This is a genomic window from Agromyces italicus DSM 16388, from assembly GCF_000421545.1.
GTDB classification, from domain to species: Bacteria; Actinomycetota; Actinomycetes; order Actinomycetales; family Microbacteriaceae; genus Agromyces; species Agromyces italicus.
The window spans coordinates 507,727-562,946 of record NZ_ATXF01000005.1 but is presented as its reverse complement, the minus strand read 5'-3'; the positions used below and the strand labels follow the sequence as shown (position 1 = coordinate 562,946).

Annotated in this window: 58 protein-coding genes (2 of these 58 only partly in view); 34 read left to right on the top strand and 24 right to left on the bottom strand. The window is 70.6% G+C overall.

Translation table 11 applies throughout. The features are described from left to right. From H516_RS0107025 to H516_RS0107010, 4 genes are all read right to left on the bottom strand, one after another. Positions 1-838: the 5' end (the start) of a nitrite/sulfite reductase gene (locus H516_RS0107025; RefSeq protein ID WP_022889017.1), read on the bottom strand. Its footprint begins 905 nt before the window's first position; the window shows 838 of its 1,743 coding nt (coding positions 1-838); the start codon lies at positions 836-838; its stop codon lies beyond the left edge, outside the window. Positions 839-1,269: 431 nt separating this feature from the next. After that, positions 1,270-1,869: a hypothetical protein gene (locus H516_RS22015; protein ID WP_157432171.1), complete on the bottom strand. Its 600-nt coding sequence runs from the start codon at positions 1,867-1,869 to the stop codon at positions 1,270-1,272. Beyond that, complete coding sequence (locus H516_RS0107015; protein WP_022889015.1) at positions 1,857-2,270, bottom strand: type II toxin-antitoxin system VapC family toxin; 414 nt, start codon at positions 2,268-2,270, stop codon at positions 1,857-1,859. Before H516_RS0107015 ends, H516_RS22015 begins: the two co-directional genes overlap by 13 nt. Continuing rightward, entirely contained in the window at positions 2,267-2,512 is a 246-nt protein-coding gene (locus H516_RS0107010) for a FitA-like ribbon-helix-helix domain-containing protein (RefSeq protein ID WP_022889014.1), read from the bottom strand. Before H516_RS0107010 ends, H516_RS0107015 begins: the two co-directional genes overlap by 4 nt. A 222-nt stretch (positions 2,513-2,734) precedes the next feature. Here H516_RS0107010 and H516_RS0107005 point away from each other — a divergent pair, with 222 nt between their 5' ends. From H516_RS0107005 to H516_RS21255, 4 genes are read left to right on the top strand one after another with little or no spacing between them, the layout of a single operon-like run. Next, on the top strand, positions 2,735-4,345 hold the full coding sequence (locus H516_RS0107005; protein WP_245561745.1) for a radical SAM protein: 1,611 nt from the start codon (positions 2,735-2,737) through the stop codon (positions 4,343-4,345). Next, positions 4,342-4,713, top strand: coding sequence for a hypothetical protein (locus H516_RS18885; protein WP_022889012.1), 372 nt, complete (start codon positions 4,342-4,344; stop codon positions 4,711-4,713). The genes H516_RS0107005 and H516_RS18885 overlap by 4 nt, the downstream gene beginning before the upstream one ends. 4 nt (positions 4,714-4,717) lie before the next feature. Next, positions 4,718-5,524 carry a prolipoprotein diacylglyceryl transferase gene (locus tag H516_RS0106995; protein ID WP_022889011.1) on the top strand — a complete coding sequence of 269 codons (807 nt, stop codon included), beginning with the start codon at positions 4,718-4,720 and terminating at the stop codon, positions 5,522-5,524. Next, on the top strand, positions 5,508-6,026 hold the full coding sequence (locus H516_RS21255) for a hypothetical protein (RefSeq protein ID WP_022889010.1): 519 nt from the start codon (positions 5,508-5,510) through the stop codon (positions 6,024-6,026). Before H516_RS0106995 ends, H516_RS21255 begins: the two co-directional genes overlap by 17 nt. 36 nt (positions 6,027-6,062) lie before the next feature. Here the strand turns inward: H516_RS21255 and H516_RS0106985 are convergent, their stop codons facing one another. Next, a complete protein-coding gene (locus tag H516_RS0106985) occupies positions 6,063-6,803 on the bottom strand; it encodes a sirohydrochlorin chelatase (RefSeq protein ID WP_022889009.1) in 741 nt (246 codons plus the stop codon). A 69-nt stretch (positions 6,804-6,872) separates the two neighbouring features. On the opposite strand from H516_RS0106985, the gene H516_RS0106980 reads away from it, so the two are divergent. Further along, positions 6,873-8,105, top strand: a complete 1,233-nt coding sequence (locus tag H516_RS0106980; protein WP_022889008.1) for a glycosyltransferase — start codon at positions 6,873-6,875, stop codon at positions 8,103-8,105. Positions 8,106-8,148: 43 nt separating this feature from the next. Here the strand turns inward: H516_RS0106980 and H516_RS0106975 are convergent, their stop codons facing one another. Both H516_RS0106975 and H516_RS18875 read right to left on the bottom strand, forming a co-directional pair. Then, a complete protein-coding gene (locus H516_RS0106975) occupies positions 8,149-9,981 on the bottom strand; it encodes a vWA domain-containing protein (protein WP_022889007.1) in 1,833 nt (610 codons plus the stop codon). A gap of 231 nt (positions 9,982-10,212) precedes the next feature. After that, on the bottom strand, positions 10,213-10,770 hold the full coding sequence (locus tag H516_RS18875) for a hypothetical protein (RefSeq protein ID WP_022889006.1): 558 nt from the start codon (positions 10,768-10,770) through the stop codon (positions 10,213-10,215). Between the two features lie 81 nt (positions 10,771-10,851). On the opposite strand from H516_RS18875, the gene H516_RS21650 reads away from it, so the two are divergent. Beyond that, entirely contained in the window at positions 10,852-11,466 is a 615-nt protein-coding gene (locus H516_RS21650; protein ID WP_245561743.1) for a MarR family winged helix-turn-helix transcriptional regulator, read from the top strand. A 10-nt stretch (positions 11,467-11,476) separates the two neighbouring features. On the opposite strand, the gene H516_RS0106960 is transcribed toward H516_RS21650, so the two are convergent. The 4 genes from H516_RS0106960 to H516_RS0106945 form a co-directional block, all read right to left on the bottom strand. Next, positions 11,477-12,904, bottom strand: coding sequence for an MFS transporter (locus H516_RS0106960; protein WP_022889004.1), 1,428 nt, complete (start codon positions 12,902-12,904; stop codon positions 11,477-11,479). A gap of 210 nt (positions 12,905-13,114) precedes the next feature. Continuing rightward, the gene (locus H516_RS0106955; RefSeq protein WP_245561742.1) at positions 13,115-13,951 is read right to left on the bottom strand and encodes a serine protein kinase RIO; all 837 of its coding nucleotides are present in this window, start codon (positions 13,949-13,951) and stop codon (positions 13,115-13,117) included. 168 nt (positions 13,952-14,119) lie between these two features. Beyond that, positions 14,120-14,833, bottom strand: coding sequence for a class I SAM-dependent methyltransferase (locus H516_RS18865; protein WP_022889002.1), 714 nt, complete (start codon positions 14,831-14,833; stop codon positions 14,120-14,122). A 33-nt stretch (positions 14,834-14,866) separates the two neighbouring features. After that, the gene (locus tag H516_RS0106945) at positions 14,867-16,381 is read right to left on the bottom strand and encodes a M1 family metallopeptidase (protein WP_022889001.1); all 1,515 of its coding nucleotides are present in this window, start codon (positions 16,379-16,381) and stop codon (positions 14,867-14,869) included. Between the two features lie 110 nt (positions 16,382-16,491). Here H516_RS0106945 and H516_RS18860 point away from each other — a divergent pair, with 110 nt between their 5' ends. Further along, a complete protein-coding gene (locus tag H516_RS18860) occupies positions 16,492-17,130 on the top strand; it encodes a TOPRIM nucleotidyl transferase/hydrolase domain-containing protein (RefSeq protein WP_022889000.1) in 639 nt (212 codons plus the stop codon). On the opposite strand, the gene H516_RS0106935 is transcribed toward H516_RS18860, so the two are convergent. Further along, positions 17,112-17,870: a sulfite exporter TauE/SafE family protein gene (locus H516_RS0106935; RefSeq protein WP_022888999.1), complete on the bottom strand. Its 759-nt coding sequence runs from the start codon at positions 17,868-17,870 to the stop codon at positions 17,112-17,114. The genes H516_RS18860 and H516_RS0106935 overlap by 19 nt on opposite strands. 190 nt (positions 17,871-18,060) lie before the next feature. Between H516_RS0106935 and H516_RS0106930 the strand changes: the two genes are divergently transcribed. From H516_RS0106930 to H516_RS0106920, 3 genes are read left to right on the top strand one after another with little or no spacing between them, the layout of a single operon-like run. Next, positions 18,061-18,300: a hypothetical protein gene (locus H516_RS0106930; RefSeq protein ID WP_157432170.1), complete on the top strand. Its 240-nt coding sequence runs from the start codon at positions 18,061-18,063 to the stop codon at positions 18,298-18,300. A gap of 2 nt (positions 18,301-18,302) precedes the next feature. Continuing rightward, a complete protein-coding gene (locus H516_RS0106925; protein WP_033196827.1) occupies positions 18,303-18,650 on the top strand; it encodes a hypothetical protein in 348 nt (115 codons plus the stop codon). A 41-nt stretch (positions 18,651-18,691) separates the two neighbouring features. After that, the gene (locus H516_RS0106920) at positions 18,692-20,293 is read left to right on the top strand and encodes a hypothetical protein (RefSeq protein WP_022888996.1); all 1,602 of its coding nucleotides are present in this window, start codon (positions 18,692-18,694) and stop codon (positions 20,291-20,293) included. A gap of 2 nt (positions 20,294-20,295) precedes the next feature. On the opposite strand, the gene H516_RS0106915 is transcribed toward H516_RS0106920, so the two are convergent. From H516_RS0106915 to H516_RS0106905, 3 genes are all read right to left on the bottom strand, one after another. Beyond that, positions 20,296-20,943: a hypothetical protein gene (locus tag H516_RS0106915; protein WP_022888995.1), complete on the bottom strand. Its 648-nt coding sequence runs from the start codon at positions 20,941-20,943 to the stop codon at positions 20,296-20,298. Between the two features lie 188 nt (positions 20,944-21,131). After that, positions 21,132-21,692: a hypothetical protein gene (locus H516_RS0106910; protein ID WP_022888994.1), complete on the bottom strand. Its 561-nt coding sequence runs from the start codon at positions 21,690-21,692 to the stop codon at positions 21,132-21,134. A gap of 131 nt (positions 21,693-21,823) precedes the next feature. Beyond that, positions 21,824-23,026: a GTP pyrophosphokinase gene (locus tag H516_RS0106905; protein ID WP_022888993.1), complete on the bottom strand. Its 1,203-nt coding sequence runs from the start codon at positions 23,024-23,026 to the stop codon at positions 21,824-21,826. A 246-nt stretch (positions 23,027-23,272) separates the two neighbouring features. Here H516_RS0106905 and dnaK point away from each other — a divergent pair, with 246 nt between their 5' ends. From dnaK to H516_RS0106880, 5 genes are all read left to right on the top strand, one after another. Continuing rightward, entirely contained in the window at positions 23,273-25,147 is a 1,875-nt protein-coding gene (dnaK, locus tag H516_RS0106900) for a molecular chaperone DnaK (RefSeq protein WP_022888992.1), read from the top strand. After that, the gene (locus tag H516_RS0106895) at positions 25,144-25,737 is read left to right on the top strand and encodes a nucleotide exchange factor GrpE (protein WP_022888991.1); all 594 of its coding nucleotides are present in this window, start codon (positions 25,144-25,146) and stop codon (positions 25,735-25,737) included. The genes dnaK and H516_RS0106895 overlap by 4 nt, the downstream gene beginning before the upstream one ends. 88 nt (positions 25,738-25,825) lie before the next feature. Then, a complete protein-coding gene (locus tag H516_RS0106890; protein ID WP_022888990.1) occupies positions 25,826-26,821 on the top strand; it encodes a DnaJ C-terminal domain-containing protein in 996 nt (331 codons plus the stop codon). Positions 26,822-26,830: 9 nt separating this feature from the next. Next, positions 26,831-27,247 carry a heat shock protein transcriptional repressor HspR gene (locus H516_RS0106885; protein ID WP_022888989.1) on the top strand — a complete coding sequence of 139 codons (417 nt, stop codon included), beginning with the start codon at positions 26,831-26,833 and terminating at the stop codon, positions 27,245-27,247. After that, on the top strand, positions 27,244-27,858 hold the full coding sequence (locus tag H516_RS0106880) for a hypothetical protein (protein ID WP_022888988.1): 615 nt from the start codon (positions 27,244-27,246) through the stop codon (positions 27,856-27,858). Before H516_RS0106885 ends, H516_RS0106880 begins: the two co-directional genes overlap by 4 nt. On the opposite strand, the gene H516_RS18855 is transcribed toward H516_RS0106880, so the two are convergent. Then, positions 27,816-28,499 carry a hypothetical protein gene (locus tag H516_RS18855; protein WP_022888987.1) on the bottom strand — a complete coding sequence of 228 codons (684 nt, stop codon included), beginning with the start codon at positions 28,497-28,499 and terminating at the stop codon, positions 27,816-27,818. The two genes, H516_RS0106880 and H516_RS18855, sit on opposite strands and share 43 nt — an antisense overlap. A 77-nt stretch (positions 28,500-28,576) precedes the next feature. On the opposite strand from H516_RS18855, the gene H516_RS0106870 reads away from it, so the two are divergent. The 4 genes from H516_RS0106870 (at position 28,577) to H516_RS18850 (ending at position 31,676) form a co-directional block, all read left to right on the top strand. Then, entirely contained in the window at positions 28,577-29,731 is a 1,155-nt protein-coding gene (locus H516_RS0106870; RefSeq protein WP_022888986.1) for a class I SAM-dependent methyltransferase, read from the top strand. Between the two features lie 42 nt (positions 29,732-29,773). Next, positions 29,774-30,070 (top strand): ATP-dependent Clp protease adapter ClpS, encoded by a 297-nt coding sequence (gene clpS / locus H516_RS0106865; RefSeq protein WP_022888985.1) that lies wholly within the window; start codon positions 29,774-29,776, stop codon positions 30,068-30,070. Further along, complete coding sequence (locus H516_RS0106860; RefSeq protein WP_022888984.1) at positions 30,067-30,567, top strand: DUF2017 family protein; 501 nt, start codon at positions 30,067-30,069, stop codon at positions 30,565-30,567. The genes clpS and H516_RS0106860 overlap by 4 nt, the downstream gene beginning before the upstream one ends. 137 nt (positions 30,568-30,704) lie before the next feature. Further along, positions 30,705-31,676 (top strand): hypothetical protein, encoded by a 972-nt coding sequence (locus tag H516_RS18850; protein WP_051138713.1) that lies wholly within the window; start codon positions 30,705-30,707, stop codon positions 31,674-31,676. On the opposite strand, the gene H516_RS0106850 is transcribed toward H516_RS18850, so the two are convergent. The 4 genes from H516_RS0106850 to H516_RS0106835 all read right to left on the bottom strand — a co-directional run bounded on the left by H516_RS0106850 (position 31,673) and on the right by H516_RS0106835 (position 35,581). Beyond that, a complete protein-coding gene (locus H516_RS0106850; protein WP_022888982.1) occupies positions 31,673-32,356 on the bottom strand; it encodes a GAP family protein in 684 nt (227 codons plus the stop codon). The two genes, H516_RS18850 and H516_RS0106850, sit on opposite strands and share 4 nt — an antisense overlap. A 17-nt stretch (positions 32,357-32,373) precedes the next feature. Then, positions 32,374-34,707: an arylsulfatase gene (locus H516_RS0106845; protein WP_026378523.1), complete on the bottom strand. Its 2,334-nt coding sequence runs from the start codon at positions 34,705-34,707 to the stop codon at positions 32,374-32,376. A 69-nt stretch (positions 34,708-34,776) separates the two neighbouring features. After that, positions 34,777-35,091, bottom strand: coding sequence for an SHOCT domain-containing protein (locus H516_RS0106840; RefSeq protein ID WP_245561740.1), 315 nt, complete (start codon positions 35,089-35,091; stop codon positions 34,777-34,779). Between the two features lie 52 nt (positions 35,092-35,143). Further along, positions 35,144-35,581: a DUF6325 family protein gene (locus H516_RS0106835; protein ID WP_022888979.1), complete on the bottom strand. Its 438-nt coding sequence runs from the start codon at positions 35,579-35,581 to the stop codon at positions 35,144-35,146. A 169-nt stretch (positions 35,582-35,750) separates the two neighbouring features. On the opposite strand from H516_RS0106835, the gene H516_RS18845 reads away from it, so the two are divergent. After that, on the top strand, positions 35,751-36,866 hold the full coding sequence (locus H516_RS18845; RefSeq protein WP_051138712.1) for a DUF998 domain-containing protein: 1,116 nt from the start codon (positions 35,751-35,753) through the stop codon (positions 36,864-36,866). Between the two features lie 74 nt (positions 36,867-36,940). Here H516_RS18845 and H516_RS0106825 read toward each other — a convergent pair whose 3' ends face one another. Next, positions 36,941-37,339 (bottom strand): SHOCT domain-containing protein, encoded by a 399-nt coding sequence (locus H516_RS0106825; RefSeq protein ID WP_022888977.1) that lies wholly within the window; start codon positions 37,337-37,339, stop codon positions 36,941-36,943. A 234-nt stretch (positions 37,340-37,573) separates the two neighbouring features. Here H516_RS0106825 and H516_RS0106820 point away from each other — a divergent pair, with 234 nt between their 5' ends. The 7 genes from H516_RS0106820 to H516_RS18825 all read left to right on the top strand — a co-directional run bounded on the left by H516_RS0106820 (position 37,574) and on the right by H516_RS18825 (position 45,815). Then, the gene (locus H516_RS0106820) at positions 37,574-38,392 is read left to right on the top strand and encodes a mechanosensitive ion channel family protein (RefSeq protein WP_022888976.1); all 819 of its coding nucleotides are present in this window, start codon (positions 37,574-37,576) and stop codon (positions 38,390-38,392) included. Between the two features lie 65 nt (positions 38,393-38,457). Further along, a complete protein-coding gene (locus H516_RS0106815) occupies positions 38,458-39,723 on the top strand; it encodes an ion channel protein (RefSeq protein ID WP_022888975.1) in 1,266 nt (421 codons plus the stop codon). 47 nt (positions 39,724-39,770) lie between these two features. Next, positions 39,771-41,060: a DUF1214 domain-containing protein gene (locus H516_RS18840; RefSeq protein WP_022888974.1), complete on the top strand. Its 1,290-nt coding sequence runs from the start codon at positions 39,771-39,773 to the stop codon at positions 41,058-41,060. A 47-nt stretch (positions 41,061-41,107) separates the two neighbouring features. Continuing rightward, complete coding sequence (locus H516_RS18835) at positions 41,108-42,811, top strand: SulP family inorganic anion transporter (protein WP_022888973.1); 1,704 nt, start codon at positions 41,108-41,110, stop codon at positions 42,809-42,811. 3 nt (positions 42,812-42,814) lie between these two features. Further along, the gene (locus H516_RS0106800; RefSeq protein ID WP_022888972.1) at positions 42,815-43,486 is read left to right on the top strand and encodes a GAP family protein; all 672 of its coding nucleotides are present in this window, start codon (positions 42,815-42,817) and stop codon (positions 43,484-43,486) included. Continuing rightward, entirely contained in the window at positions 43,487-44,644 is a 1,158-nt protein-coding gene (locus H516_RS18830; RefSeq protein WP_022888971.1) for an AI-2E family transporter, read from the top strand. After that, positions 44,622-45,815, top strand: coding sequence for an AI-2E family transporter (locus H516_RS18825; RefSeq protein WP_022888970.1), 1,194 nt, complete (start codon positions 44,622-44,624; stop codon positions 45,813-45,815). Before H516_RS18830 ends, H516_RS18825 begins: the two co-directional genes overlap by 23 nt. Positions 45,816-45,905: 90 nt before the next feature. Here H516_RS18825 and H516_RS0106785 read toward each other — a convergent pair whose 3' ends face one another. Further along, complete coding sequence (locus H516_RS0106785) at positions 45,906-48,230, bottom strand: arylsulfatase (protein ID WP_026378521.1); 2,325 nt, start codon at positions 48,228-48,230, stop codon at positions 45,906-45,908. Positions 48,231-48,436: 206 nt separating this feature from the next. On the opposite strand from H516_RS0106785, the gene H516_RS0106780 reads away from it, so the two are divergent. The 5 genes from H516_RS0106780 to H516_RS0106760 all read left to right on the top strand — a co-directional run bounded on the left by H516_RS0106780 (position 48,437) and on the right by H516_RS0106760 (position 52,307). Next, entirely contained in the window at positions 48,437-48,871 is a 435-nt protein-coding gene (locus H516_RS0106780) for a DUF6325 family protein (RefSeq protein ID WP_022888968.1), read from the top strand. A 1-nt stretch (position 48,872) separates the two neighbouring features. Next, positions 48,873-49,226, top strand: a complete 354-nt coding sequence (locus H516_RS0106775; RefSeq protein ID WP_022888967.1) for an SHOCT domain-containing protein — start codon at positions 48,873-48,875, stop codon at positions 49,224-49,226. A gap of 75 nt (positions 49,227-49,301) precedes the next feature. Beyond that, positions 49,302-50,453, top strand: a complete 1,152-nt coding sequence (locus tag H516_RS0106770) for a type III polyketide synthase (RefSeq protein WP_022888966.1) — start codon at positions 49,302-49,304, stop codon at positions 50,451-50,453. After that, the gene (locus tag H516_RS0106765) at positions 50,450-51,187 is read left to right on the top strand and encodes a methyltransferase domain-containing protein (RefSeq protein WP_022888965.1); all 738 of its coding nucleotides are present in this window, start codon (positions 50,450-50,452) and stop codon (positions 51,185-51,187) included. Before H516_RS0106770 ends, H516_RS0106765 begins: the two co-directional genes overlap by 4 nt. Continuing rightward, on the top strand, positions 51,180-52,307 hold the full coding sequence (locus H516_RS0106760; RefSeq protein ID WP_026378519.1) for an FAD-dependent oxidoreductase: 1,128 nt from the start codon (positions 51,180-51,182) through the stop codon (positions 52,305-52,307). Before H516_RS0106765 ends, H516_RS0106760 begins: the two co-directional genes overlap by 8 nt. 7 nt (positions 52,308-52,314) lie before the next feature. Here H516_RS0106760 and H516_RS0106755 read toward each other — a convergent pair whose 3' ends face one another. Beyond that, positions 52,315-52,755, bottom strand: coding sequence for a nitroreductase family deazaflavin-dependent oxidoreductase (locus H516_RS0106755; RefSeq protein WP_022888963.1), 441 nt, complete (start codon positions 52,753-52,755; stop codon positions 52,315-52,317). A gap of 45 nt (positions 52,756-52,800) precedes the next feature. Between H516_RS0106755 and H516_RS0106750 the strand changes: the two genes are divergently transcribed. Then, complete coding sequence (locus H516_RS0106750) at positions 52,801-53,337, top strand: hypothetical protein (RefSeq protein ID WP_022888962.1); 537 nt, start codon at positions 52,801-52,803, stop codon at positions 53,335-53,337. Between the two features lie 37 nt (positions 53,338-53,374). On the opposite strand, the gene H516_RS0106745 is transcribed toward H516_RS0106750, so the two are convergent. Beyond that, positions 53,375-54,412 (bottom strand): LLM class flavin-dependent oxidoreductase, encoded by a 1,038-nt coding sequence (locus tag H516_RS0106745; protein ID WP_022888961.1) that lies wholly within the window; start codon positions 54,410-54,412, stop codon positions 53,375-53,377. Between the two features lie 216 nt (positions 54,413-54,628). On the opposite strand from H516_RS0106745, the gene H516_RS18820 reads away from it, so the two are divergent. After that, a protein-coding gene (locus H516_RS18820) for an ATP-dependent Clp protease ATP-binding subunit (protein WP_022888960.1) crosses the window boundary here: on the top strand, positions 54,629-55,220 show its 5' portion. Its footprint extends 1,634 nt past the window's final position; the window shows 592 of its 2,226 coding nt (coding positions 1-592); the start codon lies at positions 54,629-54,631; its stop codon lies off the right edge, out of view.

The window sequence follows — 55,220 nt, the reverse complement described above, 5'->3', positions numbered from 1 at the left end:
CGCCGAGCCGCACCGCGAGGTGCGCGTTCGTCGACAGGCCGCCGCCGACCCACAGGTCGTAGCCGACGCCGAGTTCGGGGTGGACGACGGCGACGAAGGCGCAGTCGTTGATCTCGTGCACGACGTCTTGGCTGGGGTGGCCGGTGATGGCGGTCTTGTACTTGCGCGGCAGGTTCGCGAAGTCGGGGTTGCCGACGTACTTGCGGGCGAGTTCGTCTATCTGCGGCGTCGGGTCGATGAGCTCGTCGGCCGCGATGCCCGCGACGGGCGAACCGAGGAACACCCGCGGCACGTCGCCGCACGCCTCGGTGGTCGACAGGTCGACGGCCTCGAGCCGGCGCCAGATCTCGGGCACGTCCTCGACGCGGATCCAGTGCAGCTGGATGTTCTGCCGGTCGGTCAGGTCGGCCGTGTCGCGCGCGAACTCGGTCGAGATCTCGCCGATCACGCGCAGCTGCTCGGTCGTGAGCCGGCCGCCGTCGATGCGCACGCGCAGCATGAAGAACTCGTCTTCGAGTTCGTGCGGTTCGAGGGTCGCGGTCTTGCCGCCGTCGATGCCGGGCTTGCGCTGCGTGTAGAGGCCCCACCAGCGGAACCGCCCGTGCAGGTCGGTGCCGTCGATCGACGAGAAGCCGCCCTTGGCGTAGATCGTCTCGATGCGCTCGCGCACGCTGAGGCCGCCGTCCTCCTGCTTCCACTGCTCGTTGGCGTTGAGGGGCTCGGTGCCGTCGACCTTCCACTGGCCGTTGGGCCGGTTCGCGCCCGGGCGGGCGGGGCGGCCTTCGGGGCGCGCGGGGCGTTCCGGCCGTGCCGGTCGCACCGTCTCGCTCAGCGTCACGAGAGCCTCCTGATGGGTCGGAACGACGATGGATGTCTCGCCGTTGAGCCGACGTTAGGCGAGGCATCCTCGGGCGGCACCTTCGTGACAGCGGGCCCGTCACGTGGTGTCACGGCCCGTCGCACGGCGCCGCATTGCGTCACAGTCTTGATCTGGCTCCGGTGGTCGAGTAGCGCCGACGTCCCTCCGCCGGTCGAGTAGCGCCGACGCGAAGCGGCGACGCGTATCGAGACCCCCGCCGCCGCTCCCGTGAAGTCGCGCAACCTACTCTTCGCAGCGCTGCCCCTCCGCCGTTCGCGCCACTCCACATCGTGAAGTCGCGCAACCTGCGCGCCACCGCGCCGACGATCAGTAGTTCGTGCGACTCCACATCGTGAAGTCGCACAAACTGTGTCGGCTCTCGCGCGCGGGTCGGCCAGGGGAGCAGAGCCTCAGCGAACCTCGTACCAGAAGCTCGCCGAACCTTCGTCCTCGCGAGTGAGGTGCAAACCCCAGCATCCAGGCGCGTCGAATCGCAAGCCGGTACCCCATTCGTCACCGGGGCGGCCGTAGTTGCTCGACGAGTGTGGCTCGGGCCCCCATTCGAGAGCGTGTTCGGATGAATCGGGTGCTTGGAGCGTCGCGGTGAGCGCGCCGGCACCCGTCATCCGCAGCACGAACTTCTTCGGGGCCTCCGATGCCACGAGCCCGGTCGCATCGGTGACTTCGAACATTCCGAAAGCCTCGGTTCCCGGTTCGCCCGGAGTCCCCCGTACTTCGGGCCATAGGGTTGGCGATGCGGGAGCACACCCCGATGCGCCTGCCTCGCCCGGAATCGCCGGAAGCGTCGACGCCGGAACGGACACGAACGTCTCATCGGTCGGCGGCGGCGTGACATCAGATGGAGTGCCGACCGCGATCGGCGGAATCTGCGTTTGGTTCGCGTTCGCATGCCATAGCCAGCCGGTGACGCCGAGAACCAGCACCGCGGCACCCGCGATAGTCCAAAGCCACGTCCGCCTCGGCGTCCCGCGCCGGCTCACCTCGCCCATGGGTCGACCACCTTCGCGCCGAGCCCGGCGAAGTCGCGCACGTTTCGCGTGGCGATCGGCGCGTCGTGCGCGAGGGCGATGCCGAGCACCTGGCCGTCTTCCGAACTCAGCGTTCGTCCGAGGCGACGTGCCTCCGCCCGCACCTCGGCATGTGCCCGCGCTGCGGCCTCGTCGTATTCGAGAAGTCGGGTGCGCATCGGCACGAGCAACTGTTCGATCTGGTCGTCCAACTCGTCGCGTCGGCGACCGGCGGGCAGAAGTCGCACGCCGTACCGCAGTTCGTGCACGCTGACGACCGTGAGATGCAGGCCCGCTGAATTCTCGCGCAGCCAGGCGAGCACGCGCTCATCGGGCGCCGGACGCAGTGCCTCCGACCAGACGTTGGTGTCGACGATGATCACGACAGCTCGACGTCGCGAGGTGCCGCGCGCTCAATCTCGGCAAGTTCGCCCCCGCCCCCGTGTTCGCGCCATCGTTCGTTCTCGTCGAGCCACACGACGACCGGATCGTCTCCTGTGGGCATCACGATGTCGACGAGGATCGCGCGCGCCTCGGCTTCCATCGACCGACCGTGCTCGCCGGCACGTCGCTTGAGTGCGGCCTTCGCCTGCTCGGGCAGGTTTCTGATGAGCAACTGAGCCACGGCGCCTCCGTTCGACTGATATCGATGATATCAGCTGTGTCTCGCGGCACGAGTCTCGATACGCGTGCTCCTTCGTCGCGCGCTACTCGACCACCGGTGGGCATGCTCCTTCGTCGCTCGCTAGATTTCGATACGGCGCTGGCGCGCCTACTCAATCCGGCGCTCGACCGCGGGACGAGCGCGGTACTCCCGCCCGAGGCAGTCGCCCGCTATCGTGAGCGCATGCCGACCGCCGCTGGTACCGGAATGCCCCTGCGCGACTCCCGCGTGCACCGCTACGTCAACGCGTTCTGCCCGCGGTGCCACGAGGAGGACCCCGAACGGCCGCTCGCCGACGTCGCCCGGCTGTCGGGATGGCTGGCGATCCGCGACGACCGGGTCTGGCTCGAGCGCGGCTGCCCGACGCACGGGCTCGTGTCGACGATGTACGACGAGTCGCCCGAGATCCTGAGCTACCTCGAGCAGTGGACGGCGCCGACGAAGGTGCACACCCCCGACCTCGTCGGCAACTTCAAGCCCGTGCCGTCGGCCTACGAAGACGGCCTGCCCGAGATGCAGACGCAGCACACGTGCATCCTGCTCGAAGACCTCACCGACCACTGCAACCTGCGTTGCCCCACCTGCTTCGCCGAGTCGGGGCCGGCAGCGACCGCGGTCGCCCCGCTCGCCGAGGTGCTCGCCTCGGTCGACGCGAGACTCGCGCGCGAGAACGACCGCATCGACGTGCTCATGCTCTCGGGCGGTGAGCCGACGCTCTACCCGTGGCTCGAGCAGCTGCTCGACCACCTCGTCGCGCGGCCGGTCGTGCGCATCCTGCTCAACTCGAACGGGCTGCGCATCGCGCAGGACGACGCCCTCGTCGCCACGCTCAAGAAGCACCGGGAGCGCGTCGAGGTCTACCTGCAGTTCGACGGCGAGAGCGCCGAGGCCTCCGCATATCACCGGGGCGCCGACATCCGCCGCTTCAAAGACCGCGCGCTCGAACGCCTGTCGGAGGCGGGCGTCTTCACGACCCTCACGATGACCGCCGCTCTCGGCGTGAACGACGGCGAGATCGGCGCGGTGATCCGGCGGGCGATGCGAACGCCGTACGTCGGCGGCGTGACGATCCAGCCCGTGTTCGGCTCGGGCCGCTCGGCCGGCATCGACCCGAACGACCGGCTCACGCACACGGGCGTGCTCGCCCGGCTCGAGGCGCAGACGGGCGGCGAGGTCACCTGGCGCGACCTCACCGCGCTGCCCTGCAGCCACCCGCACTGCTGCTCGGTCGGCTACCTGCTGAAGGATGACTCGGGCGAATGGAACTCGCTGACCAAGCTCGTCGGGCACGAGCGGTTGAAGGAGTTCCTCGACCTCAACCCCGACCTCATCGCGAACCGCATCGCCGACAGCAACATCAACCAGGCGCTGAAAGACAGCGTCAAACAGTCGCTGCTCGACCTGCTCAGCGAGCAGTCGTCGCTGTCGCACCCCTCGATCGGGTCGTTGTGGAAGGACATCTGCACCGGCTGCGACCTCGGCATCGGCACCCTCACCCAGCTCGCGAGCTCGGCACTGCCGGGGCAGCACAAGCGCCTGAGGCGGTTCCTCGGCGAACGCGTCAAGCGCATCACGGTGAAGCCCTTCATGGACATCAACACGATGATCGAGGAGCGCCTCACCCAGTGCTGCGTGCACGTCGCGACGGTCAACGCGAAGACCTCGGCGCACCAGTGCGCCCCGTTCTGCGCGGTGCAGGCGTGGGCGCCGCTCGGGCGACAGCGCATCTCGACGGCGACGGGCGAGGCGGCGGTGACGGGCGGCCGGCGCGAGCTGCCGGTGACGGTGGCATGAACGACGCGGGGGCGGGCGGCACGGCCGACGAGTTCGGCGCGTGGGATGCCGCGGGGCTGAACCGCTTCGACGAGACGGTCGGCGCGGCCCCCGCTCCCGCGCCGTACGACCCGCTGCGGCTGTGCGTCTTCGCGACGATCGCGCTCATCACGTGCGTGTTCGGCCCGATCGCGCTCGCCGTGTTCGCGGGCATCGCCATCGCCGGGTACGCGAAGGCGCGTCGGGCGGGCCTGCTGCGCTCGAAGTGCAAGCTCGGCGACACGCGAAATGTGCTCGCCTACCTCATCGTGCTCGAGGTGCTCGCGCTCGTCGCCGTGCCGTTCTGGGTGATGCTCTGGGCCGGCGCGTTCGCCGGAAGCTGGAGCTGAGCGCGTGTTTCCGACGCTGCAGGATCTCCTCGGCTGGGGGCCGCCGATCGATACGCACTCGGTGTTCGTCGGGCTCGCGATGCTCGCCGCAGGGCTCGTCTTCGTCGTCGAGTCGCGCCGCCGCGGCCAGACCGACACGCGGGTCGCGGCGCTCGTGCTCGGCGCGCTCGCCGGGGCCGCGATCTTCTCGCGGCTCGGCACCTGGGCGCAGCACCTCGATCCCTCGCAGAACCTCGACCTCGTGACCCAGCTCACCCGCGGCAACGCCTCGGTGCTGAGCGCGCTCGTCGGCGCGTGGCTCGGCGTGCACGTCGCCAAGCGCATCGTGAAGTATCCGATGCGCACCGGCGACCTCTTCGCGCCGGCGGTCGCGCTCGCCATGGTGATCGGCCGATTCGGATGCCTCTTCACCGAGCTGCCCGGAACCCCGACCGGTGCCGACTGGGGCATCGTGCTCGACGAGGCCGCCGCCGCAAAGTTGGGCGGGCCGGCCGGAGTGCCGCTGCACCCGAGCTTCGTCTACGAGATCGCCTTTCAGGCGGCCGCGTTCGTCGCCCTGTGGTTCTGGCTGCGGCACAAGCCGATCGCCGCAGGCGAGACGCTCACGATCTACATCGCCGCGTACGCGATCTTCCGCTTCTTCGTGGAGTTCGTGCGCGGCAACGAGGTCGCGTGGATGGGTCTGACCCGCCCGCAGATGTTCCTGCTGCTGACCGTCCCGTTGCTCGTCGCCCGCCTCGCCTGGAAGGCGTCGCGCGGCCGGCTCGCCGCGAACCGAGAGAGGATGGCCGTCGATGGTGCCCGATCCTGAAGAGCCCACGCCCGAAGAGCCCGAGCCCGAGGCGTCGGCCGAGTCGACCCCGCCTCCCGCGGTGCCGCCGCCTCCGCCGGTGCCGCCGGTGTACGGCCCGCCGCCACCACTCGAGAAGCCGGGCTGGGCGGCCCAGCCGCCGGACTACGGGGAGACGCCCGGCACCCCTCCGCCACCCGGGCTCGTGCCGAAGCCCTACGACCCGTCGGCCCCGCCGCAGTCGGCCGGGCTCAGCACCGGCGCCGGCATCGGCATCGGGGTCGGCATCGGCTGCGGCGCGCACGTGGTCGCGATCGTGCTCATGCTCGCCACCCTCTTCACGATGTCGGCGACCGGCCCGAACGTGCTCGGGCTCGTCTGGCCGTTCGTGGTCGTCGCGCTCGCCGCGATCGCCATGCTCTTCTTCCCGAAGACGCGTGGCGTCGCGATCGGCATGCTCATCGTCGCCGCGGCGGCCTGGATCGTGGTGCTCGGACCCTGCATCGGCATGATGGGGGTGTGACGGGGCGGGTCTCGATACGCGTCGACTTCGTCGGCGCTACTCGACCACCGGCTCGACCGCGGCGTCGTACCGGTCGAGCACGATCTCGACGAGCTCGGCCGGAGTCGCCGCGTCGGGCACGAGCAGCGGCTCGGTGACGACGTCGGCGCCGGCGGCCTCTGCGAGGTCTTGGAAGTAGCCGGGGGCGAGCAGGTAGCTCGCGACGACGACACGTGCGCCCGGGGCATCCGCCCTCGCCTGCCTCACCGACTCGGGAAGTAGGGGCTCGGCCGCCGAGAGGAACCCGATCCGGATGTCGCGCCCGGTCGCCGCGGCGAGACGCTCGCGCATGACGTGGCAGTCGCGCACCGCACGCGGGTCGCTCGATCCGGCGACCGAGAGCACGATCGTGTCGTCGTCGTGCACGCCCGCCTCGGCGAGCCGGCGCGCGAGCACCGCCGCGAGGCGGTCGTCGGGTCCGAGGGCGCCCGCGAGCACGACCCGCCGGCCGTCGGTCGCCTCGACGGCCTCGGTGAGGTCGACGTGCACGTGGTACCCGGCCGAGAGCAGCAACGGCACCACGACCGCGGGCTCGCCGGGCGGAAGCGATCCGAGCGACGCGGGCACGTCGGGCTGTTCGACGTCGACGTGCCCGAGGCGGGCGGTGGGCGTGGCATCCGGATGCCTCGTGGAGAGCGCCGCGGTCACCGACTCGTGCAGCCCGCGCACCGCCCGTCGCCCTTCGGGCGAGGAGGTGCCGTGCGAGATGCCGACCAGGGCGGGAACGAGCGTCGTCATCGCACCATCGTCGCAAACTCCGGGACGGATCGGTGCCGTGCGTCGCTGTGCGACCGCTAGCCTGCTCGCATGGCGACGATCCTGTTCTGCCCCGTGACCTTCAACCTCGCCGAGACCACTCGCATGATCCAGGTCGCGCGGGCACTCCACCCGGCGCACCGGGTCGTGTTCCAGGGCTACGAGACCGACTTCGTCGACCTCATCCGCGACGCGGGGTTCGAGTACCTCGCCGGCGAGCCCGCCTGGAGCCGTGCCGAGCGCGACCAGGCGATCGCCTTCGACCAGGGGCACTCGTTCCGGAGCCCGTTCACCCGAGAGCTCGTCGGCGCGCGGGTGGAGCTCGAGCGGCGCACGATCCGTGAGCTCGGTGCGGCCGCCGTCGTGACCGGGTCGAACCTCACCTCGTTCATCTCGGCGAGGGCCGAAGGCGCGCCGCTGTTCTACCCGGTGCCGTTCCCGCTCACTCGCCCGCAGGTCGCGCAGACGAAGCGGATGGGCTTCGTGACCGGTGCCGGGCGGCTCGCACGAGCCGCCGACCGGGTGGCGACCGCCGCGTTCCGGTGGATCTACAACTCGGCCCCGCTCGCGCCGCGGGCGTTCACGAGCGTTGCGAAGGCGAACGGCGTGCCGCCGCTGCGCACCGTCTCCTCGCTGCTCACCGCCGACCGCAACCTCATCACCGAGATGCCGTGGGAGATGGACGGCTTCGACCTGCCCGAGGGCTTCGAGCGCGTCGGCCCGATCTTCGCGCACCTCGACGCGCCCATGCCCGCGATCGTCGCAGAGCTCGCCGCCGCGCCCGAGCCGCTCGTCTATCTCGGGCTCGGGTCGTCGGCCGACCGCAGGCTCGCGCTCGCCACGGCCGAGGCGCTCGGCGGGCTGCCGGTCAACGTCGTCGCGCCGATCGGCCACTACCTCGAGGCCGGCGATCGCGTGCCGGTCAACGTGCACGTGACCCCGTTGCTGCCGGCGCACGAGCTGGGCGGCCTCGTCGACGCCGCAGTGCTGCACGGCGGCCAGGGCACTGTGCAGACCGCGTGCGCGACGGGCGTGCCGTTCGTCGGCATGGGCCTCCAGCCCGAGCAGACCTGGCACGTGCGCAGTTGCGAGCGTCGCGGCAACGCGATCGCCGTCCCGCCGAAGCGCGTGGGTCGGCCCGAGTTCACGGCGGCGGTGCGGCGGGTGCTCGACGACCCGACGATCCGCACCGCGGCCGACGAGGTGCGCGAGGCGTACCGCGGCGCCGACGGTGCGGCCGCGACTGCACGGCTGATCGAGCAGGCGGTCGTCGCGGGCGGGTGACCGCCCGAACCCGCCGGCGCAGAGCTTCCGAGCTCCTCGTCGGTCAGAAGCTCGTGACGAGGTCGCCCAGCACGGCCGTGAGCTTCGTCGGGTCGGTCGCGTCGTAGAACTGCGCGCCCGTGGCCGTCGAGATCTCGCGGAGGGTCTTGGTGTCGGCGTTGGCGCCGTACGCGAGCGTGAAGACGAGCACTGGGGTGTCGTCGCGCAGCCGCTCGAGGCCGGCGAGCATCTGCTTCTTCGAGGTCGGGCTCGGCCCGAGCGTCTCGTTCTTGCCGTCGCTCAGGAGCACGATCGCGTTGATTCGCTCAGGGTCCCAGTCTTCGCCGCGCTCCTTCGCGAACGTCTCGATCGCCGTGTAGAGGGGCGTGAACTCGACGGGTCGGAGGGCGCCGAGCGCGTCGAGGAACTTCGTGCGGTCGGTTCGTGCATCGGCGACGGGGCTCACGAGCCCAGGGGTGACCGGCCCGTCGTCGATGGCGCTGAACGCGGCGAGGCCGATGTTGTCGCCCTTCGAGAAGTGGCCGAGCGCCTTCTCTATCGCCTGCTTGGCCGCGGCGAGCTTGGTCTCGCCGGTCGGGATCTTCTCCTCCATGGAGCCCGAGACGTCGACGAGGAACAGCACCTGGGCGCGCTTGCGCACCTCGGGGAAGGTGCTGTCGATCGCGGCGAGCACCTCGCGGCCCGGGAAGTCGAGGGCGCCCGACGGGCGCTGGGGCAGACGCCCGACCTCGCTGACGATGGGATCGAGCGCGCCGTTCAGGTCGTGGTGGCCGGAAGCGCGCACGATCTGCTGGCCCTGCTTCGTGCCCGCGAACTGCAGGAGGTCGCGCGCCGCCTCCTTCTCGGAGGCGTCGACCCACGGGCCGTTGAGCACGGTGAGGGGGTTGTCAGCGACGTAGTACCCGTCGCTCGGGTAGATCGGCACGAGCTGCTCGCCTGGCGGGGTCGATTCGGCGCGGCTCACGCCGTCGGAGCTCGTGATGCCGCGGTTGTAGTCCCAGACCGTCTTCTCGTCGACGATGACCGCCGAGAGGAAGTCGGCGATCGAACCCTGCTTCTCGGACGCGCGAGCCTGGGCGAGGAAGCGTTCGGGCGTGGCCATGTAGTGGCTGGTGGCGAGCTCGTCCTGCCGGACGGCGTTCGTCACCTCGGTGTCGTGGATCTGGCTCGTGGTGAGTTCGGCCAGGCTCCCCGCTTCGGCGCCGAACTCGGCGAGCATGGCGGCCTGGCCCGAGCTCGCCATGAGCGGGCTCGTCTTGCCGAGCTTGAAGGTGCCCCACTCGGGGTGGTCCATCCAGCTCCAGGTGGCCTCGTCGCGTGCGGCGTTGAACACGTCGTTCCAGGTCGGGGGCGTCTCGCTCCAGCCGATCGCGTCGGCGAGTGGCTGGGGCATCGCGAGCACGATCGCCGAGGAGCCGATGCTCGTACCCTCGGTGGGCACGTTCTCCGCCCCGCCCGCGTCCTGCGAGACGGCGAGCCAGGAGCTCGCGTCGGGCAGCCAGACGGTCGGCTTGTCGTCGGCGGCGACGCCGGGGAAGCCACCCGCCGCGTCGGTCGCGGCAACGCCAGAGACCGCCTTCGTCGCGACGGCGTCGACGCAGCGTCCTTCGACGCTGCGCGGCTGCGCGTTGTAGCCGTCGACGAGGCGGGTCACCAGCTCGGCGTTCTCGTACGACGAGAGCACGTTGAGCGAGATGCACGGCTTCCTGCCGTCGTGGGCCGACGGCTGGTCGGAGGGGAAGATGCCCGGCTCCGCCGTCATCGAGGCGGTCGGCGTCGAACCGACCGCACCGCCCTGGCCGGTGAGCACGACCGCGGTCGCGACGCCGCCGCCGAGCAGCACCATCACGAGGGAGGCGGCGGTGATCACCCACACCCGGCGCCGTCGATGCCGCCGATGCGATCGATCGCGGCGCGGCGTGCCGTCGGCGCTCACGGCCGGCGACCTCGCGACGCTGCCGCACGGGGGGTCGGCGTCGGCGTGCAGATGACGAATGCTTCGGGCATCATACGTCCTGGGGGGTAGGGGGTCAGGCGATACTATCCTGCGCCGGCCCGTGCGCCAACGGGTTTTCTCGGCGGCTCCCCGGACGTCGACGAGATCGGGTCACCGGCAGGGGCGGCGGTGGTGCTCGTGGTGCTCGTGGTGCCCGTGCTCATGGTGCGCGTGGTGCCCGTGCCCGCGGTGCCCGTGCCCGCGACCGCGGCGCTCCTCGCCTCGGCGGTGGCGCCGGGGCATCCGCTCACCCTCGGACCAGCCGAGTTCGAGCGCGACCGCCTCGAGCGTCGAGAGGGTGGTCTGGAAGTCCTCGGGCGACACGGCGCCCGCGACACGCGCACGCAGCGCGGTCACGCGCTCGAGGAGCGCTGCGTACGACGCCTCGCCCTCCTCGGTGAGGCGCGGTGCGCCGGGCTCGTCAGTGACCCAGCCGCGCTCGACCAGGGGGGCGATGCGATCGCGGTGCGCGGCGATCTTGTTGCGCAGGCGCGCGTCGTCGACGGTGCCGGCGATGACGTTGAGCCGTCGCCAGTCGCGTCGGGTGATGCCTTCGTCGGTGAAGAGCTCGAGCATGGCGTCGTCGAGCTTGCGGTCGACGACTCGGAGCCAGTAGCCGATGGGGCGTTGGGCAGGGGTGGGATGCTGCGTGTCCTCGAGGGAGGTCATGGTGGTTCCTTTCGTGACGCGGTGCGCGTCGGATGCCTCGGACTTGCATGTCTTATGACATGTATATGTACAATGACATACATGAATGACGGCCGTCAAGTCCCACCGGGCGAACACCCAGCTGCGGGCGGCGGCGACGCCGGGGCATCCGACCCGATCGCCGCCGTCGAGGCGGCGCTCGTCGCGATGCGACGCGACCAGGGCCGACGCCGCCTGCAGCACCGTGCCGAGCACGGTTCGCAGCACCCCGGGCATCGCTCGCACAGCGACCACCACGGGCATCACGATCATCGCGACGTCCACGAACCGGATGCCTCGGGCGCGCCCCGGGGCCGCGGCCGAGGCGGCTCGGGGCTCGCGCAGGCTGCCCGGTTCCGGCTGCTCGACGCGCTCGAGGCGGCGCCGCAGCCGCCGTCGGTCGGACAGCTCGCCGAGGCGATCGGCGTCGACCAGCCCCGCGCGAGCCGGCTCGTGCAGGCCGCCGTCGAGGCGGGCCACGCCCGCCGCGAGCTCGACCCGGCCGACGCACGCCGCAGCGCGATCGTGCTCAGCGCCGCGGGCCGGCGCGTGCTCGCGGGCGCCCGCGACACCCGCCGCGGCGCTGTCGAGACCGCGCTCGCCGGGTTCTCGCCCGACGAGACCGTCGAGTTCGCCCGGCTGCTGACCCGCTTCGTCGGCGCCTGGCCGCGCGATTGAGCCCGGGCGTCTACTCCGCCGCGACCGCCTTCTTCGCCTTCACCGGAATCAGCAGTGCGAGCCCCAGCGCGATCACGAGGATGATGCCGAGGATGCCGAAGTACGGCGCTCCGCCGATCGTGACGAACAGGGCGAACGCCGTCGGCGCGAGGAAGCTCACCGCGCGACCGGTCGTCGCGTAGAGGCCGAACACCTCGCCCTCGCGCCCGGCGGGAATGAGGCGTGCGAGGAAGGTGCGGCTCGCCGACTGGGCGGGGCCGACGAACAGGCACAGGGCGAGCCCCGCGGTCCAGAACACGATCTGGCCGCCGTCGTGCAGGAAGAACACGACGAGGCCGCTCACCACGAGGCCGATGAGCGCCGCCATGATCACGGGCTTGGCGCCGAGCCGGTCATCGAGCACGCCGACCGCGATCGTCGAGATGCCGGCGACGACGTTCGCCGCGATCGCGAAGATGATGACCTCGCCCGCCGAGAACCCGAAGACCGAGGCCGCAAGCACGCCGCCGAAGGTGAACACGCCCGCGAGCCCGTCGCGGAACACCGCGCTGGCCAGCAGGAACCAGACCGTGTTGCGCTGCTCCTTCCACAGTCGCTTGATGTCTCGGCCGAGGCGCGCGTACGAGGCGAAGAACCCGATCTTCTCGCGCTCGACCGCGGCAGGGTTGCGGTACTCGGGCACGGCGAGCAGCACGGGCAGGGCGAAGACACCGAACCAGATCGCCGAGACGAGCATCGACACGCGCACGGCCAGGCCCTCGTCACCGGTGACGCCGAAGAGCCCGACCTCGGGCTGGATGAAGCCGAAGTACACGATGAGTAGCAGCACGATGCCGCCGACGTAGCCCATGCCCCAACCGAAGCCCGAGACCTTGCCGATCGAGCGGGGCGTCGAGACCTGCACGAGCATGGCGTTGTAGTTGACGCCGGCGAACTCGAAGAAGACGTTGCCCGCCGCGACGAGGAAGAGGCCGAGCATCAGATACTCGGGCGCCGGCAGCACGAAGAACATCGCGACCGTGATCGCGACGACGATGTAGGTGTTGACCGCGAGCCAGAACTTGCGCCGACCGCTCGTGTCGGAGCGCTGCCCGGTGATGGGTGCGAGCACCGCGATCAGCAGGCCCGCGATCGCGAGCGCCCACCCGAGCTGGGCCTCGACGGTGCCGCTCGGGCCGAACGACTCGCTCGTGAGGTACACCGTGAACACGAAGGTCGTGACGACCGCGTTGAAAGCGGCCGAGCCCCAGTCCCACAGCGCCCAGGCGAGGATGCGGCCCTTGCGTGCGCCGCCCTCGGTGACGGCCTCGACCTGGCTGGTCGAGACCCCGATGGTCGCGGCCGCCCCGTCGGGCGGCGTCAGGTGCGAGGGCGGGAAGTTGCGGGGGCCGTACCCGGGCGAAGCGGGGGTCGAGCCGTGCTCGGTCGGGTCGGTCATGGGGGCAGTCTCCCGGCATCCGGTGAACGGGTGGTGACGGCGCGAACCGGGGCCGATCCGCGTCGATCGAGTTGCACACTACCGCGGGGCGTGCGCCGTCGGGCGCACGCCGTGCAGAATTCAGGATGCGGCGGCCGACTCGCCGAGGCTTCGGCGCTCACGCACGGCGTGGCGCGGGAGGCATCCTGAATTCTGCACGGCCCCGGGCGCTCACATCGCGACCATACCGACGAGCTCGCCGAACAGTTCTTCGGGGTCGCACTCGAGCCGCTGCCTCGTGAACCACGAGCACACGTTGACGCAGTCGCGGTGCAGCAGGTCGAAGCCCTGCGGGTTCGAGATGAGGTCGACGACCTGGGGCAGATCGATCGCGACCACCCGCCCCTCGTGCACGAGCAGGTTGTATGGGGAGAGGTCGCCGTGCGCGAGCCCCGCCGCGGCGAGCGTGTGCATGAAGTCGACGACCTGGTGGAACAGCTCGCGCAGTTCATCGGGCGTCGCCCGCACCTGCGCGAGCCGGGGGGCCGCGACACGGCCGTCGCCGATGAACTCCATGAGCACCTCGGTGCCGCCGACCTGCACCGGGTACGGCACGGCCGCGCCGAGTTCGGTGAGCCGCGAGAGCGCCTCGAACTCGGCGTACGCCCACTGCACCCGCGCGACCTCGCGGCCGAAGGTCGTGCCCTTCGCGAGGGCGCGCGCGTCGCGGCTGCGGCGGGTGCCGCGGCCCTCGGTGTAGACGGTCGAGCGATGGAAATCGCTGTGCTCGGTGCCGCGGTAGCGCTTGGCCGCGAGCAGCACCGAGTTGCCGGCGACCTGCGGATCGGCGCCCGGCACGGCGCGTTCGATGAGCGAGAGGTCGGCCTCCTTGCCGGTCTTCACGACGCCGAGTTCGGTGTCGAACGCTGCTGCGGAGGTGACGAGCCAGTCGGGGCGCGGCGCGGGGCCGCGCTCGGAGGGGGTGGTCGCCGGCCAGGTCGACCAGCGTTGGCCCTCGCCGGGTTCGGTGTCGAGGAAGGCGAGGTCGAGTGACGAGATGAGATGCACGGTGGATTCTCCGAAGAATGCGGAGGCCACCGGGCCGCGATCAGCGGCTGAGGGCCTCGCAGGATGAAGGGATGTCGAGGGTCATGACAAGGACAGCCATGGTCGTCTCCTCTCCTTCAGCCGGATGCTCCGGGCCCGATTCCGCGCGATGCACGCGGCTCAGGAAGTCTAGGGGGCCCGGCGCTCGGCGTCCAGACCCGATTCTCGGGGCAGGGATGCCTCGAGGTACAGCCGTTGCGAGGCGATCTCCTGTTCGTAGGGCGCGCGATCGGCGAGCCGCTCGACGGCGAAGCCCGCCGCCTCGGCCGCTCCGGCGAGCTCGGCGGCGGTGAACTCGGCCCAGTAGACCTCGATGCCGGAGCCGAGCGGGTCTGCCGCGACCCCGTCGTCGGTGCCCTCCTTCGCGACGACGAGCAGGCGGCCGCCCGGCCTGAGCGCCGCGGCCCACGCGGCGAAGGTACCGGGCAGCAGCGACTTCGGCTGGTCGTGCAGCGAGTAGTTCGAGACGATCCCGTCGAACGATCCGCCGAGGCGGTCGGGGCCGAGCGTGCGCTGGTCGCCGATCTCGAAGCGAAGCCCGGGCTGTACGAGGCGCGCGAGTTCGATGCATCGCGGCGAGAGGTCGAGGCCGGTGACGTCGAGCCCGTGCGCGGCGAGCGCCGCGGCGACGTGCCCGCACGGCCCGCACCCGACGTCGAGCACGCGTGCGCCCTGGCCGAGGCGGCGGGCGAAGTCGGCGAGCAGCGCGAGGTCGTGCGGCTTGCCCTCGAGCTCGTCGCGGAACAGCTCGAGGTAGTGGTCGGCGCGGGCGTCCCACGAGCGCACGACGTCGGCGGCGCTGCCGGGCTCGGGCCCGGTGGTGCGCTCGGACGCTCGGATCATCCCGTCATCGTACGGCCCCGTCGACCGACGCGACTACGGCTGCACCCAGTCGGCGGGCGGCTTCACCGGGTCGGCGAGCCAGATCTGGAAGAACTCGTCGAGGTCCTCGCCCGACACCTCCTCGTAGACCGCCTGGAAGTCGTCGGCGGTCGCCGCGGAGTCGTCGTAGCGTTCGAGCCAGAGCCGGGCGCCTTCGAAGAACGCCTCGTCGCCCACCTCGACCCGGAGCGCGTGCAGGGTGCCTGCGCCGCGGTTGTAGACCTGCGTGGCGAACAGCCCGAGCGGCCCCGGGTCGCCGATCTGCAGCTGCCAGTACGAGGCCGTCCGCGTGGGGTCGTACCAGGCGTTGTAGCTCTGCTGCGCGGTGGCGCCGCCGTTCTGCTCGGTCCACATCCAGGTCGCGTACGTGGCCCAGCCCTCGTTGAGCCAGATGTCCTGCCAGCGCTCGGGGCTCACGGCGTCGCCGAACCACTGGTGCGCCAGCTCGTGTGCGACGGTTCCCTGACCGGCCTGGCCGGAGTACACCGGTCGGGTCTGGGTCTCGAGGGCGTAGCCGACGGAGTCGTCATCGACGATCGAGCCGAACGCCGTGAACGGGTATGGCCCGAAGCGGCTCTCGAAGAAGTCGATCATCGCCGCCTGCCGGGCGAGGCTCGCGTTCGTCGTGGCGAGACGGGCGGGTGAGAGGTCGCGGTCGACCGCGTCGATGATCGGCACGCCGCTCGCCGAGAAGGTCGGCGCCCGCAGTTCGAAGTCGCCGACCGAGGCGGTCGTGAGGTAGCTCGCCTGCTCGTCGGGCGCATCCCAGTACCAGGTGGTCAGGCCGTCGGCGGTCTCCTCGGGCTTCGGCTGCGTCCCGTTGGCGACGGCGACCTTGCCCTCGGGCACCGTGATCGCGAAGCTGTAGCTCGCCTTGTCGGTCTGGTGATCGCTGACGGGGTACCAGGTCATCGAACCGTCGGGCTCGCTGGCGACGATGGCGCCATCGCGCGTCGTCACCCAGCCGTAGAGCGCCTCCTCGATGTCCTCGGGCTGCGTCGTCGCGCCGCCGTACTCGACCACCACCGTCGCGCGCTGACCGGCCTTCAGCTTCGGCCGGGGTTGCACGGTGAGCTCCCACACGCGAGCCTCGTCGTCCTGCACATGCCAGAACGCGGCGCCGTCGACGGCGGCACCGGGTGCGGGCGTGGCCACCGAGGCCGCACGCTTGCCGTTCACGGCGACGGTCTCGACCTCCATGCCGCGGAGGTCGAGGTTGAACCGGTCGAGATCCTGGGTCGCCACGAGCTCGATCGTCGCGGTGCCGCGCAGCTCGCCCTCGAGGGGCGCCGGATCGGGCGCCGGCGGGGTGTAGTCGAGTTCGAGGTCGTAGTGCTGCACGTCGTAGCCGCCGTTGCCCGCGAACGGGAAGTACGCGTCGCCCGCGCCGGCGGCGCCGACCGTGTACCGGGGCCCGGCCCCCTTCGGGGCAGCGGCGGCGCCGATCGCGCCGAGGCTCCCGATCGCCAGTGCCGCGACGGTCGCGCCGCCGAGCAGCCGTGCCCGCATCCTGTTCACGATTCCCCTCCATCATTCGACCTGCATACGGGCTGACTCTAGACGCGCGGACGCTCGGACGGTAGACCCGAGCACCGGGTACGCCGGAGTAGGGTCGCACCATGCGGGACCTGGTCATCGCCGAGGCATCCACCGTCGTGCTCGTCGAGGGCGAGAGCGACCGCCTCGCCCTCGAGGCGCTCGCCGTGCGCCTCGGCGCCGACCTCGCGGCGGCCGAGGTCGCCGTCGTCCCGATGCACGGCGTGACCAACCTGCACCACCACCTCGCCGCGCTCGCGGCCGAGGCGGAGGCCGCGGCGCACGGCCGCCCGCGCCGCGTGCTCGGGCTCTTCGATGCGGCCGAGACCGCGTATGTGCGCCGCGCCGTCGACGGCGCCGGGCTCGGAAGCACCGACGCCCCGCTCGGCGAGCTGGGGTTCTACTCGTGCGAGCCCGACCTCGAGGGCGAACCGATCCGCGCGCTCGGCTCCGCGCGCGTCGAGGAGCTGCTGGCCGACCAGGGCGAACTCGCCCGGTTCCGCACCTTCCAGCGGCAGCCGTTCCAGCGCGGGCGCCCGCTCGACGCGCAGCTCCGCCGATTCATGGGCACCCACGCGGGGCGGAAGGCGCGGTTCGGGAGCTCCGGCTCTCACGCCTGCGGGGACACGATGCACGCCACGATACCGATGGCCACTTCGGTGGCGTGCACAGGTGCGGCGCGAGTTCGCGCGGCCGACCGCGTCTACCGCACCATGAAGTAGACGAGCGCCGCGAGTCCGATCGTGACGATCACGACGCGGTACGCCGTCTGCGGGATGTACCGGCCGAAACGACCGCCGAGCGCTCCGCCGATGAAGGCGCCGACCGCGATCGCGAGCGCCGCGAGCCACGCCACCTCGGTGACGGCGACGAACACGATCGCCGCGACGAGGTTCGCGGTCGCGGCCATGGCGTTCTTGTAGGCGTTCGCCCGGACGAGCGACCCCGCCATCGTGATCGAGAGGAGGGCCAGCAGCAGAACGCCCTGCGCCGCCCCGAAATAGCCGCCGTAGACCGCGGTGAGCCCGGCGACCGCCATCGTGGCGCCCGGGTGGTCGTGGTGCTCGGCCTGGCCGTGCAGCCGGGTCGTCCAGCGCTTGATCTGCGGCCCGAAGATCACGAGCAGCAGCGCCAGCACGATCAGCGCAGGCACGATCATGTCGAAGGCCTCGCTCGGCAGTCGCAGCAGCAGCAGTGCGCCGGTCGCGCCGCCCGCGGCCGAGAAGCAGAGGAAGACGCCGAGGCGACGCCATTCGCCGCGGAACTCGGAACGCCCAGCGAACGTGGCGACGAGCGAGGCGGGCAGCACGCCCACGTTGTTCGTGACGTTCGCGAGCACCGGCGGGTAGCCGAACGCCAGCAGGATCGGGAAGGTCACGAGCGATCCCGACCCGACCACCGAGTTGATGCCGCCCGCGACGATGCCGCCGAGCACGAGGGCGGCGAACTCGAGCGGGTTCATCGGGCGGTCACGGCGAGTCGGTGCATCCCTCGATTCAATCAGGCCGGATGTCTCCGGCCGCGCGTGTGACGTCCGAGCTCGCGCCGCATGGGGAGGGGTGCCCATTTCCGATGTCGTGCAGCTCGTGGGAGGGTCGAGGCGACGATGCTGCGAGCTGGGGAGGGCGCGATGGCCGATGCGGTCGAGATCGATGAGGCGGCGGACGGCGCACGCCGCCGAGACGGGCATCCACGGGCTCGGCGCCGCCGTGAAGGAGGCCGGCGCGGCCGCGGCGGCGCACTGGGCGGAGGAGTTCCGCGTCGCGGGGGAGGGCCTCCGGCAGCTCGCCCAGAAGGTCGACGACGACCTCGCCGCATTCGCGGCCCTCGACCAGGGTCTCGTGGCGCCGGGTGAGCGGCGCGGTGGCGGTCGTCGCGCCGAGGCGGTGTGACCGTGGCCGCACAGCCCGGGCTCGAGGCCTCTCCTGATCGCAAGACGGCGGTCGGTCGCGCCGCGCCCGTCGACGTGGCGCGCTGGGCGGTCACCCTGGGCGGCGCCGGCGTCGACTGGTCCACGGTGCGCCGCCTCGGCGTCGTCGTGCGGCTCGCCGGGCTCGACACGGTCGCCGGACTGGGCGGCGCCGTGGTCGACGGGCCCGACGCCGGGCGGGAGGCCGTGCGGACGGTGTTCGCGGAACTGGCCGGGCTCGCCGGGTCGGAGGCCGCCGCGGACGCGCTCGAGCGCGTCGCCGACACGCTCCGGAGGCTGAGTATCTCGACGCGAGCGGAGGGCGACACGTGAACCTGCAGGAGAGAGCCGAGGAGTGCCGTCGGCTCGCACGGATGGCCGAGAACGCCTCGGACTGGCTGCCGACGCACCCGACCGAGGCGGGCGTGCGCAGCGCCGCGACGTCGCTGCAGACGATGGCGGGCATGTGGACGGGTGAACACCTGCAACGGCCCGGCGGGTCACCGTCGAGCGTGCAGCAGAGCGCCGACGCGTACGAACGGATCGCCGCCGCCCTCGACGCGCGTGCGAGGAGCCTCGATGCTCGCGCGACCGAGGTCGAGCAGGCGCTCGACGCCGATGCCGGCCGGGCCGCGGCCGAGCAGGTACGCGCGTTCCGCGACCTCGTCGTGCTCGAGCAGCGCGGTGCGGCGTTCATCGCCGCCGCCCTCGACGACTATGCGAGCGCCCTCGACGACGGGCAGGGTCGCTTCGACCGGCGGTCGGCGGAGGTGCGATCGGCCCGCGACGACGCGTTCGCGGTCGACGCGCCCGTCGACTTCGCCGCCGAGTGGAGCGACGCCGAATGCCGGGCCGCGATATCGGCCATCCGTGACGTGTACGTCGATGCCCAGTCTGCGCTGGCCGGGAGCGGCTCGGCCCTCGAAGCGGTCGTCGAGGCCGAGCAGCGACTCGGCTACGCATTCTCGGACGCCGCAGGCTATGCGCGGATGACGGGCCTGCCGGCGACGAGCAGTACGAGCCTCGTCGACGCGGCGCTCGCGCTCGCCCGAGGCGTCGGCGATCCCGACCGTGCAGTCCTCTCCGATGCCGAGTGGGCGGCCTACGTCGCCGAGCGCGATCGGTTGAGCCCGGCCGACCGCAGGCGACTCGACGACGCGCTCGACGGGTCGAAGTCGCCCGAAGAGCGCCAGATCATCATGAGCGCCCTCGCGAGCGGCGCGGGCCTCGCACTCACCCTCGCGCTCGCCCGCAGGCTGCGGACCATGTCGCCGCAGCAGGTGAAGGCGATCGCGGGTCTCGGCATGACCGACGTGTCGGCCGCCGACGCGCGTGACTGGACCGAGCTGACGATGCCCGACGGCACGGTCATCACGCAGAAGACCGACACCACGTGCGGGTCCTCGTCTCTCCTGATGCTCGCCGCGCAGCGCGACCCGTTCCTCGCGCTGTTCCTGGCGGAGGGCGCGCTCGTCGACGGTCACATCCCGGAGTACCTCTCCGACGTGACGCTCATCGACCGCATGCCCGAGGCCGGGCTGACGACGACCGAACGCCTCAAGTACCTCCAGGAGGAGATCCGCAGGCAGACGAACCAGTTCAGCTTCTGGCCGGGGTCGGTCGTCGGATCGGCACCCTGGGGGTACGGCGACGAGGTCGCCCGCATCACCGGGGACGACGTCGACATGTCGTACAGCATGCTCGGGCCGAACGGCGACGCGCAGGACCTCGTCGACCGGGCGATCTCCGCGGTCGACTCCGGCACACCCGTCCCGTTCCTCGTCGGCGACGACTCAGGCGTTCCCCGCCACTACGTGCTGCTCGTCGGACACGAGGGCGACGAACTCCAGTTCTACGAGCCGTGGAACGGCGAGGTCAGGTCGGTGGCGATCGACGATGCCGTCGACGGCGACGAGTCGCTCGGGGCGTTCGGCGGCTGGTCGTCGATCTACGGCGCGGCGGTCCCCGCCGACTGAGCTCAGCCGCCGCGGCGCAGGTCGTCGATCTCGGGCATCGTGCCGGCGGTGGTCGTCGCCGTCGGAGGCGCGGTCGAGTCGAGGCAGGTCGGCTCGGTCACGGGCGCAGTGCCCCACGGGTCGGCGGACTCGGTGTGGAAGGGAGCGACCGACTCCGCCGTGACGCCGTCGCCGTGGCTGCCGGTGCCGACGCGCACGACGGTGAGGGCGACGAAGTCCTCGATGGGCTTGGTCGCGGCGATCTCGACCGTGCCGAACGAACCGAACGTCTCCGGGTCGGCTGGGGCGACGCACGAGACGGCGACCGCCTGCCATCCGTTCGCCTCGAGCTCGCCGGCCAGGTCGCGGGCGATCGGGAACGTCAGCGCCCACGGGTCGGCGGGCTCGGCGTCGCCGGAGATCGAGAGATCCGTGTCGATCTGCGCCCGCGAGGCGAGGGCGTTGACCGACGCGGGGGCGGGGCGCGCCGGCCGCGACATCCATCGACCTTCGTAGGCTGCCGCGTCGAACGGCTCCTCCGACTCGAGCGCCGCGAGCCGTGAGGCATCGACGTCGTTCGGTGCGCCGGCGTCGGTGCACCCGCTCAGGCCGAAGGCGATCGCGCCGGCGACGAGCAGCAGGACGACGGTCGACGGGGCACGGCGCGGCATCCTGCGAATCTACCCGATCGGCCTGCGTGCCGCCCCGGCTCACCGGCCCGGCTCACTCGCTTTCGCCGGTCGAGGCGATCCAGCCCGCGAAGACGGGCGCCCCCGACGTAGACGATCGCGCCGTCTGCCCTGACGACGACGGGCCCGTGCTGCGCGGCTGTGCATCGGAGCCCGCCGGCCGCCCGGCGCTACTGCAGCTCGGCGACCGAGCCGAGCAGCTCGGCGTAGCTGACGAAGTACGTGACGCCGTCGACGTGGACGATCGACGGCTGGTAGTTCGCGTCGTAGTCGGCCGGTGCGAGCATCGTTCCGGTGATCGGGTCGTCCGAGACCGTCCAGCCGGCTGCGCCGATCTCGGCGCTGCGCGCGGCCCACGCGGCGTCGTCCTCGGCGAGGCGCGCGAACCAGACGGCGACGTCGCTCTGATCCTTCGACCACTGGCAGTCGAGGGCGCCGTCGGCGGTGAGATCGACCATGACCTGGCCGAGCGGGAACTTGGATTCGGTGTTGAGCGTCAGGCCGTCGGCGGCGAGCTCGGCGTTCTCGGCCTCGGTGAAGACGGTGTCGCAGCTCGGCTCGGCACCGTCGCCCTCGGCTGCCGGGGTGGCCTCGGTGGAGGGTTCGGCCTCCGCGCTCGGCGAGGACTCGTTCGTGTTCGGTTCGGTCGAGGTGGCGGCGCATCCGCTCAGCAGCAGCAGCGCGAGGCCGGTCGAGGCGGTGAGCGCCCGCGGCAGGATTCGTAGGGTCATCCCGGCACCCTACTGGCGCCCGGGGCGCGGTGCCTCGGGGGCATCCCTGAGCGGCCCGCCCGGCAACCCTCTTCGGTCTCGTCCATGCCTCGATTCTCCCCGCTTCGCCGGACGCCGGGAAGCGGCTCGACTCAGCCGAGGTCGATCGGCCGGAACCCCTCGTCGTCGAGCGTGCCGACGGGCGCCGCGATCGCGCCGTAGCGCCTGCGCACACCGAGGGCCGAGGCATCCGGATTCTCGTACAGGTAGGTCGCGACGACCCGGTACTCGGCGAGCCGCCCGTCGGGCACGCGGCTCTCGCGGATCGGCTCACCTCCGATCAGTGCCGCGGCCAGCGCGGTCCAGTACGTTCCGATGCCGCGGAAGGCACGTGCCGGGCGCTGTGGCTCCGCGTCGGCCAGGAGGAGGTCGTTGTCGGTGCTCGCGCAGGCGATCGCGAGTCGGCGACCGAGCTCCGAGAACTCGCCGAACCCGTCGACGAGCGCCTCGTACCTGAGCCAGCCGGCCGCGCGGACGACGCTGCGCAGCTCGCGGCCCGCACCGGTCACGGTGCCGAACGGCACGTCGAGTGCCGCGGTCACGATCTGGTCGAGGGTGCGGGAGTCGCCGTCGTACTGGATGAATCGGCCGATGTACCCGCGCTCCCCGCCGACGTCTCCGCGAGCGGCGGGGCCGGCGGTGCGCGCCTCCTCCACCTGGCGGCGGATCTGATCGAGGTTCTCGTCGGCCTGCTCGAGGAGCGCCGCCGACAGGGCGAAGAGCCGGTCGACCTCGCGGGGGAGCTGGCGCGCGGACTTGTATCGGAAGTCGTGCTCGAGCTCCGACCAGGTGTCGGACAGGGCGGTGCGCAGCTGCACCTCGACCAGCGGCGCCTCGATCTCGGGGGAGCCGCCGGTCGCGTCTGCGCCGGTCGCATCGGCGGCGCCTCCGCCCGAGTCGGAGGCGGGGATCTGACCGACGAACTGCACAGAGCGGTAGCCGAACGCATCGATCGGGAGCAGTTCGGATTTGTCGACCCACGAGTCGTCGTCGACGATGAGCGCCTCGCGCACGACCTGCTCCATCGCGGCGAGGTCGCCCTCGAAGTGCGCGATGACGCGGACGCCGAGGATGTCGCGCACCTCCCGGTCGGGCGCGCGGCGCACCTTGCGCTCGAAGGACTCGCGCGACTTCACCCGCGCGGTGACCTGGAAGTATCGGAAGCCGGCCGCGTCGAGGCGGCGGGCGAAGTCGGCCTCGATGCGACTGCGCAGCCGACGGTAGCGTCGCAGCTCGCGGTCGTATCGGGCGAGTTCGGCGGCGACGAGCCGTTCGTCCTGGTCGCGTGCGTCCACACCGGCAGGTTAGTGGAATACTGGGCGGCGTCTGTGAGTTGAGTCAAGTACACTCAAGTTTCACGGGCTCGACTTGACACGTTCATTCGACGCTGAGAAGCTTGAGTCGTCAAGGCTCAAGTCTTGACGCATCTGACTTCGGTTGCGGGCCAGGAAGGCCGAACCGGTATCCGAATCGCGGTTCCGATACGCGTGCGGCTCCGCCGTGCGCCACTCGGCCGGCGATCGGGAGAAGGAGAGAAACACATGTCACGTGCAGTAGGAATCGACCTCGGAACCACCAACTCGGTCGTCTCGGTCCTCGAGGGCGGCGAGCCCGTCGTCATCGCGAACGCCGAGGGCTTCCGCACCACCCCGTCGGTGGTCGCATTCACCAAGGACGGCGAGGTGCTCGTCGGCGAGACCGCGAAGCGCCAGGCCGTCACCAACGTCGACCGCACCATCGCCTCGGTCAAGCGCCACATGGGCACCGACTGGAAGACCGACGAGATCGACGGCAAGAAGTACACGCCGCAGGAGATCTCGGCCCGCATCCTGCAGAAGCTCAAGCGCGACGCCGAGCAGTACCTCGGCGACACCGTCACCGACGCCGTCATCACCGTGCCCGCGTACTTCAACGACGCCGAGCGCCAGGCCACGAAGGAGGCCGGCGAGATCGCGGGCCTCAATGTCCTCCGCATCATCAACGAGCCCACCGCGGCCGCGCTCGCGTACGGCCTCGACAAGGGCAAGGAGGACGAGCTCATCCTCGTCTTCGACCTCGGTGGCGGCACCTTCGACGTCTCGCTGCTCGAGGTCGGCAAAGACGACGACTTCTCGACCATCCAGGTCCGCGCGACCTCGGGCGACAACCGCCTCGGCGGCGACGACTGGGACCAGCGCATCGTCGACTGGCTGGTCAAGAAGTTCAAGGACTCGACCGGCGTCGACGTCGCGAACGACAAGATCGCGAAGCAGCGCCTGAAGGAGGCGGCGGAGCAGGCCAAGAAGGAGTTGTCCTCGAACCTGAAGACCTCCATCCAGCTGCCCTACCTCTCGCTCACCGAGAACGGCCCGGCGAACCTCGACGAGACGCTCACGCGCGCCGAGTTCGAGAACATGACGAGCGACCTGCTCGACCGCACGAAGAAGCCCTTCGAAGATGTCATCCGCGAGGCGGGCATCAAGCTCTCCGACGTCGCGCACGTCGTGCTCGTCGGCGGCTCGACCCGCATGCCGGCCGTCTCCGACCTCGTCAAGAAGGAGACCGGCCAGGAGCCCAACAAGGGCGTCAACCCCGATGAGGTCGTCGCCGTCGGCGCCGCCCTCCAGGCGGGCGTCCTCAAGGGCGAGCGCAAAGACGTCCTGCTCATCGACGTCACCCCCCTCAGCCTCGGCATCGAGACCAAGGGCGGCATCATGACCAAGCTCATCGAGCGCAACACGGCCATCCCGACCAAGCGCAGCGAGACCTTCACGACCGCCGACGACAACCAGCCGTCGGTCGCCATCCAGGTCTTCCAGGGCGAGCGCGACTTCACCCGCGACAACAAGGCACTCGGCACGTTCGAGCTGACCGGCATCGCCCCCGCGCCCCGTGGCATCCCCCAGATCGAGGTCACCTTCGACATCGACGCCAACGGCATCGTGCACGTGTCCGCGAAGGACAAGGGCACCGGCAAGGAGCAGTCGATGACGATCTCGGGCGGCTCGAGCCTCCCGAAGGACGACATCGACCGCATGGTGCGCGAGGCCGAGGAGCACGCCGCCGAAGACAAGGCACGCCGCGAGTCCGCCGAGACCCGCAACTCCGCCGAGCAGCTCGCCTACTCGGTCGAGAAGCTCATCAAGGACAACGACGACAAGCTCCCGGCCGACGTCAAGTCCGAGGTGCAGGGCGATGTCGACGCGCTGAAGTCGGCCCTCGCGGGCGACGACGACGACGCGGTCAAGACCGCGTTCGAGAAGCTGTCGCAGTCGCAGACCAAGCTCGGCGAGGCGATCTACGCCCAGTCGCAGGCGGATGCCTCCGCCGCCGGCGAGGATGCCTCGGCGACCGGCCAGGCCTCCGACGAGTCCTCAGATGAGGACGTCGTGGACGCCGAGGTCGTCGACGACGACGAGGAGAAGAAGTCGTCATGACCGACGAGAACCAGAACCAGGACGAGCCGGTGGTGCGCGACCCTTCGACGGGCTCTGGGCAGGCCGACGGGGCGCCCGAAGAGGGCGCCCCCGAGGCATCCGACCTCATCGAGGACGAGACGGAGCTCACGGTCGACGACATCCTGAACGCGGCGAACGCCGAGGTCCAGGAGCCGAGCGACGAGCACCTCGCCGACCTCAAGCGGGTCACCGCCGAGTACGCGAATTACCGCAAGCGCACCGAGGCGAACCGCGAGATCGAGCGCGAGCGAGCGGTCGGCGCGGCCGTGTCCGTGCTGCTGCCGGTGCTCGACGACCTCGACCGGGCAGAGAAGCACGGCGACCTCGAGGGCGACAGCGCCTTCGCGACGATCGCCGCGAAGCTCCGCGCCGCAGTCGAGAAGCTCGGCCTCGCCGCCTTCGGCGAGGTCGGCGAGCCGTTCGACCCGCAGCGCCACGAGGCGATCTTCCAGCAGCCGAGCGCCGACGTCGAGGTCGACACGGTCGCCGACGTCGTCGAGACCGGCTACACGCTGGGCGGGGTGCAGCTGCGCGCCGCGAAGGTCGTCGTCTCGACGCCGCAGGCCTAGCGAACCACCGCGACGCCGGTCGAGTGGCGACCCTTCGCCACTCGACCGGCGTCCCACATTCAGACAGACTCAGAGAGAGGAGGTGCCGATGGCCAGCCAGGACTGGTTCGACAAGGACTTCTACCAGGTGCTCGGCGTCTCCAAAGACGTGAGCGACGCAGAGCTGAAGAAGGTCTACCGCAAGCTCGCGCGCAAGTACCACCCCGACTCCAATGCCGGCGACGCCGCCGCCGAGGCGAAGTTCAAGGAGATCAGCGAGGCGCACTCCGTGCTCTCCGATCCCGAGCAGCGCAAAGAATACGATGCGATCAGGGCGATGGGCTCGGGTGCGCGGTTCACCGCGCCGGGCGGCGCCGGCGGCGCGGGCGGGTTCGATGACGTCTTCGGCGGCATGTTCGGCCAGGGCGGCCCCGGCCGCAGCCAGTCGTACACCTTCCAGCCGGGCGGCGACTACGACGACCTGCTCGGCGGGCTCTTCGGGGGCGGCCGGTTCGGTCAGCCGACCGGCGGCTACCGCGGGTACGGCGGGCCCACCGCCGGGCGCGACGTCAGCGCGACGACGACGCTCGACTTCATCACCGCGACGAAGGGCGATCAGATCACCCTTCAGACGGCCGAGGGCAAGCCGATCACGGTGCGCATCCCGGCAGGGGTCTCCGACGGGCAGAAGATCCGCCTGCGCGGCAAGGGGCACCCCTCGCCCGACGGCGGTGCGGCGGGCGACCTCATCCTCACCGTCAACGTGCGCAAGCACCCCGTGTTCGAGCGCGATGGCCTGAACCTCCGCGTCACCGTGCCGGTGACCTTCGCCGAGGCGGCGCTCGGTGCGACCATCCAGGTGCCGACGCTCGGCGGCGACCCCGTGAAGCTCCGCGTCGCCCCCGGCACGCCGAGCGGCCGCGTGCTGCGCGTGAAGGGCCGCGGCGTCGAGACGAAGAAGGGCACGGGCGACCTGCTCGCCGTGGTCCAGATCGCGGTGCCCTCGCACCTCTCGAAAGACGCCGAGGCCGCCGTCGAGGCGCTCGCCGCCGCGCTGCCCGACGAGAACCCGCGCGACGAGCTGCTCGCGAGGGCGAAGGGCTAGGCGATCGAGATGCACGAGAGGAGCCCGCTCTTCGTCATCTCCGTCGCGGCCGAACTCGCGGGGATGCACCCGCAGACGCTTCGACAGTACGACCGCCTCGGTCTCGTCTCGCCCACCCGCACCGCGGGCAAGTCGCGGCGATACTCGATGCACGACGTCGTCCAGCTGCGCGAGATCGCCCAGCTCTCGAGCGAGGGCGTGAGCCTCGAGGGCATCCGCCGGGTGCTCGGGCTCGAAGAGGAGGTCACCGTCCTCCGTGCGCGTGTGCGGGAGTTGGAGGGCGCGCTCGCCGACGAGATGCTGAACCGCCCGGGCCGGCGCATCTTCGCAGCGGGCTCGGCGGGTGAGGTGATCAGCCTCAAGGCCGGCACGCGGGTGCGCCGCGAGAACGCGGTCGTCGTCTGGCGGCCGCTGGAGCGCGGGTGACCGGCATCCCGCCGGTCCCCCGGACTCCCACACGATCCGCGGGACCGATCGGCATCTGGGCGCTGCCGCTGGTCACGCTCGGCTTCGTGGTCGGCGTGATGCCCGCGCTCGTGCTCGTCGTCGTCTTCGTGCTGTTCGCCGCGATCGGCCTCGTCACGGGAGGGCTCGGCGCCGCCGCCATCGTCGGCTTCCTCACCGCGCTCGTCGGCGGGGGAGCGGTCGCGGCGCAACCCTGGTTCGTCATCGCCCCCGTGGTGATCGGCGTCGCCGCGTTCGTCGGCGGGGTCGTGGGCAGCGTCGCCGCGCTGCGGCGCCTCGGGCATCCCGCGCCCCGCGCGGTGACCTGGTCGGCCGTCGGCCTCGGACTCGTCGTCCAACTGCTCGTCAACGGCGTCGTCTACTTCGTCGTGACGCTGGTCTTCGCCGCGACGGTCGAGGGCGGCATCGGCCTCGTCTTCTTCGGCGGTGCACCGGTTCCGCTCACGATCTTCGTGCTGTGCGCACTGCTCGTCACCGGCGGGCTCGGCCGGCTCGCGTGGTCGCTGTTCGGGCGGGTCTTCGCGGTGCCTCAGCGGCCCCACGCCGAGGCGGGCGCCTCGATGACGTCGTAGGGGCGCGAGCTCCAGTGCGTGCCGTAGCCGTAGTGGCTCGACGCCCACGGCGAGGCCCAGATCGCCTGCGCGGTCGCGTCGGCGGAGTCGCCCTCAGCGAGCGCTGCGTCGACGGCCGGGTAGCGGCCCGACCGCAGATTCTCGGCCGCGTAGTACGCCGCCTCCACAAGGGTGACGTAGCTGCCGAGGCCCGATCCGCCGCCCGAGCCCTGCCCGTTGTTCAGCGGGTTGTTGCGGTTCCACCAGTTGTCGGCGCCGTTCTCCTGACGCATCCAGCGCATCATGAACGTCACGTTCTCGTCGGTGAGCGGCCACCCGCCCTCGACGATGACGAGCTTGGCCCAGTCGAGGTTGGTTCCGCCGTCGATGAGGGTCTCGGGGCCGGTCGAAGCCACGTACGACTCCGTCGAGAGCGATGCCGATTCGGTTCCCGGCTCGACGCTCAGCCGCTGAGCGGCGGCCGCGACCGAGTCACGGGCGAGTCCGTCTGCCGCGGCGGCGCGGATCGTCTCGAGGTTCGTGAGCGGGGCGACGGCGACCGTCGCAGTGAGGCCGAACACCGCGATCGCCGCGAGTACGCCGAACGGGCGGCGGACGGATCGCCCGCCGCGAATCGCGCCCCCGTGCCGATCTCGCCGCATGCGGAGCCGAGAGTAGCAAATCGAACCGGGCACCGCACTCAGGAATCCGGGCGCGCCCCGACGCGTACCCTTGGGGCATGCCCTTCGACTTCGGCGCCCTCGGGCGGCACCCCGACATCGAGGGCCCCGGGCTCGAAGCCTCCGATGCGGCCGACCGGCTCCTCCTCGACGAGGCGAACGAGCGAGCGGCGGCGTCGCCACTCGGGCCGGCGCCCGACGAGATCGTGGTCGTCGACGACGCGTACGGAGCGATCGCGCTCGGCGCGGCCGAACGGTTCGGCGCGAGCGCGGCCCGGCCGATCCGGGTGCATCAGGATCTCGTGACCGGCGAACGCGCCCTCGCCGAGAACGCCGGGCGGCTGGCGCTCGCCGACGAGGTCGTGTCGATGCCCTTCGCGCCCGAACTCGTCGCCGGCGCGCGGCTCGTGCTCGTGCGACTGCCCCGCTCGCTCGACCGGCTCGACGAAGTCGCCGGGCTCGTCGCGCGCCACGCGGCATCCGATGTCGCCATCGTCGCCGGGGGGCGCCTCAAGCACATGAGCCTCGCGATGAACGAGGTACTCGGCCGCCATTTCGGCCGCGTCGACGTGAGTCTCGCCCGGCAGAAGTCGCGGGTGCTCACCGCCTCGGAGCCGACGCCCGCCGCACGAACCGCGGCCCCCGCGTGGCCGCGGCGCGAACGTCACGAGGCCGAGGACCTCGAGGTCGTCGCGCACGGCGGCGTCTTCGCGGGCAGCGGCATCGACATCGGCACCCGGTTCCTGCTCCAGCACCTCGGCGAGGCGATGCCGGATGCCTCGACCGCCGTCGATCTCGCTTGCGGCTCGGGCGTCGTGGCGACCCGGCTCGCCCGCACGCGGCCGGGCATGCGCGTCGTGGCGACCGACCGCTCGGCCGCGGCCGCGGCATCCGCCCGGCTGACCGCCGAGGCCAACGGCGTCGCCGAGCGGGTGCACGTGACCCGTGCCGACGGGCTCGAAGGCCTCGCCGACGCCAGCGAGCGGTTCATCGTGCTGAACCCGCCGTTCCACAGCGACGCGGCGATCTCGACCGGCATCGCCGCGCACCTGTTCGCCGACGCCGCCCGCGTGCTCGCCCCCGGCGGAGAGCTCTGGTGCGTCTGGAACTCGCACCTGCGGTACCGTCCGCTGCTCGAACGCACGGTCGGGCCGACTCGGCAGATCGCACGCAACCCGAAGTTCACGATCACCGCGTCGGTGCGCGAGGCCTGACCCCGGGTGTCCGCGTGACCGGATTCGTGTCAGGCTGGACTGGTGACCGCGACACTCGAAGAGCTCGACCTCGACCTCGACCTCGCCGGCCAGGGCGCCGCCGAGGTGCCGTGGCGTGCGATCGTGTGGGACGACCCGATCAACCTGATGAGCTACGTCAGTTACGTCTTCCGCAGCTACTTCGGGTACCCGCGCGACGAGGCCCAGCGGCTCATGCTCCTCGTCCACAACGAGGGCCGGGCGGTCGTCGCCTCCGGGTACCGCGAGGCGATGGAGCGGCACGTTCAGGCGATGCACGGCTACGGGCTGCAGGCGACGGTCGCGAGGGGCGACGGGTGATCGTCGCGGGCCGCGGCGGCGGCGAGGGCGTGCGCCTGGTGCTCGAGACCGAGGAGGCGATGCTCCTCTCCGAACTCGCCGACCAGGTCGACTCGGTGCTGCTGCTCGGCGAACCCGACGACCCGGCGCTCGGGCGGCTGTTGCCGAGCGCGTACCCCGACGACGCCGAGGCCTCCGCCGAGTACGCCCGCTACACGCGCGAGAGTCTCGTCGACGGCAAGCGGCTGGCGGCTCAGCAGGTGCGAGACGCGACCGCAGCGACGAGCGAGAACGGTCTCGTCGAGATCGAGCTCGACCAGTCCGAGGCGTGGGGCTGGCTCACCTTCCTCACCGACCTGCGGCTCATCCTCGCCGAACGGGTCGGCGTCGACGATGCCGAGGACGACGAGACCGACGTCGATGCAGAGACCCGCGACGACTACCTCAGGGCGGCCTACGAATGGGCGGGATTCGTGCAGGGCTCGATGCTCGAAGTGCTCGATCCGACCGACGCGTAGTCGCGCCCGGGTATGGCTTCAGGCGGAGGATCAGCTTGAACACGACACATCCCCAGTCTCGCGATTCAGAAGTCGGCCGTGATTCGAGGCGAAGCGCGAGCGGGCGGTCCGGCAGGTGGCGTTCGGTCGTCGCCGCGGTGTGCATCGTCGCTGGCGTACTCATCACCCCGGTCGCCGTGGTCGCGTCGTGGGCCCGCATCGAGCTGGTCGACAGCGATCGGTTCGTCGCGACATTCGCTCCGCTCGCCGAGGTGCCGGCCGTGCAGGACGCGGTCGCGGCTCAGGTGTCGACGCTGATCGAGAGCCGCCTGGACGTCGCTGCGTTGACCGGTGCCCTGTTCTCTGGCCTCGAGGAGGAGGAACTGCCCCGCACGGCGCGCCTCGCGCTTCGAGCGCTGGAGGGGCCGGTGACCGCGGGAATGAACGCGTTCATCGAGGCGAGCGTTCAGCGCGCCGTCGAGTCGCCGGCGTTCTCGCTGGCATGGAGCGAGGCGCTTCGTGTGTCGCATCGGCAATTCGAGGCCGCGATGAAGGGAAGCACCGAATCGGCCCTCGTCCTCGACGGCGACGGCGCGCTCGTCATTCAGCTCGGACCGGTCGTCGACGCCCTCGAGGGTGCGCTCGCTCGCGAGGGCTTCGTCGTCCTCCCTGGCGCCGCCTCCGTTGATGCGAGCCTCGTGGTGATCCAGGCCGACGCGCTGCTCGTGGTGCAGGCGATCTACACGATCGCGGTGCCGGCTGGAATGTGGCTGCCGCTCATCGCGCTCCTGCTGTTGACGACGGGTGCGCTGGTCGCGCGTCGGCCGATGAACGCGGTCGTCTGGGCCGGCGGGGGGATCGCGCTCGCGATGATCGCCCTGTCGGCGGGCGTCGGGATCGGTCGATCCTTCTTCGTCGCCGCGCTCAGTCCCGAGTCGATGTCGGTCGCCGCTGCGGAAGCCGTGTTCGCCCAGCTTCTCGTCCTCCTGCAGAACGGCATCTCGGCGCTGATCGCGATCGGCGCGGTCGTCGCGATCGTCGCTTGGCTCTTCGGACCGACCCGAAGCGCCCGAACCGTTCGCAGCTGGGGGCCGGCGATCGTCGGTGCGGTCCGTCGCGCGCCGGCCTAGAAGACGCCGAGGCCCTGCAGCGCCTTCACCGCGAACCAGGCCCCGAAGACGAAGCCGATCAGGATCATGATCACCCGGTTGTTGTGCTGGAGCCAGCCGGTCGCGGCATCCAGCAGCGACGCCGACCGCTTCGGTGCGACGACCGCGATCGCGAGCACGACGAGGTGCACGATTTCGCTCGCGACGATGAACACCACGAACACGGCGACGGATGCCGCGGCGCCGAGTCGTTCATCGGCGATCGCGCCGACCGCCCCGAGGGTGAACACCCAGAACTTTGCTCCGATCACCATCAGCCCGAGGCCGAGCAGGTAGGCGCGGTCGGGTGTCATCGACGCGATCGTGCCCATCCACTTCGGCGGTGGCGCATCGGGGTCGACCCGGGCGAACAACTGTTTGAACGCGGTGACGAGGAAGAGCACGGCGACGACGAGCAGCAGCACCGCCACGACCGCACTCGACTCGGAGTCGGTCGCGCTCGCGTCTTCTGCTGCCGACGCGGTGAACACGAAGCCGAACAGCGCGCCCTGCGTGAGCTTCACCGTGGTCATGCCGGCGACGAAGGCCGCCGAGGTGAGCACCCCGCGCGGCGTCTTGATGAGCAGAATCGTGATGACGATCTGAATCGGCACGATCGCACTGCCCAAGATGAGCGGGGTGAGTGTGGTCCAGAGAGTCATGAGGGCCTCAGCCCGCGCTACTGGGCGCGCTGCGCCGCACGCAGACGTCCGTCGGCGGCCGCTTCGGCGTGCACTGACGGGAGACCCGGGCCGCGCAGCTCGATCTCGACCAGGTCGATCGTTCCGGTGAATGGGAACGAATGCGGGTACCGCCCGACCGGTGAACCGGTGTCGACGCCGACATCGAGGGTCTCGCCGCTCATCGAGAAGATGAACGGCACCGTCTGCTCGACGCGGGCGTGGGCGACGTCGTCGCCGTCGATCCGCAGGTGAACGGCGCCGCCCTTGCCGAGACCGCCGCCGTCGTAGTCGAAGCCGACGCCGACGGTCAATCTTCCGTCCCGATCGCCGAGCGAGGCCGCGACCTCGGTGAGGACACGCCCGTAGAGGTTGTAGACGTAGACGAGATGACCGTCACGCAGGTAGAGCGACCAGCCTGCGTGCGCACCCCCCTGACAGATCACGACTCCCTCGGCGCCGCCGACGGGGACGTCGAGGTGCGCTGAGAGGTCGAACGAGGTGTTCTTCACGTTCACCGAGGCGAGCTCGGGCATGCGCACATTCGCCGGGTACAGCCTGAATCGGGTTCTGCCCTCGATGAAACTCGGGCGGTTCGTCGGCAGGGCACGCGAGGTCGTCTCATCGCTCAGCGGGTAGACCCCGTATCTGCGCGCCTCCTGGTCGAAGATCGCCCGCAGTTCGCGCAACTTCTCGGGACGCTCCGCGGCCAGGTCGTTCGACTGGCTGAAGTCGTTCGCGATGTCGTAGAGCTCCCACGTTTCGGCGCCGTCGCCGAAGGGCAGTGCCTGCGACCGGATCCACGGCACCCGGCCGTGGAAGCAGGAGGCGATCCAGCCGTCGTGGTAGAGCGCACGATTGCCGAGGATCTCGAAGTACTGCGTCCGACGGGTGCTCGGGGCATCCGCCGCGTCGAACGAGTACCGCATGCTCACGCCCTCGACAGGTTTCTGCACCACGCCGCCGACCAGTTCGGGCGCCTCGACGCCAGCGGCGTCGAGGATGGTCGGGGCGATGTCGATGATGTGGTGGAACTGCGAGCGCATGCCGCGGCCTCCGCACATGCCCGCTGGCCAGGAGACGGCGAGGCCGTTGCGCGTGCCGCCGAAGTGCGAGGCGACCTGCTTCGTCCACTGGAAGGGAGCATCGAGCGCCCACGCCCACCCGGCGTTGAAGTGGTTCTCGGCGCGAGGCGTGCCGAAGTCGTCGATGTGGGCGAGCAGCCATTCGGGATCTTCGGGGGAGCCGTTCTGGAACGCCGGTGCGCTCCACACCCCGTGCACTCCACCCTCGGCGGAGGCGCCGTTGTCGCCGGTGATGTAGATGAAGAGCGTGTTCTGCCACTCGCCGAGCTCGTCGATCGCGTCGATGAGTCGACCGACCTGTGCGTCGGTGTGCGCAAGGAAGCCGGCGTAGACCTCCATCAACCGGCTGGCGACGGGCTTGTAGCGGTCGTCATACTCGCTCCAGGCGGGCAGCTGTTCAGGCCGGGGAGTGAGCGTCGTGCCGTCCGGCAGCAATCCGAGGTCTCGCTGACGGTCGAAGATCTCTTCACGGAGCGCGTCCCAGCCGGCGTCGAAGCGACCGCGGAACGGGTCGCTCCACTCGGGGGCGACATGGTGCGGGGCGTGCGTGGCGCCCGGTGAGAAGTACACGAAGAACGGTCGCTCGGGCGCGGAGGTCTTCTGGAGGCGCATCCAGTCGATCGCCTGATCGGCGAGGTCCTCGGTGAGGTGGTAGTCGGCGCGGCCCAGGTGCGGTTCGACCGGTTGCGTCTGGTCGTAGAGCGCCGGCTCCCACTGCGACGCCTCCCCGCCCAGGAACCCATAGAAGCGATCGAATCCGAGGCCGGTGGGCCAGCGATCGAATGGTCCGGCGGGGCTCGTCTCCCACATGGGGGTGATGTGCGCCTTGCCGAACATCGCCGTGCCGAAGCCGTTCTGGCGAAGCACCTCGGCGATCGTCGCAGTCGACTTCGGAATGATGCCGTCGTAGCCCGGAAAGCCGTAGGCGATCTCGGAGATGGCGCCCATGTGGGCGCTGTGATGGTTGCGCCCCGTCAGGAGCGCGGCACGCGACGGGGAGCACAGCGCGGTGGTGTGGAATCGGTTGTAGTGAACGCCGTCGGCCACAACCCTGTCGAGTGCCGGGGTCGGAACGGGGCCGCCGAACGCCCCGGGCGCACCGAAGCCGACGTCGTCGAGCATGACGACGACGACGTTCGGGGCACCCTGCGGCGGAAGCGTGAGGCTCGGACGCTCAGCTCGGGCGTCGGTCTGCGTCTCGGCGATTCGGCCGCCGAACGCGGACTCGGCGGGCGGAAGTGTGCGCATCTCGAACTCCTGAACGAGCGGCGGCGGCACGAAGCTCCGCCGAGCGCCTCCTGGTCGGTGAACCGGACTTCAGATGCCGAGCGCCTTGGCCTTCGCTGCCGCGTACTCTTCGTCGTTGAGCAGGCCCGCCGCGTTCGCCTGGGCGAGCTTCGTCAGCTGTTCCATGAGCGCGTCGGTACCGGACGGTGCGGGTGCTGCTGCAGGGGCGGCCGGAGCTGCAGCCGCCTGCTGCGCCTGCAACGACGCGATCTGAGCCTGCATCTCGGCCTGCTGCTGCGACTCCTGCTGCTGCGCCTGCTGCGCCTGCGCATTGGCCATCTGCTTGTTGCGCATGCTGCCCGAAACGGCCGTGGCCGTGCCGGCGATCACCGCGGTGCGGGCCATGGTGCCCATCAGACCCGGTCGTCCCATACGTCGACGCATTGCGTGGCTCCCCTTATTCGGCTTCTGCCGCGGCGACCGCCGCGAGCACTTCTTCGACGACGACGCCCGGCACGCGGATGCTGTCGATCTGCTGGCCGCCGGCGGCGACGATGGCGTCGCGCAGGGGCTTGACCCAGGTGTGCTCGAATACGAGGATCGCGGCCGAGCTGTTCGGCTCCAGCGTCTCGGTCAGCTCGGCGACATCCTCGTCGGAGATGAGACCGTCGGTGCGGTCGATGACGTCGACGATCGCCGCAACCTCGCTCGACGCGCCGAGCTCTTCGAACTCGAAGAAGGCGACCGCGCCGTCTGCGTCCTTGCGAACGAACAGGCCATCGATGATCGTGATCGTCTCGTCATCGACGACCTTCGCGAGCTCGGGCAGGATCTGACCTGAGAAGTTGTTCTCGGGAAACGCCAGTACGAGAATTTCAACAGGCCCCAGCGTCATGATCTCTCCCCGTGCGTTCGAACCGGGAGGAATCCGCGGTCACCGTGATCAGGATATGCGGGGGGACGGCGGACGGCAACCGGCGCGGGACACCGAACGGAGCGGCCGATGCGGCAGGATTGGCTCGAGCTGCCGCAGGGAATCGTGCCTGCGCCAGAGGGGAGTCGTCGTGAGTGAAGCATCGTCGTGGCGTCGGGTGATCTCACGCCCGACCGCGTCGGCGGAGTCGGTCGAGAGCTTCGCGCTCGTCATCGGCACCATCGGGTTCGTCCTCGGAGTCGTGGTCGCCACTCCATTGTTCTGGGGGCGCGACCTCGCGATCTCGGGCCGGGGTTCGCTCGGAGAGTTCTCCGCGATCGCCGGTGCGCTCGCCGCGGCTGCGGCGTTCGTCGTCGCGCGTGTGCTCGTCCGCCGCGACCTCTCCCGCGGAGCCGACCCGTTCGAGGTGCCGGGTGCCCGACTCCACTGGTTCGACATCGTCGCGCTGGGGGTCGCCCACGCGATCATCACCCTGCTCGTCTGGCTCGGTCTCGCGAATATCCTCGAACGCAGCTTCATCGGCGCGCTCGTCTTCACCGTGCCCGCGATCGCGCTCGCCGGGGTCGCGCTCGCACTGAGTGCGTACGTGGGGTTCCTGAGCGGGGCGAACCTCACGCCGAGCCTGCTCTCGCTGGTGCTCGCGGTGTTCCTCGTCTTCGGCGTCATCGCCGCGATGCTGAGTTCGAGCGACCCGCTCTGGTGGCAGATGAACCTGTCGGCGCTCGGCATGACCGACGACGTCTCCGCCCTCGCGTTCAATCTCACGCTGATCATCGCGGGCGTCATCGTGACGACCATCGCACGCTACGGCACCGCCTCGCTCCCGGTGGAGACCGAGATCGACCGCAAGCGTCGCAACGCCGTGCGCACCCTCCTGATCCTGATCGGCATCTTCCTGGCCTGCGTCGGGGTCTTCCACGTCGATGATTTCTTCTGGGTGCACAACTCGGTCGCCACCGGCATGGCGGTCGCGTTCGCGATCCTCGTGTTCCGGCTCGCGAAGCTCGTGCCGCCGATGCCGAAGACGTTCGTGATCCTCGGTTTCGTCTACGTCGCGGTGGTCGCCGTCCTCGCCGTGTTCTACGCGATCGGCTACTACAACCTCACCGCGGTCGAGCTGGTCGCGGCGGTGCTCATCTTCAGCTGGATCATCGTGTTCCTTCGCAGCGTCGGCGCGATCCGGCAGCGGCCTGCCGAGGAGCGCGCGGCGAGCGAAGCGGCGCTCGCCGCCCCATCGGTCGAGTAACCGCCCACCAGAGCACGCAGAAGGGGCCGGATGCCACTGGCATCCGGCCCCTTCGACTGCTCAGACGGCGAGGGCTACGCCTTCGCGAGCGCCTTCGCCTTCAGGGCGTCGTACTCGGCCTGGCTGATCGTGCCGGCATCGAGCAGCGCCTTCGCCTTGGCGATCTCGTCGGCGGGGCTCGCCGACGAGCCTGCGGCCTGACGGATGTACGAGTCCGTCGCGTCCTGGGCCGCCTTGGCGTCGCGAGCCGAACGCTCGGCCATGCCGTTGCCGCGGGCGATCAGGTAGATCAGCGCGGTGAGGAACGGCACGAAGATCAGGAAGATGATCCACACCGCCTTCCACCAGCCGTTCAGCTTCTGGTCGCGGAACAGGTCGCCGATGATCGCGAACAGCGCGAACAGGTAGGCGATGAACGCGAACGCGAAGAGGAACCACCAGATCAGGTCCCAGAAATTCTCCCAGATGCTCATAGAGAGCCTTTCTTCGATACGAGGGAGGCGCCGCAGGTGTGCGGAACCGGGACGCCCGTGCTCAGCTGATCGGCGGACTCCCTGCGGACCCCGCCCTCCCCTGACCGAAGACGGTCCTGTAGACGACAATAGCGCGAACTCGCGCGCAATCACGGCGATTTCGCGGGCGTCACCGGCTCATCGAGCGGTAACCTCGCCACTGGAGGACCGGAGGCCTCGGGACCGGGAGGACGTATGACCGATCTACTGGGCACACTCGACATCAGTGGTTGGGATCTGCTCATCGCGGCGATCGCCGTCGGCGCGGCCTTCGTGCTCGCCCACTTCGCGAAACGCGGTATGCGCTCGCTGCTCGCCCGGATCCCGAGCCTGTCGCCCGGCGTCGTGCTGCTCGTCGAACGGGTCACCTGGTATGCGATCGTGCTCCTCGGCGTCGGCATCGCATTCGGATTCCTCGGTGCCGCGATCCAACCGCTCCTCGCGATGGCGATCATCGTCGGCGTCGTGCTCGCGCTCGTGCTGCGGGGCATCGCCGACAACTTCGCGGCGGGCGTGGTATTGCAGTCGCGGCATCCCCTCGCCGTGGGCGACGAGATCGCGGTCGGCGACTTCGTCGGCGTCGTGCTCGAGCTCAACGGGCGGGCGGTCATCATCCGCACGGTCGACGGACGCACCGTGCACGTGCCGAACGCACAGGTACTCGCCGACCCGCTCGTCAACAACTCGACCCACGGTTCGCGTCGCAGCGAGATCGAGGTGCGCTTGGGGGGTGCGGATGCCTCGGGGGAGGCGGACCTCCGCGAGGCGGTTGTCATGGCGGCTTCCGAGGCGCAGGGCGTGCACCGGAAGGAGGGCGTGCACCTCCGACCGATCACGATCGGGGCGGATCGCCGAGTGTACCGGGTGCGGTACTGGCACCACCCGCTGCACGGCGTCCCGGTCACCGATGCCGTGGTCGACGCCGTGGCCGCCCTGTTGAAAGCGCGAGATCTCGATGGAGTCGTCACGAGCGACATCCCGCCCGCCCCGCTCACCCCGCCCCTCGGGTTCTGAGCGCCGGTTCCGCGCCCGGGGCACCCGCTACGGCATGATGGCCTGAGGTCGACGAGAGGGGCGGCGTGTCCGAAACGCAGGAGACACCGAAGGTCGGGCAGCTGATCGTCCTCGCAGCCCCCGCGGTCGTCGTCGGCATCGGCTCGGCGTTCATGCTGTGGCTGCTCGACCTGGCCAGCGAAGGGCTGCACGAGGTGATCTGGGCGGCGGTGCCCGACGCCGTCGGCATCGAGGCGGACAGCCCGCTCTGGATCTTCGCTGTGCTCACCTTGACCGGTGCCGCGGTGGGCGCGGCCGTCTGGCTGCTGCCCGGTCACGGCGGCCCCGACTCCGCGCTCGGCGAGCTCGATGCCCCGCCGCCGAAGCTCATAGCACTGCCCTCGATGGCCCTGGTCGTCGTGCTCGGTCTCGCGGGCGGAGTCAGCCTCGGGCCCGAGAACCCGATCATCGGCATCAACAGCGCCCTCGCGATCGCACTGCTCGCGAGGGTCACCTCGCGGGTGCCTGCCCGCTTGGCCGCGACGCTCGCGATGGCGGCGACGATCGGCGCACTGTTCGGCACCCCCGTCGCGGCGGCGCTCGTGCTCACCGGCGCCGTGGCCGCGATCAAGGGCGGGGGTTCGCTGTGGGACAAGCTGTTCCTGCCGCTCGCGGCCGCCGGCGCCGGGGCGATCACGATGAAGATGCTCGGCGGCCAGTCGCTCGCCTTCACACTCGAACCGATCGGCGCGCTCGAACCGATCGATCTCCTGACCGGCAGCCTCGTCGCGGTCGCCGCCGCGCTCGTCGGCATCCTCGGCGCCTGGCTTCTGCCGATCGCGCACCGCGGGTTCCACGCTCTTCGCAACCCGCTGATCTACACGACGCTCGGCGGGGCGCTGCTCGGTGTGCTCGGCATCATCGGCGGCCCGATCACCTTGTTCAAGGGGCTGGAGGAGACGGGCGAGCTGCTCCGCGACGTCGGCGCCTACACGGCCGGCGAACTCGCGCTCTTCGCCGGCGTGAAGCTCGTCGCCCTGCTGATCTCGGCCGCCGCAGGGTTCCGTGGCGGGCGCGTGTTCCCCGTGGTCTTCATCGGCGCGGCGCTCGGGCTGCTCGCGATCGCGATCTTCCCCGGCATCCCCGTCGCTCTGGCGGTCGCGTGCGCCGTGCTCGGGATCACGCTCGTCGCGACCCGCGACGGCTGGATCGCGATCTTCCTCGGCACGGCGATCGTCGGCGACATCGCGGTGCTGCCGCTGCTCTGCGTGATCGTGCTGCCGGTCTGGCTCGTCGTCACGAAGGCGCCCGAGTTCGTTGCGAGGGCCGAGGGTGTCGAGCGAATAGGGTGAGACTGCCTGAACATGGTATTCGCATCTCACGTATTGGGGGAGTCTGAATGGGAGCGCTGTCATCGTCGCCGACAGGGGAACAGGTCGCCGAAGCGGGGGTCTACCTGCTCGGTCGCTATCTCGTGATGCGGCAGGAGGGCATCGACCTCGCCGAAGCCGGGATCGACGTCAACGTGCTGAAGCACAATCCGGCCGTCGTCGTCGGTTCCTCGGCGGAGACCGCCCCGACCTTCGTGAACCCGAATCTCGATGTCGTCTACTCCGAGGCGTGGATCGCGGTCGACGAGCAGACCCCGGCCATCCTCGAGGTGCCCGTCGTGCCTGCGGGTCGGTATTCCACGGCGCAGATCGTCGACGAGTGGGCGGAGATCGTCCACAACATCAACGAGCGGAACTTCCCCGATCACCCGAACGGGCGATTCGCGATCTGCCTCGCCGGCAGCTCGCCCGAGATCCCCGACGGCTGCCTCCGCATCGACATCCCGTCGTCGAAGGCGAAGATCCTCACGCGGGTGCAGATCGGCGATGACGTCGATGCAGCGGTGGAACTCCAGCACGGATTCACCCTGGCTTCCACCGGCACGCCGACGGTTGTGCCTCCGGCCGCGCTCCCCGAGTTCGACAACGCGCATCTGCCCGGTGCGTGGATGTTCGCCGACCCGTACCTGACCGCCGCGCTCGCCCCGGCCGACTCCTGCGGTCGGGCCGATGAACTTCACGCGCTCGTCCACGCCATCGCCGCCTATGTCGGCGACGAATCGAGCCGGGTCGCCGAGCTCGACGAGCTGATCCGTTCCGCGGCGATCCCCGCGTTCATGGACTTCGTCGTGCACTTCGGCAACGTCACGAACGGGTGGTCGTCGACCGCCGCTTACCCGAAGTTCGGGGACGACTACTGGTTCCGCGCCACGGCGAACTTCGGCGGCATCTGGTGGAACTCGTCGAAGGAGGCCGTCTACGAACTCCTCCACGTCGACGCCAACGGCACACCGACGACCGGCGACACCGTGTATCGCATGACCTTCTCCGCCGACGCCCTGCCGAGCACGGTCGTGGATGCGTTCTGGTCGCTGACCGTCTACGGCAAGCCCGACTACCTGCTCGTTCCCAATGCCGCGGGTCGTTTCACCGTCGGGTCCGGTCAGCCGCTCGAGCTCGATGCCGATGGCTCGCTCACGCTGACGTTCGCCGCAGAGCTGCCCGGCGGCACGCCCGAGCGCAACTGGCTGCCCACCCCGGCCGGAAAGCCGTTCACCGCCGACCTGCGCCTCTACCTGCCCCGCGACGCGGTGCGATCGGGCGACTGGACCCCGCCGCCGCTCGTGCCGATCGGCTGACACGCACGAGAGACGCCTCACCGGGCGCAGACGAGAGGGAATGACGCATGCAGAAGCCGCTGGCAGGGCTCACCGGGAAGAACCTCGTCCGTGAACTGACGGCGGGCGTGACGCTCATCGCGATCGCGATCCCGCTGAACATCGGCTACGCGCAGATCGCCGGGTTGCCCGCGACGGCGGGGCTGTATGCGCTCATCGTCCCGACCGTGTTCTATGCGCTCACGGTCTCGAGCCGGCAGCTCGTCGCCTCACCCGACGCCGCCGCTGCGGCCCTCGTCGCGAGTTCGCTCGGCGGGCTCGCCGCCGCCGGGAGCGCCGACTACGGTACGCTCGCGCTCGCACAGGCGATCCTCTGCGGAATCATGTTCATCCTGCTCGCGGTGTTCAAGCTCGGCTTTCTCGCGAACTTCCTCTCGAAGCCGATCCTGGTCGGCTTCGTGGGCGGGCTCGCGCTCGACATCCTCGTGAGCCAGATCGCGAAGATGCTCGGGGTGAAGATCGACTCGGGCGGCGAGTTCGTCGACAAGGTGGGCGGGCTCGTCACGGGGCTCGGCACGACGAACCTCGCCTCGCTCGCGATCTCCGTCGGTTCCGTCGCGGTACTGCTCCTCGGCAAACGATTCCTCGGAGCGGTGCCATGGGCACTCGTGGTGCTCGTCGTGACCACCGTGGTGGTGTTGTGGCTGCAACTCGACCAGGCCGGTGTCTCGGTGCTCGGCGAGGTGCCGGCCGGTCCGCCGGCGATCACCTGGCCGATCATCGACTGGACGATGTGGCTCGCGCTGATTCCTTCGGCGATGGCGCTCACGCTCGTCACGACCGCCGAAGGACTGCTCGTCTCGCGCTCGTACGGCGAGAAGCGGGGCTACCGCACCAGCCCCAACCGCGACCTCTTCGCCTTCGGCCTCGGCAACCTCGCCGCGGGCGCCTCCGGCAGCTTCGCGGTCGGCTCATCGACGTCGCGCACCGCGGCGATGGATCAGGCGGGCTCGCGCACCCAGTTGCCCTCGCTCGTGCTCGCCGTCGGCACCCTGCTGCTGCTCCTGTTCGGCACGGCGCTGCTCGCCGACATCCCCTCGCCCGCGATCGGCGCGATCGTCGGCGTCGCGATCCTGCCGCTGCTCGGCATCAAGGAGTTCGCCGGCCTCTGGCGTGCGGACCGGTTCGAGTTCGTCGTCGGGGCGACGTGCTTCCTCGTCACGCTGTTCATCGGCTCGATCCCCGGCATCCTCGTGGCGTTCGTGCTCGCGCTCCTCAACCTCGCCAAGCGCGCGGCGAACCCCGCGATCGACGTGCTCGAATCCGACGGCGAGCCGAGCGACTCGTTGCTCGACGAGGCGCCGAGCGGGGCGGTCACCGCACCCGGGGTCGTCGTGGTGCGGCTCGCGGCGCCGCTGTTCTTCGCCAACGGCTCGGTATTCGGCGATGCCGTCAAACGTGCCGTTCGCACCGCGAACGAGGCCGGACACGGGCCGGTGCGCCACGTCGTGATCGACATGGAGGCGGTGACCGACGTCGACGTGACCGGCGCCGAGAGCTTCGAGGCGCTGCTCGTCTGGCTCGAGCGCGAGCAGGTCGGGCTCTCGTTCAGCCGGGTGCGACCCGGTGCCAGGCACCGGCTCGACAAGCTCGGCCTGCTCGGCGACCGCCGCACATTCGAGACCAACCGCGCGGCGATCGCCGCGCTCGGCGCGCCGGTCGGCGCCGGGGCAGCGGACGAGGGCGGCAGCGCCGCCGAGAAAGGCCAGTGAGTCATGGGCAGCGTCATCGGAGACATCCTTCCGCTCGCACTGGGCATCGCCATCAGTCCGATCCCGATCATCGCGGCGATCCTCATGCTGCTGTCGCCGAAGGCGAAGGGCACGAGCGTCGGGTTCCTGCTGGGCTGGCTCCTCGGCATCGTCGTCGCGGTGGTGGTGTTCACGCTGCTCGGCTCGGTCATCCCCGAGAGCGACCCCAACGCATCCAAGCCGATCGCGGGCACGATCAAGATCGTGCTCGGCGCGCTCTTGCTGCTGCTCGCGCTGAAGCAATGGCGTTCCCGCCCGAAGCCGGGCGAGGAGGCGGCACTGCCCAAGTGGATGGCTGCGATCGATCAGATGAATGCGGGCAAGGCGCTGGGGCTGGCGTTCCTGCTCGCCGCGGTGAACCCCAAGAACCTACTGCTGGCCGCCGCCGCCGGCGTCGCGGTCGGCACGGCCGGCCTGGGCGGCGGCGAGATCACCGTCGCGCTCATCGTCTTCGTCGTGATCGCCGCGTGCTCGGTCGCGGTACCGGTGATCGCCTACCTGGTCGCCTCGAAGCAGATGGCCGGACCGCTGGAGTCGCTGCGCGGCTGGCTCGTGCACAACAACGCGACCGTCATGGCCGTGCTGCTGCTCGTGATCGGCGTGGCCGTGGTCGGCAAGGGCATCGGGAGCTTCTAGGTGGGCGAAACGGGCGGCCCGGGCGCGGGCACGACGACCGAGACGGATGCCTCGGGCCGGGACTTCGGCCACGGCACCCGGGTGCTCGTGGCCGTCGCGGCGGCCGTCGTCGTGTTCACCGGCGTCTGGTTCGCCCGCGACCTCGTCGCTCCGGCGGCGTTCGCGGCGGTCATCGTGATCATTGCGAATCCCGTGCGGCGGCCGCTCGAACGAGCCGGATGGCCGGTGTGGCTCGCCTCGACGGCGGTCATCGTGATCAGCTATCTGATCCTCGCGCTCCTCGCCGTCATGCTCGTCTACGCGGTCGGCAGATTCGTGGCGATCCTGCCCGACGTCGCCGACGACCTGAACGAGACGGCCGACGGGCTGCTCGCGTGGCTGCAGGGTCTCGGGTTCACCGCGCCGACGGCCGAGACCGCGACCGGCTGGCTCGATCCGGCCTGGCTGGCATCGGCCGCGGCGGGGGTCGCCGACTGGGTGCTCGGTCTCGCGACCGCGTTCTTCTTCGTGCTCGCCTACGTCATCTTCATGACGGTCGACGGGGCACGCTTCCGTGCGGCCGCGGCCGGGGCATCCGCCCGGCTCTTCGGCGATGCCGTGCGCGACGGCATCGCCGGTCGCTACTTCTCGGGGGTGCGCCGCTACTACGTCGTCAACGCGACGTTCGGCGCGATCGTCGCCGTGCTCGACGGCCTGCTGCTCTGGGCGGTCGGCGTGCCGATCCCGATCGTGTGGGCGATCCTCGCGTTCGTCACGAACTTCATCCCGAACATCGGCTTCGTGATCGGACTCATCCCGCCGGCGATTCTCGCGCTCGTCGTCGGCGGCTGGCCGCTCATGCTCGCCGTCATCGCGATCTACTGCGTCATCAACGTCGTGCTTCAGGTGCTCGTGCAGCCGAAGTTCGTGAGCGACGCGGTCGGGCTGAGTCTCACGCTCACCTTCTTCTCGGTGGCGTTCTGGGCGTTCGTGATCGGGCCGATCGGGGCCATCCTGTCGGTGCCGCTGTCGCTGCTCGTGCGTGCCGTATTGCTCGAGCCCGATCGCGGGGCGGTCGCGCTTCGGCGACTCACCGGCGAGAGCGAATCGAACTTGCGAGCGACCGATCCGGCCGTCCGAGACGAGGAGGAACCGCATGTGGTGGACCAGGAAGCATGAGCCCGAGGCGCCGCCCTCCGTCGCCGTGAATACCGAGCCCGCGGTGCCGCACCGCACCGCGTTCATCATGCTCGGGCTGGGCGGCGCGACCGTCGCCGCCTTCGGCGTCGCCGCCATCGGCTCGGTGTTCTCCTCGGTGTTCCTCGCCCTCGTGCTGGTGATCTGCGTGCACCCGATCCGGCGCACCCTCGAACGGCGCGGTGTGCCGCGCGGGCTCGCCACCGTCTCGGTGCTGCTCGCGGTCGTCGTGCTGCTCGGCGGGTTCGTGTTCCTGCTGCTGATCGCGTTCGGGCAGTTCGCAGCGCTCCTGCCCGACTACGCGCCCGAGTTCGAGGCCTGGGCGGCCTCCGCCGCCACCTGGCTGGCCGGACTCGGACTCGGCCCCGACGAGATCAACGCGCTGCTCGGCGACTTCGACCCCACGAAGATCGTCGGCGCGGTCGGCGGGGTCGTCGGTGCGCTGCTCGGCGGGGCGGCAGGGTTCATCTCAGGCGCGGTCATCCTGCTCACGATGCTCATCCTGATGGCGGCCGACTCGTCGTACGTGCCGACGGTCGTCGCCGGCATCCGCGTGAAGCGCCCCGCACTTGCCGACGCGCTCGTGCGCTTCGCCGACGGCGTGCGCCGGTACATGATCGCCACGACGGGGCTCGGCGTCGCGCAGGGCCTCATCAACTGGATCGCGCTCGCGATCATGGGCATCCCCGGTGCCGCGCTCTGGGGCATGCTGTCGTTCCTCTGCAGCTTCATCCCGAACGTGGGCTACTTCATCGCCCTCGTGCCGCCGCTCGTGTTCGGGGCTCTCGTCGGCGGGTGGCCGCTCGTCGTCGCCGTGATCGTTGTGTACGGCCTGATCAACTCGGTCATCCAGTCGGTCATCCAGCCCAAGATCGTCGGTGACGCCGTGTCGCTCAGCCAGACGTTGACGTTCATCTCGGTGCTGGTCTGGGCCGTGATCCTCGGGCCGATGGGGGCGATCCTCGCGATCCCGTTGACGCTGCTCGTGCGCATGCTGCTCGTCGACTCGAACCCGGCGATCGCGTGGGTGCGGCCGGCACTCGGCGAGATCGACGAGGCGAGGCAGCAGATGGCCGAGGAGGATGCCACGGCCAAGGCCGCGCGGCGCGAGCGCAAGGCCGCGAAGCGGTCGGCGGAACTGCCCGAAGGCTGAGCGAGGCGGCCTCGTCGCCGCTGAACGACGGATGCCTCGGCGGGGAGTGAACCCCGCCGAGGCATCGGTGCTCGTGCTGCGCTGCTCGCGCTACTCCCGCGCGAGGGCGGCGAGCGCCTCGAGCTCGAGGTCGAGGTACTGCTCCTCGCTGACGTCGATGCCGACGCCGAGGAGTTTGCCGCCGGAGAACGGGAACGGGTTCGTGTACTGGCCGCTCACCGCGTCGGCGCTGTCGTACCCGACGCAGAGGCCGTCGCCGCAGAGCGTGAACTTGCCGACCTGCGCCCGCATCGGCCCCTCGGCGACGACCTGGTCGTCGACGTAGAGCTTGCAGGTGCCGATCGACTCGCCGTGCTCGCCGGCGCGCTCGCGGATGAACTCCATGCCGAGCGCGTGCTTGCCCGGCGTGAGTGCCTCGGACGTGAACGTCTGCTCGGGCGGGATGCCGAGGAAGTTGTACACGTAGTTGAGCCTGCCGTCCTTGATGAACAGCGAGTGGCCGCCGAAGCGCGAACCGTGGGCGAAGAGCACGCCCTGGCTGCCCTCCTCCAGCACGACGTCGGCGATGATCTTGTACGAGCGACCGCGCACGTTGACGGCGACGCTCTCGGCGACGGCGCCGGTGTCGGGGTAGTAGACGTAGCGCGTGCGCGGCGGCTCCGACTGTGGGCGCTCGATCGTGAGCTGGTCGCGCGCCGAACGGTCGTCGAGCGGCAGCACGTGGTTCTTCTCTGCCTCCTCGAACCAGGCGTCGATGAGTTCCTGCAGCTTCTCGGGGTACTCGGCCGCGAGGTCCTTCGACTCGGAGCGGTCGACCTCGACGTGGTAGAGCTCCCAGCGGTCCTCGTCGAAGCGGCCGTGCCCGGTGAGCGGTGCGTGGATGGCGGCGGCCTTCCAGCCGTCCTTCCAGATGCCGCGGGTGCCGAGCATCGCGTAGTACTGCACCTGCTTCTCGGTGGGGCCGTCGGGCGCCGCATCGAAGCTGTACTTCATCGAGATGCCGTCGAGCGGGCGCTGCTTCACGCCGCGGAACACCTCCGGGAACTCGAGGCCGATGACGTCGAGGATGGTCGCGACGACGTCGGTCGAGTGGTGGTACTGGTTGCGGATCTCGCCCTTGGCCTTGATGCCCGCCGGCCAGTGGATGATCATCGGGTCGCACGTGCCGCCCGAGAACTGCGAGTAGCGCTTGAACATCTGGAACGGGGTCGAGAACGCCGCCGCCCACCCGGTCGGGTAGTGGTTGTACGTCTCGGGGCCCCCGAGCACGTCGATCTTCGCGAGGTTCTCGGCGAGGTCGTCGGGGAATCCGTTGAAGAACTTGTTCTCGTTGACCGAGCCGTCGGGCGAGCCCTCGCCCGAGGCGCCGTTGTCGGCGCAGTAGAAGATGAGCGTGTTGTCGAGTTGACCCGAAGCCTCGAGGTAGTCGACGACCCGTCCGATCTGCGCGTCGGTGTACTCGCTGAAGCCCGCGAACACCTCGGCCATCCGGCTGAAGAGCCGCTTCTCGTCGTCGGAGAGCGAATCCCACGGCTTGACGAAGTCGGCGGCGTTCGCCTGGTCGTCGGGCATCGGGTTGAACGGCGTGAGTTCGGTGCCCTCGGGCATCACGCCCCGCTCGACCATGCGCTCGAGCACCCAGGTGCGGTAGGCGTCGTAGCCGTCGTCGAACTTGCCCTTGTACTTCGCGATGTACTCCTCGGGCGCGTGGTGCGGGGCATGGTTCGCACCCGGGCAGAACCACGTGTACCAGGGCTTCGACGGATTCGACGCCTTCTGGTCGCGGATCATGCGGATCGTCTGATCGGCGAGGTCCTTCGAGAGGTGGTACCCCTCCTCGGGCGTGTACGGCGGCTCGATGAAGCGGTTGTCCTCGGTGAGGTCGGGGTACCAGTTGTTCGTCTCACCGCCGAGGAATCCGTAGAAGCGGTCGAAGCCCATCGCGAGCGGCCACTGGTCCTTGCTGCCGCCGGCCGACACGTCTTCTTCGGGCACGTTGTGGTTCTTGCCGACCCAGAAGGTCGAGTAGCCGTTCGCCTGCAGCACCTGCCCGATCGTGGCGCACTCGGCGGGAATGTGACCCGACAGGCCCGGGAAGCCGTTCGTGCCCTCCATGATGTTGCCCATGCCGTTGGCGTGGTGGTTGCGCCCGGTGAGGAACGTCGACCGGGTCGGCGAGCAGAGGGCGGTCGTGTGCCATTGAGTGTACGTCAGGCCGTTCTGCGCCAGACGGTCGAGGGTCGGCATGTTGATCCGGCCGCCGTAGGGCGACCACGAGGCCATGCCGGTGTCGTCGTACAGGATCACGAGGATGTTCGGCGAACCCTCGGGAGCCTTCGGTGTCTCGTACGGCGCCCAATCGGCGACCGAATCGCGGACGTCGAGCTTGATCGTCCCTTTGAATTCTGCGGACATGCGGAAGTTCCCCTCTTCACAGTCGGGCGATTCGCCCACAGCTTCGACGCTATCGGCTCGATCCGGCAGGAGGAAGCACCTGCCGCGGTGTTCGCCGTGAGTTCTCGGGGAGCAGGGGCGTGCGGCTGGCGGGCCGGGCGGCAGCGAGGATAGTCTGCCTCTGTCGGTGGCGCTCGCCGCCGCATTCTTCGAACCCAAGGGGAATCATGGCGGAGTTCGAGTACGGCCCGGTGGAGCTGTACCTGGTGGGATTCGAGGGCGATCGGCTGGACGCCGGCACGGTCGCGGCCCTCGAGGAACTGGTCGACGGCGGGGAGATCCGCCTGCTCGACCTCGTGATCGTGTCGCGTGAGCCCGACGGCTCGGTGCGCATCATCGAGATCGAAGACGAGGGCGAGTCGTACGGGTTCGGCGTGCTCGAGCTCGAGCAGTCGGGTCTCGTCGGCGCCGAAGACGTCGACGACTTCGCCGAACTCATCCCCCCGGGGACCTCGGCCGCACTCGCGGCGTTCGAGCTCGTCTGGGCCAAGAAGCTCGCATCGCGTTTCGCCGAAGGCGGCGGCGTGGTGCTGTCGACCGAGCGCATCCCCGCGCCGGTCGTGAACGCGGTGCTCGCCGACGCGAGCGGTGAGGAGAACTGACATGCCCATTCGTCGCATCGGTCGCCCCGGGCTGATCGGGCTCGCCGCACGCACCGCGGTCGTCGCCGGCACCGCTTCCGCCGTGAGCGGCGGCATGGCTCGCCGTCAGCAGGGCAAGGCCGAGGCCCAGTACGAGCAGCAGCAGTACGAGGCGCAGCAGCAGCAGGCGCAGATCGACGCCGCCGCCCAGCAGGCCGCGGCGCAGCAGTTCGCCGCGCAGCAGGCGCCCGCGCCGGCGGCCCCGGCCGGCGGCACCGACGTCGTCGCCGAGTTGCAGAAGCTGGCGGCCCTGCAGCAGCAGGGCATCCTCTCGCCCGAGGAGTTCGCCGCCGCGAAGGCGAAGCTGCTCGCCTGATCATCGCCTGAGAAGCTCGGCACGGATGCCGCGGGCCACTGTCGCCCGCGGCATCCGTCTGCCTAGACTGCACGCATGGCCGTCACCCTGCAGGGGCTCGCCACCGCGGTTCCGCCGACGGTGCTCGTCCAGCACGAGGTGCGCGACGTGTTCGCGGCGCAGCCGGGCCTCAGCAGGCTGGGTCAGCGCATCATCCAGACGAGCTTCGACGTCTCGGCCATCGAGACGCGTCACACCACGCTCCGCGAACTGAGCTGGACCAGAGAGCCCGATGCCCCGCCGCCCGTCTTCTTCGACCAGACGAGCGGTGAGCTGCTGCTGCCTGGCACGAAGGCGCGCAACGAGCTCTACGCCGAGCAGGCGACCTCGCTCTACGTCGAGGCCGGACGGGCCGCCATCGACGCATGCGCCGACCTCGAGGCATCCGAGATCACGCATGTCATCACCGTGAGCTGCACCGGCTTCTACGCGCCCGGCCCCGACTTCATGATCGCCCGCGACCTCGGCCTCGACCCGGGGGTGCAGCGCTACCACCTCGGATTCATGGGCTGCTACGCGGCGATGCCGGCCCTGCGCCTGGCGAAGCAGCTCTGCGAAGCCGATTCCGCCGCGGTCGTGCTCGTCGTGAGCGTCGAGCTCTGCACCCTGCATCTGCGCACCTCGAACGACCCCGACACGATCGTCGCCTCCTCGCTCTTCGCCGACGGCGCGGGCGCGGGCATCGTGACGGCACGCGCGCCCGCCGCCGGTGAACGGGCCCTCGTCCTCGACCGCTTCGAGAGCCGCACGACGCCCGTCGGCGAAGGCGACATGGCGTGGAAGATCGGCGACCACGGCTTCGAGATGGTGCTCTCGAACGCCGTGCCCGCGCTCATCGACGAGTACATCACCGGGGCGATGGAGCCGTTGTTCGCCGCCGAACCACCTCTCGCCGAGGCGCTCGCCGGGGGCACGGCGGGCGAGGCCGTGGCGCACTGGGCGATCCACCCGGGCGGCCGGAGCATCCTCGACAAGGTCGAAGCGCGGCTCGCCCTCGGTGAGCCGCAGCTCGCGCCCTCGCGCGCGGTGCTGCGCGACTACGGCAACATGTCGAGCGCGACGGTGCTGTTCGTGCTCCGCGAGATCCTGCACTCGGAGGTCGCCGCCGACGGCGACCGGGTCGCGGCCATGGCCTTCGGCCCGGGGCTCACCGTCGAGTCGGCCCTCATGACCGCGCAGCTGGGGTGAGGGTGATCCGACGGCGCGGTCGCGACGACACGGTGCGCGAGCGCATGGACTCGCCCGACGCCGACTCGGCCATGCTCGCGAAGACGTACGCGCAGTTCGGGCTCGTGAACGCCGTGGTCGCGGGGGAGCGTGCGGTGTACCGCGACTGGGTGCGCCCGCGGCTCTCGCCGGTCTGGGGCACGCGGCTGCTCGACGTCGGCACGGGCGGCGCCGGGCTGCCGCGCCGGCTCCTGCGCTGGGCGCACGCCGAGGGCCTGCGGCTCGAGGTCACCGCGATCGACCCCGATGCGCGAGCGATCGGCTGGGCGCGGGCGCAGCCGCCGACGCCGGGGCTCACCCTGCTGCAGACGACGAGCGCCGTGCTCGCCGACGCGGGCGAGCACTTCGACCTCGTGCTCTCGAACCACGTGCTGCATCATCTCGACGGGCAGGCGTTCGGGGCGCTCCTCGCCGACAGCGAGCGGCTCGCCGAGTTCGGCGGAACCGTGGTGCACGGCGACATCGAGCGCAGCCGGCTCGCCTCCGTGGGGTTCGCGCTCGGCACGCTGCCGTTCGCGTCGAACCTCCTGCGCGGCTCGTACATCAGGGCCGACGGCCTCACCTCGATCCGCCGCAGCCACACGGCGGGCGAGCTCGCGGGCGTGCTGCCGCCCGGGTGGCGCGTGCGCCGGGCGTTCCCGTCGCGGCTCGAGGTCGTCTGGCAGGGGGATGCCGCGGGGCGCCCGCGTGCCTGACGTCGGGGTGCAGGTCGTGGTGATCGGCGGCGGGCCGGTCGGGTTGCTGGCCGCCGTGCTGCTCGCCGGCCGAGGGGTCGACGTCGGGGTGCTCGAGCGTCGACGCGAGCGGTCGACGCGGCCGAAGGCGATCGGGGTGCACGCGCCGGGGGTGCGGGCTCTCTCCGAGGCCGGGGCGCTCGCGGAGCTCGAAGCGGCAGGCACCCGCATCGCGGGCGGCGAGGTGAGCGTCGCGGGGCGCCGGCTCGGGCGACTGCGATTCGCCGAGGCGTCAGCCGTGCTCTCGGTGCCGCAGCATCTCGTCGAGGCGGCGCTCGAGCGACGGCTGGCCGAGCTCGCGCCGTCGGCGCTGCGGCGAGGCGCCGAGGTCGTCGACGTGACGCAGACGGAGCGCGGCGTTCGAGTGTTCCTCTCGGAGGGGGAGGAGGTCTCGGCGCGGTACGCGATCGTCGCCGACGGGGTGCGAAGCGGGCTGCGCGCGCGCCTCGGCGTCTCGTGGCGGCGGCGGCGCGGCTCGGCTCGGTATGCGATGGTCGACCTCGCGGGCCCGGGCGACGAGTTCGCACGGCTCCATTTCGAGGCGGGCGGGGTCGTCGAATCGCTGCCGCTCCCCGGCGGTCGGCGCTGGGTGACGCACCTCGCGGATCGCGACCCCGGCGTGCCCCTCGGAGCCGCCGAGTTCGCGGCGATCGTCGCCGGACGAATCGGCGTGCGGCTCGAGGGGGTGCCCGCGCCGAGTGCATTCCTCGCGAGCCAGCACGTCGCCGGGCGCTTCGTCGTCGGGCGGGTCGTGCTCGCAGGCGACGCGGCGCATGAGGTCAGCCCCATCGGCGGGCAGGGCATGAGTCTCGGGTTCCTCGACGCGCTGGCGCTCGCCGATCTGCTGCCGACCGCGCTCGCGGCGCCCGGCGGCCGAGCGGCGACCGCTGCGTTCGCGCGCTACGAACGCACCCGTCGTCGAGCAGCTGTGCGGGCCTGCCGACGGGCGGGCTTCAACATGGCGATGGGCGGTCCGGCACGCGGCATCCGCCTCGCCCTTCGCAACACCGCCGTGCGCCTGCTCGCGGTGCGACCCGCGCGGGCCGTGCTCGCCCGGGTGTTCACGATGCGTGGGCTCTGACCCGGGGTCAAAGCACGACGCGGGTGAGCACGAAGACCGGGATCTGCCGTTCGGTCTTCGTCTGGTAGCTCGCGTAGTCGGGCCAGGTCTCGTTGGCGCGCGCCCACCAGAGCTCGCGCTCGTCGCCGGTCGCCTCGCGGGCGACGTAATCGTGCTTCTCCGCGCCGTCCTGGAGCTCGACCGCGGGGTGCGCCTTGAGGTTCCAGTACCACTTCGGCTGCTCGGCCGAGCCGCCCTTCGAGGCGACGACCGCGTACTCGCCGTCGTGCTCGACCCGCATGAGCGCGGTCTTGCGGAGCTTGCCGCTCTTCGCGCCGCGGGTCGTGAGCACGATGATCGGGCGGCCGCGCAGCGTGTTCGACTTCTCGCCGTCGGATGCCTCGAACGCCTCGGCCTGCGTGCGTGCCCAAGCGGCGGTGCTCGGGGCGTATTCGCCTTCCAGTGGCATGTGACTCCTCTCGTCGCACGGTCAGCACCAGCCTAAGCTGGCGCCATGAGCGATGACGCTTCGGAGGCGGGGCTCCCGCGGGACGCCCCGGGGGAATTCGATCCGCACGTGCTCGGCCCGGGCCTGCTGCCGACGCCGTTCACGGCCGAGGAGATCCGCGCTGCGGCGGGCGCGGGCAAGACGATCAGGCTTCTCGTCGAGCTGCCGGGCGGCGAACGCTTCGAGCGAGTGAACCGCTTCACCGAGCTCGACGACGATGGCGCCACACTGTCGCAATGGCGCCTCGACGGCGACGGCGCCGTCGACGGGCCGGTGACGAGCGAGCGCGTGACGTGGCTCGAGCTGCAGGAGCACGCCGCGTTCCCGGCCGAGCACACGACGCGCGGCTCCGAGGCGCTCGAACTGCCGATCGGTCGCGTCGAGTGCCTGCGCTACGAGGTCGAGCACGGGCCCGATCACTCGAACGTCTCGCGGTTCTGGTTCGCCCTCGACCACCCCGGCATGCCCGTGCGCTACGAGATCCCGATGCCGTCGGGGGTCGTGCGCACGACGGTGGTCGCGGTCGACGTGGAGCCGGCCTGAGCGCTGCCGGCGGGTCTCGATACGGTCGCTTCGTTCCCTACTCGACCGGCGGGGCGGTCGTCGGCCGCCAGCCGAGGCTCGGCGCGACGTGCTCGGCGAACGCGGCGACGAGCCGCAGGTTGAACTCGACGCCGAGCTGGCTCGGGATGGTCAGCATGAGCGTGTCGGCCTCGCGGATCGCGGCATCGCGCAGCAGCTGCTCGACGAGCTTGTCGGGCGTGCCCGCGTACGTCTTGCCGAACGTCGAACGCAGGCCGTCGATCATGCCGACCCCGTCGCCGTCCTGCCGGCCGCCGAAGTAGAGCTCGTCCTCGGCGGTCGTGATCGGGAAGATCGAGCGGCTCACCGAGGTGCGCGGTTCGCCGGGATGCCCCGCCTCGCGCCAGGCGTCGCGGAACGCCCGGACCTGCTCGGCCTGCAACTCGTCGAACGGCAGCCCCCGGTCTTCGGTGAGCAGCGTCGACGACATGAGATTGACGCCCGCGCGCCCGGCCCATTCGGCCGAATCGCGGTTTCCGGCGCCCCACCAGATGCGTGAGCGCAGGCCCGGCGAATACGGCTCGATGCGCTGCATGCCGCGGCCGCCGAACGGCGACGAGGAATCCAGCTCGGCCATGCCCTTGCCCTCGATCGCCTCGAGGAACCGCGCGAAGTGCTCGCGCGCGAGGTCGGCGCCGCGCGGATCGGTCGACCCGGTGTAGCCGAAGGCCTCGTAGCCGCGCACGACCGACTCGGGTGATCCCCGGCTCACGCCGAGGGCGAGCCGTCCGCCAGAGATGAGATCGACCGCCGCGGCGTCCTCGGCGAGGTGCAGCGGGTTCTCGTAGCGCATGTCGACGACGCCGGTGCCCATCTCGATGCGCTCGGTGCGGGCGGCGATCGCCGAAAGCAGCGGCATCGGCGAGGCCTGCTGGCGCGCGAAGTGGTGCACGCGGAAGTAGACGCCGTTGACGCCGAGCTCGTCCATGCCCTGGGCGAGCTCGATCGCCTGGAGCATCGAGTCGGCCGCCGAGAGCTCGCGCCCGCCGCCGAGGGGGCCGTAGTGTCCGAATGAGAGCGTTCCGAAGCGTTCCACGTGAAACCGGAACGCCGTGCAGGGCACGTCTATTCCTACGCATGGATGCCGCGGTGTACGCGGGTTTCGAGACGGTCGCTTCGTTCCCTCCTCAACCCGCTCGGGGTAGCGTGAACGCGGGGGAGATTCCGGCAGGAAGTCGGAATATCGACCCCCTTCGTAAAGTTGAGTTGAGTAGACTCAAGTTTTGAACGAAGGGAGCAGTGAGTGGCAAACATGCAGGGCGCGCCGAGCTCGCAGGAGGAGCAGAAGTCGGCGCTCGAACAGTTCGGCGTCAACCTGACCGACCTCGCGAAGGCCGGCAAGCTCGACCCGGTGATCGGCCGCGACGCCGAGATCCGGCGCGTGAGCCAGGTGCTGACCCGTCGCACGAAGAACAACCCGGTGCTCATCGGCGAACCCGGCGTCGGCAAGACCGCCGTCGTCGAGGGCCTCGCGCAGCGCATCGTCGCGGGCGACGTCGCCGAGTCGCTGAAGCACAAGCAACTCGTCTCGCTCGACATCTCCGCGCTCGTCGCGGGGGCGATGTACCGCGGCCAGTTCGAAGAGCGGCTGAAGGCCGTGCTGAAGGAGATCAACGAGGCCGAGGGCGGCATCATCACCTTCGTCGACGAGCTGCACCTGCTCATGGGTGCCGGCGGCGGTGAAGGGTCGGTCGCGGCATCCAACATGCTGAAGCCGATGCTCGCCCGCGGTGAGCTGCACCTCATCGGTGCCACCACCCTCGACGAGTACCGCGAATACATCGAGAAGGACGCCGCGCTCGAGCGACGCTTCCAGCAGGTGTACGTCGGCGAGCCGAGCGTCG

Coding starts and splice junctions, on each gene's coding strand:
- H516_RS18835 (WP_022888973.1), top strand. CDS start 41,108: ATGCAGAAGCCGCTGGCAGGGCTCACCGGGAAGAACCTCGTCCGTGAA.
- H516_RS0106780 (WP_022888968.1), top strand. CDS start 48,437: ATGGCGGAGTTCGAGTACGGCCCGGTGGAGCTGTACCTGGTGGGATTC.
- H516_RS18875 (WP_022889006.1), bottom strand. CDS start 10,770: ATGACCTCCCTCGAGGACACGCAGCATCCCACCCCTGCCCAACGCCCC.
- H516_RS0106985 (WP_022889009.1), bottom strand. CDS start 6,803: ATGACGACGCTCGTTCCCGCCCTGGTCGGCATCTCGCACGGCACCTCC.
- H516_RS0106840 (WP_245561740.1), bottom strand. CDS start 35,091: ATGGCCCGCACCGCGGTGATCGCCGGCACGGCCACGGCCGTTTCGGGC.
- H516_RS18840 (WP_022888974.1), top strand. CDS start 39,771: ATGGGAGCGCTGTCATCGTCGCCGACAGGGGAACAGGTCGCCGAAGCG.
- H516_RS0106895 (WP_022888991.1), top strand. CDS start 25,144: ATGACCGACGAGAACCAGAACCAGGACGAGCCGGTGGTGCGCGACCCT.
- H516_RS18825 (WP_022888970.1), top strand. CDS start 44,622: ATGTGGTGGACCAGGAAGCATGAGCCCGAGGCGCCGCCCTCCGTCGCC.
- H516_RS0106770 (WP_022888966.1), top strand. CDS start 49,302: ATGGCCGTCACCCTGCAGGGGCTCGCCACCGCGGTTCCGCCGACGGTG.
- H516_RS22015 (WP_157432171.1), bottom strand. CDS start 1,869: ATGGGCGAGGTGAGCCGGCGCGGGACGCCGAGGCGGACGTGGCTTTGG.
- H516_RS0106945 (WP_022889001.1), bottom strand. CDS start 16,381: ATGCGGGCACGGCTGCTCGGCGGCGCGACCGTCGCGGCACTGGCGATC.
- H516_RS0106915 (WP_022888995.1), bottom strand. CDS start 20,943: ATGCCGCGCCGTGCCCCGTCGACCGTCGTCCTGCTGCTCGTCGCCGGC.
- H516_RS0106890 (WP_022888990.1), top strand. CDS start 25,826: ATGGCCAGCCAGGACTGGTTCGACAAGGACTTCTACCAGGTGCTCGGC.
- H516_RS21255 (WP_022889010.1), top strand. CDS start 5,508: ATGGTGCCCGATCCTGAAGAGCCCACGCCCGAAGAGCCCGAGCCCGAG.
- H516_RS0106930 (WP_157432170.1), top strand. CDS start 18,061: ATGAGGCGGCGGACGGCGCACGCCGCCGAGACGGGCATCCACGGGCTC.
- H516_RS0106910 (WP_022888994.1), bottom strand. CDS start 21,692: ATGACCCTACGAATCCTGCCGCGGGCGCTCACCGCCTCGACCGGCCTC.
- H516_RS0106870 (WP_022888986.1), top strand. CDS start 28,577: ATGCCCTTCGACTTCGGCGCCCTCGGGCGGCACCCCGACATCGAGGGC.
- H516_RS0106785 (WP_026378521.1), bottom strand. CDS start 48,230: ATGTCCGCAGAATTCAAAGGGACGATCAAGCTCGACGTCCGCGATTCG.
- H516_RS0106750 (WP_022888962.1), top strand. CDS start 52,801: ATGAGCGATGACGCTTCGGAGGCGGGGCTCCCGCGGGACGCCCCGGGG.
- H516_RS18860 (WP_022889000.1), top strand. CDS start 16,492: ATGCGGGACCTGGTCATCGCCGAGGCATCCACCGTCGTGCTCGTCGAG.
- H516_RS0106980 (WP_022889008.1), top strand. CDS start 6,873: ATGGCGACGATCCTGTTCTGCCCCGTGACCTTCAACCTCGCCGAGACC.
- H516_RS18855 (WP_022888987.1), bottom strand. CDS start 28,499: ATGCGGCGAGATCGGCACGGGGGCGCGATTCGCGGCGGGCGATCCGTC.
- H516_RS18885 (WP_022889012.1), top strand. CDS start 4,342: ATGAACGACGCGGGGGCGGGCGGCACGGCCGACGAGTTCGGCGCGTGG.
- dnaK (WP_022888992.1), top strand. CDS start 23,273: ATGTCACGTGCAGTAGGAATCGACCTCGGAACCACCAACTCGGTCGTC.
- H516_RS21650 (WP_245561743.1), top strand. CDS start 10,852: ATGAATGACGGCCGTCAAGTCCCACCGGGCGAACACCCAGCTGCGGGC.
- H516_RS0106800 (WP_022888972.1), top strand. CDS start 42,815: ATGGGCAGCGTCATCGGAGACATCCTTCCGCTCGCACTGGGCATCGCC.
- H516_RS0106935 (WP_022888999.1), bottom strand. CDS start 17,870: ATGAACCCGCTCGAGTTCGCCGCCCTCGTGCTCGGCGGCATCGTCGCG.
- H516_RS0106825 (WP_022888977.1), bottom strand. CDS start 37,339: ATGAGCATCTGGGAGAATTTCTGGGACCTGATCTGGTGGTTCCTCTTC.
- H516_RS0106845 (WP_026378523.1), bottom strand. CDS start 34,707: ATGCGCACACTTCCGCCCGCCGAGTCCGCGTTCGGCGGCCGAATCGCC.
- H516_RS0106920 (WP_022888996.1), top strand. CDS start 18,692: ATGGCCGAGAACGCCTCGGACTGGCTGCCGACGCACCCGACCGAGGCG.
- H516_RS0106820 (WP_022888976.1), top strand. CDS start 37,574: ATGACCGATCTACTGGGCACACTCGACATCAGTGGTTGGGATCTGCTC.
- H516_RS0106775 (WP_022888967.1), top strand. CDS start 48,873: ATGCCCATTCGTCGCATCGGTCGCCCCGGGCTGATCGGGCTCGCCGCA.
- H516_RS0106960 (WP_022889004.1), bottom strand. CDS start 12,904: ATGACCGACCCGACCGAGCACGGCTCGACCCCCGCTTCGCCCGGGTAC.
- H516_RS0106755 (WP_022888963.1), bottom strand. CDS start 52,755: ATGCCACTGGAAGGCGAATACGCCCCGAGCACCGCCGCTTGGGCACGC.
- H516_RS18865 (WP_022889002.1), bottom strand. CDS start 14,833: ATGATCCGAGCGTCCGAGCGCACCACCGGGCCCGAGCCCGGCAGCGCC.
- H516_RS0107005 (WP_245561745.1), top strand. CDS start 2,735: ATGCCGACCGCCGCTGGTACCGGAATGCCCCTGCGCGACTCCCGCGTG.
- H516_RS0106835 (WP_022888979.1), bottom strand. CDS start 35,581: ATGACGCTGGGGCCTGTTGAAATTCTCGTACTGGCGTTTCCCGAGAAC.
- H516_RS0106850 (WP_022888982.1), bottom strand. CDS start 32,356: ATGACTCTCTGGACCACACTCACCCCGCTCATCTTGGGCAGTGCGATC.
- H516_RS0106885 (WP_022888989.1), top strand. CDS start 26,831: ATGCACGAGAGGAGCCCGCTCTTCGTCATCTCCGTCGCGGCCGAACTC.